This window comes from Rubripirellula reticaptiva (genome assembly GCF_007860175.1).
GTDB classification, from domain to species: Bacteria; Planctomycetota; Planctomycetia; order Pirellulales; family Pirellulaceae; genus Rubripirellula; species Rubripirellula reticaptiva.
Map to the genome: position 1 here is coordinate 368,909 of NZ_SJPX01000003.1, position 40,479 is coordinate 409,387.

33 protein-coding genes and 1 pseudogene (1 of these 34 running past the window's edge) are annotated in these 40,479 nt (G+C 53.9%); 16 read left to right on the forward strand and 18 right to left on the reverse strand.

Going from position 1 to position 40,479, the window contains the following annotated elements:
- From Poly59_RS14160 to Poly59_RS14170, 3 genes are all read left to right on the forward strand, one after another.
- Positions 1-685 carry the final stretch of a hypothetical protein gene (locus tag Poly59_RS14160; protein ID WP_246151650.1) on the forward strand. Its footprint begins 1,190 nt before the window's first position, so only the last 685 of its 1,875 coding nucleotides appear in the window; its start codon lies off the left edge, out of view; it ends in the stop codon at positions 683-685.
- Positions 682-1,377 (forward strand): MotA/TolQ/ExbB proton channel family protein, encoded by a 696-nt coding sequence (locus Poly59_RS14165; protein ID WP_246151651.1) that lies wholly within the window; start codon positions 682-684, stop codon positions 1,375-1,377. Before Poly59_RS14160 ends, Poly59_RS14165 begins: the two co-directional genes overlap by 4 nt.
- A gap of 138 nt (positions 1,378-1,515) precedes the next feature.
- Positions 1,516-1,998 (forward strand): hypothetical protein, encoded by a 483-nt coding sequence (locus tag Poly59_RS14170; RefSeq protein ID WP_146534761.1) that lies wholly within the window; start codon positions 1,516-1,518, stop codon positions 1,996-1,998.
- A 448-nt stretch (positions 1,999-2,446) separates the two neighbouring features.
- Here Poly59_RS14170 and Poly59_RS14175 read toward each other — a convergent pair whose 3' ends face one another.
- Positions 2,447-3,196, reverse strand: coding sequence for a gamma-glutamyl-gamma-aminobutyrate hydrolase family protein (locus Poly59_RS14175; RefSeq protein WP_146534762.1), 750 nt, complete (start codon positions 3,194-3,196; stop codon positions 2,447-2,449).
- Positions 3,197-3,659: 463 nt separating this feature from the next.
- On the opposite strand from Poly59_RS14175, the gene Poly59_RS14180 reads away from it, so the two are divergent.
- Complete coding sequence (locus Poly59_RS14180) at positions 3,660-4,757, forward strand: 3-oxoacyl-ACP synthase III (RefSeq protein WP_146534763.1); 1,098 nt, start codon at positions 3,660-3,662, stop codon at positions 4,755-4,757.
- A gap of 144 nt (positions 4,758-4,901) precedes the next feature.
- Positions 4,902-7,925 carry a hypothetical protein gene (locus tag Poly59_RS14185; RefSeq protein WP_246151652.1) on the forward strand — a complete coding sequence of 1,008 codons (3,024 nt, stop codon included), beginning with the start codon at positions 4,902-4,904 and terminating at the stop codon, positions 7,923-7,925.
- Positions 7,926-7,987: 62 nt separating this feature from the next.
- Here Poly59_RS14185 and Poly59_RS14190 read toward each other — a convergent pair whose 3' ends face one another.
- Positions 7,988-9,514, reverse strand: coding sequence for a sulfatase (locus Poly59_RS14190; RefSeq protein WP_146534764.1), 1,527 nt, complete (start codon positions 9,512-9,514; stop codon positions 7,988-7,990).
- A 93-nt stretch (positions 9,515-9,607) separates the two neighbouring features.
- Positions 9,608-11,050, reverse strand: a complete 1,443-nt coding sequence (locus tag Poly59_RS14195; protein WP_246151653.1) for a sulfatase-like hydrolase/transferase — start codon at positions 11,048-11,050, stop codon at positions 9,608-9,610.
- A gap of 116 nt (positions 11,051-11,166) precedes the next feature.
- Between Poly59_RS14195 and Poly59_RS14200 the strand changes: the two genes are divergently transcribed.
- The 6 genes from Poly59_RS14200 (at position 11,167) to Poly59_RS29495 (ending at position 18,908) form a co-directional block, all read left to right on the forward strand.
- Positions 11,167-11,538 (forward strand): PKD domain-containing protein, encoded by a 372-nt coding sequence (locus Poly59_RS14200; RefSeq protein WP_146534765.1) that lies wholly within the window; start codon positions 11,167-11,169, stop codon positions 11,536-11,538.
- Positions 11,539-11,632: 94 nt separating this feature from the next.
- Complete coding sequence (locus Poly59_RS14205) at positions 11,633-13,153, forward strand: efflux RND transporter periplasmic adaptor subunit (protein WP_146534766.1); 1,521 nt, start codon at positions 11,633-11,635, stop codon at positions 13,151-13,153.
- Positions 13,154-13,263: 110 nt separating this feature from the next.
- On the forward strand, positions 13,264-16,374 hold the full coding sequence (locus Poly59_RS14210; RefSeq protein ID WP_146534767.1) for an efflux RND transporter permease subunit: 3,111 nt from the start codon (positions 13,264-13,266) through the stop codon (positions 16,372-16,374).
- A 129-nt stretch (positions 16,375-16,503) separates the two neighbouring features.
- Complete coding sequence (locus Poly59_RS14215) at positions 16,504-17,193, forward strand: VIT1/CCC1 transporter family protein (protein WP_146534768.1); 690 nt, start codon at positions 16,504-16,506, stop codon at positions 17,191-17,193.
- 14 nt (positions 17,194-17,207) lie between these two features.
- Complete coding sequence (locus Poly59_RS14220) at positions 17,208-18,737, forward strand: PP2C family protein-serine/threonine phosphatase (protein WP_146534769.1); 1,530 nt, start codon at positions 17,208-17,210, stop codon at positions 18,735-18,737.
- A 9-nt stretch (positions 18,738-18,746) separates the two neighbouring features.
- On the forward strand, positions 18,747-18,908 hold the full coding sequence (locus tag Poly59_RS29495) for a hypothetical protein (RefSeq protein ID WP_186776247.1): 162 nt from the start codon (positions 18,747-18,749) through the stop codon (positions 18,906-18,908).
- Between the two features lie 73 nt (positions 18,909-18,981).
- Here the strand turns inward: Poly59_RS29495 and Poly59_RS14225 are convergent, their stop codons facing one another.
- Positions 18,982-19,464, reverse strand: a complete 483-nt coding sequence (locus tag Poly59_RS14225) for a hypothetical protein (RefSeq protein ID WP_146534770.1) — start codon at positions 19,462-19,464, stop codon at positions 18,982-18,984.
- Between the two features lie 947 nt (positions 19,465-20,411).
- Between Poly59_RS14225 and Poly59_RS14230 the strand changes: the two genes are divergently transcribed.
- From Poly59_RS14230 to Poly59_RS14240, 3 genes are read left to right on the forward strand one after another with little or no spacing between them, the layout of a single operon-like run.
- Entirely contained in the window at positions 20,412-21,260 is an 849-nt protein-coding gene (locus tag Poly59_RS14230; protein ID WP_186776248.1) for a DUF2202 domain-containing protein, read from the forward strand.
- A gap of 36 nt (positions 21,261-21,296) precedes the next feature.
- Positions 21,297-22,613, forward strand: coding sequence for a sensor histidine kinase (locus Poly59_RS14235; protein ID WP_146534772.1), 1,317 nt, complete (start codon positions 21,297-21,299; stop codon positions 22,611-22,613).
- Between the two features lie 48 nt (positions 22,614-22,661).
- Positions 22,662-23,993: a sigma-54-dependent transcriptional regulator gene (locus Poly59_RS14240; RefSeq protein ID WP_222436105.1), complete on the forward strand. Its 1,332-nt coding sequence runs from the start codon at positions 22,662-22,664 to the stop codon at positions 23,991-23,993.
- Positions 23,994-24,086: 93 nt separating this feature from the next.
- Here the strand turns inward: Poly59_RS14240 and Poly59_RS30165 are convergent.
- The 8 genes and pseudogenes from Poly59_RS30165 to Poly59_RS14275 all read right to left on the reverse strand — a co-directional run.
- Positions 24,087-24,306 (reverse strand): annotated as a pseudogene (locus Poly59_RS30165) (transposase); the annotation flags it as partial.
- Between the two features lie 74 nt (positions 24,307-24,380).
- Positions 24,381-24,620, reverse strand: a complete 240-nt coding sequence (locus tag Poly59_RS30670) for a hypothetical protein (protein ID WP_390621476.1) — start codon at positions 24,618-24,620, stop codon at positions 24,381-24,383.
- A gap of 427 nt (positions 24,621-25,047) precedes the next feature.
- On the reverse strand, positions 25,048-27,507 hold the full coding sequence (locus Poly59_RS14250; RefSeq protein WP_246151655.1) for a glycosyltransferase: 2,460 nt from the start codon (positions 27,505-27,507) through the stop codon (positions 25,048-25,050).
- A 1,056-nt stretch (positions 27,508-28,563) separates the two neighbouring features.
- Positions 28,564-29,592 (reverse strand): M56 family metallopeptidase, encoded by a 1,029-nt coding sequence (locus tag Poly59_RS14255; RefSeq protein ID WP_146534773.1) that lies wholly within the window; start codon positions 29,590-29,592, stop codon positions 28,564-28,566.
- Positions 29,593-30,043: 451 nt separating this feature from the next.
- Positions 30,044-32,089 carry a hypothetical protein gene (locus tag Poly59_RS14260; protein WP_146534774.1) on the reverse strand — a complete coding sequence of 682 codons (2,046 nt, stop codon included), beginning with the start codon at positions 32,087-32,089 and terminating at the stop codon, positions 30,044-30,046.
- 50 nt (positions 32,090-32,139) lie between these two features.
- A complete protein-coding gene (locus Poly59_RS14265; protein WP_146534775.1) occupies positions 32,140-33,477 on the reverse strand; it encodes a dockerin type I domain-containing protein in 1,338 nt (445 codons plus the stop codon).
- A 310-nt stretch (positions 33,478-33,787) separates the two neighbouring features.
- Complete coding sequence (locus Poly59_RS14270) at positions 33,788-34,342, reverse strand: DUF1559 family PulG-like putative transporter (protein ID WP_146534776.1); 555 nt, start codon at positions 34,340-34,342, stop codon at positions 33,788-33,790.
- A gap of 320 nt (positions 34,343-34,662) precedes the next feature.
- Positions 34,663-35,049, reverse strand: a complete 387-nt coding sequence (locus Poly59_RS14275) for a GNAT family acetyltransferase (RefSeq protein ID WP_246151656.1) — start codon at positions 35,047-35,049, stop codon at positions 34,663-34,665.
- Positions 35,050-35,198: 149 nt separating this feature from the next.
- Between Poly59_RS14275 and Poly59_RS29505 the strand changes: the two genes are divergently transcribed.
- Together Poly59_RS29505 and Poly59_RS14280 are read left to right on the forward strand one after the other, a co-directional pair.
- Positions 35,199-35,351 (forward strand): hypothetical protein, encoded by a 153-nt coding sequence (locus Poly59_RS29505; protein WP_186776250.1) that lies wholly within the window; start codon positions 35,199-35,201, stop codon positions 35,349-35,351.
- 52 nt (positions 35,352-35,403) lie between these two features.
- Complete coding sequence (locus Poly59_RS14280) at positions 35,404-35,793, forward strand: hypothetical protein (RefSeq protein ID WP_146534777.1); 390 nt, start codon at positions 35,404-35,406, stop codon at positions 35,791-35,793.
- A 383-nt stretch (positions 35,794-36,176) separates the two neighbouring features.
- Here the strand turns inward: Poly59_RS14280 and Poly59_RS14285 are convergent, their stop codons facing one another.
- The 6 genes from Poly59_RS14285 to Poly59_RS14310 form a co-directional block, all read right to left on the reverse strand.
- The gene (locus Poly59_RS14285) at positions 36,177-36,602 is read right to left on the reverse strand and encodes a hypothetical protein (protein WP_146534778.1); all 426 of its coding nucleotides are present in this window, start codon (positions 36,600-36,602) and stop codon (positions 36,177-36,179) included.
- 111 nt (positions 36,603-36,713) lie between these two features.
- The gene (locus Poly59_RS14290; RefSeq protein ID WP_146534779.1) at positions 36,714-37,445 is read right to left on the reverse strand and encodes a hypothetical protein; all 732 of its coding nucleotides are present in this window, start codon (positions 37,443-37,445) and stop codon (positions 36,714-36,716) included.
- Positions 37,446-37,540: 95 nt separating this feature from the next.
- Complete coding sequence (locus Poly59_RS14295) at positions 37,541-37,906, reverse strand: hypothetical protein (protein WP_146534780.1); 366 nt, start codon at positions 37,904-37,906, stop codon at positions 37,541-37,543.
- Positions 37,907-38,157: 251 nt separating this feature from the next.
- Positions 38,158-38,823, reverse strand: a complete 666-nt coding sequence (locus Poly59_RS14300; protein ID WP_146534781.1) for a DUF429 domain-containing protein — start codon at positions 38,821-38,823, stop codon at positions 38,158-38,160.
- Between the two features lie 111 nt (positions 38,824-38,934).
- Entirely contained in the window at positions 38,935-39,522 is a 588-nt protein-coding gene (locus tag Poly59_RS14305) for a hypothetical protein (RefSeq protein ID WP_146534782.1), read from the reverse strand.
- Between the two features lie 290 nt (positions 39,523-39,812).
- Positions 39,813-40,097 carry a hypothetical protein gene (locus tag Poly59_RS14310; RefSeq protein ID WP_146534783.1) on the reverse strand — a complete coding sequence of 95 codons (285 nt, stop codon included), beginning with the start codon at positions 40,095-40,097 and terminating at the stop codon, positions 39,813-39,815.
- Positions 40,098-40,479: the final 382 nt, after the last annotated feature.

The following is a 40,479-nucleotide window of genomic DNA, read 5'->3' on the forward strand; positions in this document are numbered from 1 at the left end:
GACGTCAACCAAGAATTTCTCGATGGACCGCGACGCACAAGACGACGTACGGGACGGACTTCGCAAACGCAGTGACGCAGCCGTCGCAGACCGTCTTGGCCCGCTAGCGATCCGGTTCCGCGACGAAGTGTCGGCGCTTCGTGACGGCAAGAAACACTCGACTTCGTCGCTATCCGACAAACCATCACGTGGGCAAGTCGCCCATCTATCTGGGCTCGACACGCTGCAGGAAAAATCGCAGCAGATTTTTGAAACCGAAGTCGATCGCGTTTCGATGTCGCGGTTCACGGCCATGACGTGCGCGTTGATCGGCACATTGATTTTTTGGTCGCTGATGGCCAGCCCGGTGATTGCCCTTTACGGCGAATACTTGGACGCCAGCTTGACCACGCTGCGAGATCTGTCGTGTGACTTAAACGCGTTTCCCCGTCCCGACTTTGGCATGCTGCTAACCAGCCTGATTTTGTCGGTGCTACCGACGGCCTTGTTCGCGATGATCGTATTGTCGATCGCTCAAAGCCGCGCTCGCGTTCGCGCAGCCGAAGCTCGCATTCGCAGCAGCCACCATGACGCGATTGAGAAACTGCAACGCGACGGCGTGTTGCGTTTGCGATGGGACGAACCGTTGCTGACCGACGCCGAATTCCTACTGTCGGCCGGTGCGGCCGAATCGGAGACCACATGATCGATATCATCCTCAGCGGTGGCGTCGTTGGCATTTTCATTCTGCTAGTGCTGTTCTCGTTGTCAGTCGCGGCGGCGTACCTGCTATTCGATCAAATCATGACGCTTAGACGCACCGAAGTCCTGCCCGATGGAGTCAGCGACGCGGTCCGCCAAGCCCTTCTGACAGGCCGTATCGCTGAAGCTGACGCGGCTTGCCGGCGAGCGCCAAGCGTCTTGAGTGTGGTGTTACTATCGGGATTGTCGGAATACGAATTCGGATGGAGTGAAGTCGAAAAAGCGATGGAAGACTCGCTGGCCGGACAAGCATCAAGGCTGATGCGGCGCATCGAATACCTATCGGTGATCGGTAATATCGCGCCGATGGTTGGTCTGCTAGGAACGGTCACGGGGATGATTTTTGCGTTCCAACAAGTTGCCTCAACACGCGGCGCGGCCGGAGCAGGCGATTTGGCCGAAGGCATCTATCAAGCGCTGATCACGACCGTGGGCGGCCTGATCGTCGCGATCCCATCGCTAGCAATTTATGCAGTATGCCGAAACCGAGTGGACTCGCTGATAGCCGAAGTCGCCTACCAAAGCCAACATGCGCTATCGCCAATCAAACGTCGCCCGGTAGCACGAGCACGAGCGGTAACGCCCAAGCCATCGACTTCGCCACCGAATTCGCCACCTTCTCCTCCGCCCAAGTAAGCCAACCGGCGAACGCTGCGAGTCATCGCACACCTGACGGGACGGACCGACAATCGTTCTCCGAATCGCCCGTCGAGATGCCTTCTGGCAGCTGCCCCCGTTCAGCCTCCCCACTGTTCCCTAAGAAAGTACAAGCCCATGTTTTGGATCGACGTTTTGTCGCGGATCGTTCACGTCAGCACGGCCATCGCGCTAGTCGGCGGCAGCGTCTTCACGCTATTGGTCTTGCTGCCGTCTGCAGGAGAGTTGGACGAAGCACCACACAAGCAATTAGCGGCGGCAGTTGCAGGTCGATGGAAGAAATTTGTCCACGGCGGCGTTGCCCTCTTTATCTTAAGCGGCCTCTATAACTTCGTCCGTGCGATACCGCTTCACAAAGGCGACGGAACCTATCACATGCTGATCGGCATCAAAATGCTGCTCGCACTGGTGGTTTTCTTCCTGGCCGCCGCCCTGGTTGGCCGCAGCGAGAAACTGGCGACGTTCCGCACCAACCGAAAGAAATGGCTGACCGTCCTGGTCATCCTGGCCGCGATCATCGTTGCCGTCTCGGGATACACCAAAGTCCGCGGCATTCCGGATCGTGCAGCAGAGACCAAGACGCTGGTTGAACCCGTTTAAGTCAGCAGCCAAAGCCCCAACCGAGTGCTGACGACAAATGCTCCCACGGTGACGTCAAAATCGACCAGGCAAGGTTAACTCGTACCCGATGCCGGGCGAACGACACGCCTGCTGTGATTAATCTTCTGTAAGTCTACGAAAAAAGGCCGGACGCGCTTCGACTCGCTGCGCGTCCGGCCTCTAGTCAACCCTGACTAAGAATGCCAATTCGGTAGTTGTGATTCGTTTGCTTCTTGCGTTGAACCTTGATCGTCCGTGACCGTCGACCTTCTCACCGCTGCTTCACTGCCCTGCCGATGCATCATGCTTGGCTTGCCCCCAAAGGAGTCACGCGTATCCGTACGCAGACAATTCAAAAACGGTGATCCAGTCTCAACTGTCGAGCTGGCATAGGCCACATCCATGCGGCCCATTGCTCCTCAGCGAGAGAGAGTTCAATCGAGTCTGATTAAGCCACCAAACGCAAATCTTGCTCCGACCGTTCCAATACTCCGGCCACAAACTCTTCGAAAATCCGAACATCCAGTGCCGATGCGGCACCACATTCAGGATGGAACTGAGTACCGAGTGCGAACCAGTCCATCATTTCACTTTCAATCGACTCGATCACACCATCGGGACAACGCGCAGTGACGCGGAACCCAGGCGCAACTTCATCGATCGCCATGTGATGGCGGCTGCTAACACGAATTTCGCCATCGCCGTAAACACGTCCAATCAGCGAATCGCTGACCACGTCCAACGTGTGGCGGTGATTCGGGTCATGAGGGTCATGGTGAGGAACGGCGTTCGGAAGGTCTTCCTTGATGTGCAGGAAGAGATTGCCGCCCTGTTGAACATTTAACAACTGCATTCCGGTGCCAATTCCTAGTACAGGCATGCGTCGCTCTGCGATGTCAGCCATCAACAAGCGATCACTCGTTTCGCGAACGGGATCAAGTGGACGCACGCTAGGATGCAGCATGAATCCATCGTTTCGTGGATCAAGATCAGCTCCGCCAATCATCACGAAGCCGTGAAGCGAATCCAAAACTCGTGCGATCGAGGCTGGATCATCCATGGGTGGAATCACCACTGGAATGCCGTCCGCAGCAAGAATTGACTGAAAATAGCCGGCTGCAATGTAGCTGTAGGCCGGTACGTTACGGGCAGCAGCACGGAAATCGGCATTCATTCCGATTAGTGGTTTATTCGACATCCGAAAGTTCCTTCTCGAATCCAGCGAATAGAAGTTGTGACGCAAATCGTATTGCATCTACCAACCCAAATATCGAAATTCAGCACCACGCTTTCGCTGTGCCAATCGGAAAAGTCTCGCAGTCTCGGGTTCCAGGCGCCTCTGTCGGCGGGCGTGCCAAGGATTCCACAATAGAAAGGAGAGCAGCTTTCGTTGGCTTACTCCGACGCGTGAAACTTTACTCCTTGGGCTGGGTGGGCGAGGTGACATGGCCTCGTCCTTGGTGGGCGTGAGATTACAAAGCGAATTCACGGCAACCAAACCGCTCCTACATATTCCGACAACAGCCCCAAGCTAGCACTACCCGTCGTGCTAGCATTTAAAAACCATGCTAGCAATAAGCATTGTTCCATCGCTGTTTACGGGCGGTTGAAACCGGTACAATCGCTGCAACAACAATGCCTCAAAACACTTAGGTCAACGCGTGCGATTTGCCAACGTCTGCCTCGAGTCCATCGGTGCAGTAATTCCCGAAGAAACGTGGACGAGCTCTGCGATCGAATCTCGATTGAACCCGCTATACAGTCGGTTGAAGTTGCCCGAAGGTCGCTTGGAAATGATGAGCGGGATCGCCGAGAGGCGCGTTTGGCAACCTGGCACGATGCCCAGTGGCCCTAGCATTCGAAGTGCCAATCATGCCATCGATGCCGCAGGGTTTGACCGTGGCCGGATCGGCTGCCTGATTCACGCCAGTGTCTGCCGCGACTTTCTAGAGCCCGCAACCGCGTCGCGGGTTCACCATGGTGTCGATTTGCCAAGCCGATGCTGGGTCTACGATGTCTCGAACGCCTGCCTGGGTCTAATCAACGGCGCCGTTCAAATCGCATCGATGATCGAAGCTGGCGCAATCGACGCCGGAATCGTGGTCGGGACCGAAAACAGCCGTCCGCTGCTCGAACAAACGATTACGACATTAAACGCTGATGAAACGATCAATCGCAAAACCGTCAAACCGGCGTTTGCATCATTGACGATCGGATCGGGCAGCTGTGCTTGGCTACTGACCCATCGCCGATTGTCGGGCAGCGGAACCTCAATCGATGCTGCCATCGCCCAGTCACGGACTCAGTTCCATGACCTCTGTCGCAGCAACCATGACACCGCGGGTGCTGCCATGGCACCGCTGATGGATACAGATTCCGAACGTTTGATGGCCGAAGGTATCGCCACGGGCGCCGAAGCGTTTGAACAACTGATCGAAGAGTGCGGCTTCAGCCGAGCGGAAATTGATCGCACGGTCTGCCACCAAGTCGGTGCCCGCCACCGAGTCGCGATGCTAGAAGCCATGGGGCTGCCCATCGAAAATGACACTGCAACGTTCCAGCGTCTAGGCAACACGGGTTCGGTGGCCTTGCCGTTGACGTTGGCCGCGGCCGCCATCACCGGCGACGTTCACGCCGGCCAACGCGCCGCGATGCTAGGCATCGGCTCAGGCATCAACAGCGTGATGATGGCGACCACTTGGCAAACAACGCCAGTCGGCGGAAACCTGGCTAAAGAACTGGGCCTAACCACGGCCTAATTACGAATGCGTCCCCGGTCCTCTCGCGTTGATGAACCGTTGCCGTAGGCTGACGCGAGTTCGGTTGCTTTGTCCAAGACCTGTTGCCAGTGACGTCGATAGCATCTGTCCATTCATGAACCACTCGTCGAGTCGTCGTTCCTTATGCGTTTATTAATCTGCGTAACGTTCAGTTTTAGTTTTACGTTCGCTGTCGCGACCGAGCCTCGTCGCGTCGTCACCGACAACCAGAAACGAAGCATCCTTTCCGATCTCACTGACGATCACCGACCCGAAAACGGCAATGCGGACGCAGTCGCGACCAATCGGCCCCTTCAACTCATACACCAATCGGCAAGCGAAAATTCGACCGACGACACGCCTCCACAGCCGACTCGCACCGACATTCATATCAGTGGCGTCTATCCGCACCTGACGACCTACGGCGTCTACAGCCAGAACGGTGGTCACCACAAAGAAGGCCACAACGAATGCGGTATTGGCGCAGTCGTTCCTTGGGCCGGAAAACTCTGGATGGTCAACTACGCTCCGCACATGCCGCGGGGCAGCGAACACAAACTGTTTTCGGTGGACGCCGATCTCAGCAAACCGATGACGGTGCATCCGGAAAGCGTCGGTGGCACACCAGCAGGCCGAATGATTCACAAAGAATCGAATCAACTGTTGATCGCCCATCATTTGATCGATGCCGATGGAAACGTACGCACGATTCAACCAGCCGACATGCCCATTCGTGTTACAGCGATCGCGCGGCACTTAAAAGATCCGGCAAACATGGTTTACTACATCGACATGGAAGGTTCGATCTGGGAAGCCAACGTTCACACGCTGGCCGTCAAGCGACTCTTCAAGAAACCCGTGCCCGGCTGGCACGGCAAAGGCGGCTACACGTCGCAGGGCCGACTGGTTATTTCCAATAACGGAGAACTCCATGTCGGCAGTTACCAAGATGTGTTGGTCGGTGGTGAAGCAAAGAATGAAGAAGAACGCGGCGTGCTGGCAGAATTCGATGGCACGAACTGGAAAATCGTCGAACGTCGCCAATTCACCGAAGTCACCGGCCCTAGCGGGATCACTGGCGGCAGCGATGGCAATGATCCGATTTGGACGATGGGCTGGGACCGCCGAAGCGTTCGATTGAAGGTGCTTGATAACGGTGGGTGGCACACTTATTTGCTACCCAAAGCCGCGTACTGCAACGACGCTAGCCACGGTTGGTACACCGAGTGGCCGCGCATTCGCGAGATCACCGAAGGCCGCTGGATGATGGACATGCACGGCATGTTCTTTGATTTTCCAAAGACGTTTTCCAGCACCCATTCGGGCGGCATCAAACCAATCGGAAGCCACCTGCGGTACGTTCCCGATTTCTGCGACTGGAACGGAAAAATAGTCCTGGCCTCCGATGAAACTAGTATCCAAGGCAACCGATTAGCCGGCCAGCCTCAAAGCAATCTATGGTTCGGCGACTACGAAGACCTAAAAAAGTGGGGCCCCGCCAGCGGGTACGGCGGGCCGTGGATCGAGGACGAAGTCACAGCGAATGCGCCATCGGATCCTTTCCTTGTCGCAGGCTTCGACCGACGAATGATTCACCTAACGACCGGGCGAAAGACATCGCTGCCCGCCACACTCTTGCGGGCGACCGACCAGCAACCCATCACTGCGTTGCCCGATCAACTCGCGAGTTTACCGCGAGTCACCGTCAATCGTGGCGACTGGCATGAACCGGCACCGGGATTCCATTTCACCATCGACGGCCCAGCCACCGTCTACCTGGCCGTCGACAAGCGAGGAACCCCAACGCTTGATCCCAAATGGCGATTGACCGATCTGTTGCTGAAATGGGGCAAAGGATTCACCGATCGAATCTACTCGCGAAAATTTTCTGCGGGCGAAGTAACGATTCCCGGCAACGATGCAGAACACACCCCCGGCTCCTACGGCATGCCTCATCAGGCATTTGTATTGGCCGACAACGATACGACTATCCAAATCTCGGAATCCGGAAATGCGGCGGTCACTCGCCCTGCCAAGTCAACGAACGACAGTCCAGTCGAAAGCCCGGTGACTTTCACGCTGGAGGTGGATCAGAACGGAACCGGCCAGTGGGATCACTATCGGGACGTGACCGTTACTGCCAATGGATACGTCTCACAGATCCTGCCGGATGACTTCAACGCAACCTGGCTGCGTTTCAAAACCGACCGAAACTGCGTTGCCACCGCGCTGGTTCACCAAACAACAAAACAGTTCGTGGACGGCAAAGATCCCGCCAACGAAAAACTGTTTGCAGGGCTGGCTGATGTCCAAGACTCTGATGCGATCGGCGGTCTGCTGTACGCCGCCAAACGAAATCGCAACCTTCGGATCATTGATTCGGACGATCGTTTTTTTGAGTTCACCAAAAACAGCTTTGAATTCGAAACAGACTCAAAGGACGACAAACTTAACAAGTTGCTGCACGTTGAACCGGAGTTTTCCGTCGACAATTCGTCCGTCATCTTGAAAAGCCGCGGTCAAACCTACCGGTTGCCCAAGGGCGACGCCGCATACGACCGACCATTTGCGGCAGGCTGGCCACGCGACTCGCGGGAAGTCGCATCCGAGCGGCACCTAGCCAACATTCACGGAACCTTTTACGAAGTACCGCTGATCACCAACGGCGCCCCGCCTGCATGGAACCGAATGCGTCCGGTTTCTAGCCACCGCAAGCAAATCACCGACTTCTGCTCCTGGAACGGCTTGCTCGTTCTTTCCGGAGTCAAATCTGACGCAGTAGAAGACGGTCACGTTTTCCGCGACCCAAAACTTGGTATAGGACTCTGGCTGGGCGGCATCGATGACCTTTGGAAACTCGGCAAACCCGTCGGTCACGGTGGACCTTGGATGGAAACGAAAGTAAAAGCCGGCATTGCGTCCGATTCCTATTTGATGACAGGCTATGACCAAAAGACGCTGCAAATATCTCACAATTCTGCAAGTCCCGTCACCATCACTGTGCAGATCGACATTAACGGAAACGGCCTTTGGACAACGTACAAGAGTTTCAAAGTCTCGCAACACGCCACCACAACGCATGAGTTCCCAGTCGGATTCTCGGCCTGTTGGATGCGGGCGGTTAGCAATACAGATACCACCGCAACCGTTCAACTCGACTATCAATGAGTCGGTTTCGCAGACCGTAAACTAAGTCGCGCGAGACCGGAGCTTTGTCCTAGGCAGCACGTTTAGCGATCATCGGCAACCCCTGGTTTCTTCGTGAGATTTCGACCTCGGTGGTAAGGCGAATCAGTTGGCACGCCTAGGTTCGGCGCGGCGTCCACTGGCAGTGATTCGGTTAAACGTGATCTGACGTCCGACAGTTTAGGGTCGCTTGCACGGTTGTTAAACTCGTGGGGGTCTTCCTGCAGGTCATACAATTCTTCGATTCCATTGCCATACTTAATCAGCCGATATCGCGTGTCGGCAACAGCATGTGATGATGTCTCTTCGCGATCGAATTGATAGGAAGTCAGCGCCGGCGTGGTTCGCGCGGCCTGCGGATTTTTTAGCTGCGGAACCAGCGAAACGCCGTCGCACTGCACGGGAACGGAAATGCCGGCCAACTCGCACAGCGTCGGATAGACATCGGTCAGCGTTGCCGGCTGCTGAGTCTTCTGACCGTCCCGGCTAAGCCCCGGAGCATGAATGAACAACGGCACGTGCGTGGTTTGATCCCAGAGCGCGAACTTCTCCCAATTCTCCTTTTCACCAATGTGAAATCCGTGATCCGACCACAGGACCACGATCGTGTTGTCTTTCATCGGCGACGCGTCCAGCGCATCAAGCAACCGACCCAGTTGATGATCCACATAACTGATGCTTGCCAAGTATCCACGCATCAGGTGCGGCCACTGATCGTTGTCAGTGACCCACTTGTGCCAGTTGCGCCGGCCATGGTCGTGCGCGTCATCCAGATCATCATCACGAAGCTTTGGCAACTGAACTTCGTCGATGGGATACAGGTCAAACCACTTCTGTGGCACTTCCCACGGAATGTGAGGCCGAAACAGACCGACGGCAAGGAACAGCGGCCTGTCGCCTTCCCGCTGCATCTGTTCGGTCGCCCAGTCGACTACCAAATGATCGCCGTAAGTGTCCTCGGCCTGATCGGTGATCACGGCAGCGCCAAACAAGTGGTAGTTCAGAGGCCGCTTGCCAGTGAAGCCCGCGTTCTGGCCTTGCGAAAAAACCGGGCGTGGCCAATCGCCGGAAATCGGATCCAGCGGATCGCCTCGATAGTCGTCCCAGGCATCCGGGTCGTTCTGAGAATCACCCGGTGTCCACTGCAGCGTATGAAAGATCTTGCCGCCCCCGACGGCTCGATAGCCGTGATCGCGAAAGTGCTGAGACAACACCACCGCGTCCTTCAGCGCCGGCGATTCGTCTCGCCATCGAGGCCCGTGAGCACCGAACAGATTTCGATAAACCCCCGAACGCGACGGGTGCACCCCCGTCATGACCGCGACGCGCGATGGGTGACACGCCGGCGCCGCACAATGAGCATTGGTAAACGTGACCGAACGTTTTGCCAGTCGCTCAAAATTCGGAGTCTTCACGCCGGAATGATTGTCAAGCGGCGAGATGTAGTCGTTCAAATCGTCCACAGCAATGAATAGTACGTTCGGGCGATTTGCTGCCGTGCATAGTGATACCGACTGATCGCCTGCAAAGCTGAACAACAAGATAAGCGAAAGGAAAGCCAACGCCTTCATAAAACGGAATCCAGTAATCGGACTAACGAACCAAAGATGCACGGATGTCGCGGGTTGTTCTTGACCAAACAAATGTTTCCATCGTCTTTCTGCTTACTTGTCCGATGACGTCCTGCTGCGAATGTCCCAATCTTTCCACGGTTTGAATCCTTTTTTGCCGATTCCGAACGTCGGGACAGCATTCTCGGGCTGCAACGAACGATACGCTTGCAGCTTTGCAAACAAGTCCTTCACAACATCCGGGTGCTGGTCAGCCAGGTTTTCTCGTTCAAGTAAATCGTCCGGCATTCGATAAAGGTGAATTTCATGCTTGTCCGTGATTTCACTCTGCGCAACATCTGGGCCAATCACAACCAGTTTCCACTGTGCAGTTTTGATGGCGATCGTCTCGCGTTCTGCGCCTGACTGACCATGGTACGAATACCAGTCGCGTTCGGGGAAATCGGTCACGGTCCCTTCAAGCAGACCGCACAAATTTGATCCGTCAAGTTTGCTGTTAGCGTCTCGCCCGAAATTGGAATCAACACCGGCACTGGCCAAAACTGTGGGCAGCACATCGATGTATCCGATCGTGTTATCCAGCTTGCGTCCACCCTGCCATTTTGCCGGCCAACGAACACAGGCGACGACTCGAACACCGCCTTCGAATGTCGTCAGCTTGCTTCCGTGCAACGGTCGATTGTTCGCTTTGAACTGGCCGACACCGCCATTGTCACTTAGGAACCAAACCTGGGTGTTATCAGCTTCGCCGCTGTCTTCGATAGCCCGCAGCACCTGACCAACGCCCTGATCCATGCTCCAGATCATCGCCTTCAGCGTTGCTTCGTCGTCCGTCTTGCTGTTCTTGGCATAGCGGGCAATGTCTTCGGGCTTTGCTTGGAAGGGTGAATGCGGCGCATTGAATGGCACGTAACAGAAATACGGCGCAGCATCGACCGCCGACTCGCGAATAAAATCGGACGCAGCTTCGGCAATCAGATCAGTCGCATAGCCCTGTTTCGCCGAAGGCGTGTGGTTGATGTGCCAGTCGCGTTCACCGTCGCGTTCCAACTTGAAGTAATCGATCGCACCGTTGTAGTGGCCTTCAAAGTGCGTGAACCCCCGCGACAACGGGTGCCACTTCACATCGTGGTGCCCCAAATGCCACTTGCCGAAGATGCCGCGGTGCTTGTAACCGGCTTCGCCAAGAGCGTCGGCGATCGTCCGCTCCTGGACCGACAAGCCAAAGTTGCGCTGCGGTGGAATCACCGCTCGCGCCAAGCCAAATCGAATCGGATAGCGGCCGGTCATCAAGCCAGCTCGAGTCGGCGTACACATCGGTGCCACATAAAACCGATCCAGCTCAATCCCTTCACCCGCCAACCGATCCACGTTCGGTGTTTCGGTCCAATCCGAATGGTAGCTGACCGCGCCCCAGCCAAGATCATCCGCCAACATCACAACGACGTTTGGTTGCGATTCGGCTTGGGCAAGCGAAACTATCGGAACTGCGACCGTTGCAATAGCAACCATCAAAACGCATAAGGGCTGGTTCATATTTCACTTCTTGTTTTATAAATAGGTATCGCTAGACAATTAGCATCGATTGAGCGCAACGTCTTCGCAATGACCAATGACGCCGTGTGCCCTGCTCATTGCGAGAGAACACGGCAATGTCTTTTAAGTCATCGTTGATTCGTCAAACGGTACGACTACCCCACCGCGCCCAGACTTTACGTCCCACGTATTCGTGCGACGGGCGAAGCTCGAACGACAGCGATGGCACAATCTTCGCACGTCCGTGGGACTTCGGCGATGGAACCACCAGTGACCAACTGATACTGCGGCGTCAATATACATCGCTGCGCGTCTTCACGGCGACTCTAACCAGCACCGACGACGATGGCCTGACCGCATCGTCGAGCGTTGAAACTGCGGTTCGCACGACTCGATCGAACATCAAGTTAAGCCATGGACAGATCCTGTCCATCGTTGTGGTGAAAGTTTTTCTCTTACGTCACCGGCGGAAGCCGGAAATTGCCTAGACGCTGGCAAAATGCACTTTTAAGCCAGTGGCACGGTTCGTGCTATTGAATGAATCGAAACTGATTTCGAACACCATTTATATAGCGATCCTCGATGACCAACGTTCCCGCCAGGACTGAACCAACCGAACCTAAAGAATCATCTAACTCAAATTCCGGACTGCTTGCGAGTATCGCGAAAGTTGGGCCGACTTTGTTCGTGCTGGCCGTCATGGGCAGCGGTTGGCTGGCCGTTCACCAGATCAATACGGGAGCACAACCTGAGGAAGAAGAGTCCATCGTTGAAGTAGCAGCGGTTCCGGATTCATTGACGCTGCCCGAAGGCAAAGTTAAAGCAGCGAAGTTCGAGTCGGTGCCAGCACAAACGCAAGCAATGGAACATGTGCATACAATCCCGGGACGCATCCGCTACGACGAGACCAAGCACGTTGACGTCAAAGCGCCGATGGACGGCATCCTGGCAGAAGTGTTGGTGACGCCGGGCGAGCATGTCCAAAATGGGCAGTTACTCGCTGTGCTTCGCAGTTCGGAGATTGGGCAAGCTCGCGCCGAAGTGCTGAAGCGTCAGAAGGAACACGAGATCGCTCAGCAGATGCTGCAGCGCGAAGTGACGCTCGCCAAGAACCTCGACCAAATGTCGTTGATGTTGGATCAAGGCCAGCCCGTCGATTCGATCGATAACGCGATGCAGAATCGTGCATTGGGTGCCTATCGGCAAGACATTTTGTCGGCGTTGTCAAAGATGCAACTCGCATCAGAACTGCTAAGCAAGATCGAGCCTTTGGCCAACTCGGGTTCTGTTTCTGGTCGAACGATTCGCGAGCGACAAGCCGAACGCCAGATAGCAGAGACTGAATTTCGAACCGCTCGCGATCAAGCGACCTTTGCAGCGAAGCAAGCCAAAATCAATGCCGAAGCCAAACTCTCAGAGGCTGATCGTCAGCTGAACTTGGCTTGGCAGTCCGTTGAGACATTGCTTGGATACAAGGAAGACAAGGCGAAAGTCGATCTGAATAATCAAGAAGCTCTTTCGCGACTTGAAATACGTGCTCCGTTTGCTGGTTCAGTCGAATCACGCGGCTTCGCCAACAACGAACGAGTCACGCGTGGTGAGTCGTTGATTATTTTGGCGAACACTGATTCGTTGTACGTTGCCGCCAATATTCGCGAGAGTGACTGGTCGGCAGTATCGCTCGATCAAGGGACTTTGGTTTCAGTTTCGGTTCCCGCGCTCGAAGATCGCGTCTTTGAAGCCCGCATCCGCTACTTTGGTCGCGAAGTGCAAGCTGACACCAATTCAGTGCCCTTGGTGGCAACACTCAAAAACAGCGAAGGATTGTTGCGGCCCGGCATGTTCGTTCGTGTCACGATTCCTATCGGAAAGCCTCGCGAAGCCTTGTCAGTAAAGCCGGAATCAGTGGTTCAGCACGAGAACCAATCATTTGTGTTTGTGGACGAAAGTGGCGGCACGTTCAAACGCGTCGATGTTTCGACAGGACAAGCGTCCGATGATTGGGTGGAACTCACCAATGGATTACAGCCTGGACAACTGGTAGTGACGCATGGTGCGTTCTTGCTGAAGTCTGAATTGCTGCTGCAGGGCGAATCGGAATAGGTCCGTCTCTCTTTGTTACGCCGTTGCCTCTCGAAACTCGCGAAGAGTTTCGATCACCCCGCCATCGCCGAAAGTCTTGGCGACTTCCGATACCAATCTAGCTTTACGTCATGCTCACAAAAATCATTGAATTCTCCGTCGTCAACCGTGGCCTCGTCATCATCCTGACCTTGTTAATGGCCGGTGCTGGAATGTACTCGGCACTCAAGTTGCCGATTGACGCTGTTCCCGATATGACCAACGTACAGGTCCAAGTCGTCACTGACGCAGGATCATTGTCACCCGTCGAAGTCGAACGCTACGTCACGTATCCCGTCGAAAATACGATGGGCGGACTGCCCGACGTGGAAGAATTGCGTAGCGTTTCCAAGTTCGGCATCTCTGTGGTCACGATTGTCTTTGAGGAAGGCACGGACATCTATCGCGCTCGGCAATTGGTCGCAGAGCGTTTGCCCGACGCCGCGGCGGTGATCCCGCCGGGGTACGGAACGCCCGCCGTTGGTCCGCTGACCACGGCACTTGGTGAAATTCTGCAATTCGAGGTTCGCAGTGATAAGCACACGCCTATGGAATTGCGGACGATGTTGGAATGGGAAATTTCACCTCGATTACGACAAGTGCCAGGCGTTACCGAGATTAACACGCATGGCGGATACTACAAAACATTCGAGGTTCAGCCCGACCCAGACCGCATGACTAGCTACGGTATCCCAATGGATTTGCTGTTCTCGCGACTGCAGAACAACAACAGTACTTCCGGCGGCGGCTACGTCATTCATCATGGCGAACAACGCTTCATCCGTGGTGTCTCGTTGCTGGAATCTGCTGAGGATATCGGATCCGTTGTTATTCGTCGGGAACCCGATGGTAATCCGATCCTTGTTCGCGATATCGCCAAAGTCAGCATCCAGCCAATGACTCGCCAAGGCGCGGTCACACGTGATGCACGTGGCGAAATCGTTACCGGGTTGGTGATGATGTTGATCGGCGAGAACTCTCGCGAGGTCGTTGAGCTTGCCAAAGACCGCCTCAAAGAGATTGAAGTCACTTTGCCCGAGGGGGTGTATCTGGAAGTGACGTACGACCGAGCGGCGTTGATTGGCCGGACTCTCAAGACCGTGCTGACGAATCTGACCGAAGGCGGGATGTTGGTCATCATCGTATTGCTACTGATGCTCGGCAATTTGCGAGCCGGCATCATCGTGGCGCTCGCCATTCCCCTTTCGATGTTGTTTGCAACGAATGTCATGTTGGCTTCAGGCGTGACGGCCAGTTTGATGAGTCTTGGTGCGATCGACTTTGGCTTGATCGTCGACAGTAGCGTCATCATGGTCGAGAACTGCATCCGAAAACTATCCCACGACAACGGTGACGCCAATCATGCGGACATCATTCGTGACGCCGCTGTCGAGGTTCGTAAACCGACGATGTTCGGCGAACTCATCATTGCGGTAGTGTTTTTGCCGATCCTGCTGCTCGAAGGTACCGAAGGAAAGCTGTTTCGTCCAATGGCTCTTACGGTGCTGTTTGCCCTGGGCGGATCGATGATTTTGTCTCTTTCATTCATGCCAGCGATGGCGTCGATCTTCTTACCCAAGAAGATGAGCGAAGAGGAAAACTTCCTCATTCGACTGGTTAAATGGATCTATGAGCCAATCGTTACGCGAGCGATTAAGCATCCGGTTGTTACCATCGCCACCGCGCTCACGCTGTTCGCGATCAGCCTGCCGATGGGGGCAAACCTGGGTGCCGAATTCATGCCTCGCCTCGAAGAAGGAGACTTGCTGGTCGAAGCGTCTCGTTTGCCGAGTGCGACGCTGGAGGGATCGATTGAAATGTCGACTCACATCGAGAGCATTCTCAAAAAGTATCCGGAAGTCAAAACCGTTTTCTCGAAAACTGGGCGACCGGAAATTGCCAACGACGTGATGGGAGTTCATCAAACCGACGTGTGGGTGTTGCTCAATCCCATCCACGACTGGCCAACACCTAAGACTCGTGATGACTTGATCGAGGAAATGTCCGAAGAACTCAACGCGAATGTTCCCGGAGTCGCGTTCGGTTTTACGCAGCCCATCGAAATGCGGGTTGACGAACTGGTGGCAGGCGTAAAGGCCGATGTCGCGGTGCTGTTGTACGGCGACGATATGGAAGTCCTGGGCACAAAGGGCAAAGAGATCGAGGCGGCGCTGCGTTCGATCCCAGGTGCCGTCGACGTCAAAGCCGACTACCAGGCAAACTTGTCAACACTAACGATCAAAACCAAACCCCAAGCACTGGCTCAGTACGGTATCGATGCACAAGTCGTCTTGGACGTGGTGTCCTCGCTCGGCGGACATCAAGTCGGCCAAATCTACGAGGGGCGAGCACGCTACCCGATCATGGTCCGCGTGCCAGAACAATGGCGAGAAAATTTATCGTTGTTGGAACAGGTTCCGGTCACTGACTCCAATGGTAAAGCGGTTCCGCTGAAAGAACTCGCCGACATTCGTTTGGAAGAAACGCCGCCGACGATCGAACACGAAGGCAACCGTCGCCGAACATTCATCTCCGCCAACGTTCGTGGACGCGATGTCGCAACATTCGTAACCGAAGCACAACGGGTGATCCCCGAGAAGGTTGACATTCCTGCGGGCTATGAAATCCGCTGGGGCGGCGACTTTGAAAACCTGCAATCGGCCAGTCGACGACTCGCGATCATCACGCCGATCGTTTTGGTTATCATCATGTTGCTGCTACACACCAGCCTCGGTTCGATGCGTCTGGCATTCCTGATCTTCCTAGCTGTTCCAATGGCTGCATCCGGCGGGATTATCGCGTTGTACCTGCGTGAGATGCCATTCAGTATCTCGGCCGGAGTTGGGTTCATCGCTCTATTCGGTGTCGCGGTGCTGAACGGTTTGGTCTGGGTCAGCGCCGCCGAGCATCTTCGAGAAACCGGGATGCCGCTCGGCCTAGTCGCCCATGAAACGGCGCTTGTTCGTCTGCGTCCGGTGCTGATGACCGCGCTTGTCGCAAGTCTCGGTTTCCTTCCGATGGCTCTGTCGACTAGTGACGGAGCCGAAATGCAACGTCCGCTCGCGACTGTCGTGATCGGCGGACTGATCACCTCCACTCTACTAACGTCGCTCTTTGTCCCGTGCGTCTATCCATGGTTCGCACGCGGTTTGAAGCACGTTGAGTTGACACACAATGGAGAACCAGAACCAACGCTGCACTAAACCTCTTACAACACACGGTGGGCGGCGGTTGGCGAAGCTCGTTCAATCGGCAGACTTGTTTGTGAATGCCTTCTAAACAAGGATGTGGGCGAAAGCCCCCGTCTGCCATCTTTAACATGAGATACTGCTTTGATCCACATCGAACGTCACCGAACCGATCGAATCGGCTGGCTCCGCGCCGCTGTCTTGGGGGCCAATGATGGCATTGTCTCCACGGCCAGTTTAGTCGTCGGAGTCGCCGCTGCTGAAACGAGTCGAACGAGCATCCTGTTGGCGGGTGTCGCCGGACTGGTTGCCGGTGCGATGTCGATGGCCGCCGGCGAATATGTTTCCGTCAGTTCACAATCTGACACCGAGAACGCTGACCTAGCCCGCGAAGAAAACGAACTCGCAACAACCCCCGACGCCGAACTGCGAGAACTTACCGCGATCTACGTCGATCGTGGACTCGACGAATCGCTCGCCCTGCAAGTCGCCAAGCAATTGACGGCCCATGATGCGCTCGGGGCGCACGCGCGTGACGAACTCGGTATCTCCAGTTTTACCACGGCCCGCCCCACCCAAGCTGCACTCACATCGGCCGCAACATTCGCAGTCGGTGCGAGCCTACCGCTAGCCGCAACCTTTCTAACGCCCGTCCCGAGCATCCCAGTCGTCGTTTCCATTCTCTCACTCGCTTTTCTCGCAATACTCGGCGGTATCTCAGCTCGAGCAGGTGGAGCCCCCATCGCCAAAGCCGTCACCCGAGTCACCTTCTGGGGAGCGATCGCCATGCTCGCCACGGCCGGCATTGGCTACCTGTTTGGCGTTGCCGTCTAAATACACAAAAAACAATGTTTAAAAAATCTAAAAGCCATCGTTCGATCCGATATCAGTTGCTATCAGTCACCAGCGTGGTAACCGTTGCCTTCGTGATCGCGCTCATCGTGATCGACTATCGCCGCGAAGTCCGACATCATTTTGCCGAAAAACAATCCGACCTTTACGAAGAAGCGAAGACGGTACTGCCAGGAGTCGTTCACACTCGCGAACATGGCAATAAGTCCGTCCAGAAATTCATTGACAGCATCTGCAATCGTATGGACGTCAAACATTCGCCCAACCATCACATCATTGTCAAGATTGCTGGCGACATGCTTCAGGCAAACACTCACTTCCGTGCGTCCCCCGAGCTGCTAGCGAAGTTTGATCAAGCGTCTCAACAAACTCAGTTTGAGATTGAAGCCGAGGGTAACGATCTGCTAGTCGGACGATACTCCGAAGGCGATGTTACCGTAATTGTCAGTGAAGACGTTGCGAGCCTAAGATCTGCGGTTATCGGCGATGAGCTGTTTCGAGTCTTTGGCATCGTGTTGATGGGAATTGCTGCAGCCACCATCGTTCACTTGCTGCTGGTTCGACTAGTTAGCCGTCCACTCGATGCGTTGGTCGAAAAAGTGAAGTCAGTTGGTCAAGGAATCTACGACACGCCACTCGCGGATTTTGAAAGCACGGAACTGCACGTGCTTTCCACTGAGATCACAGCGATGAGTGAAGCGATCGCCTATTCCGAGAATGACCGCAAGTCGCGATTAAAAAAGGCGCGTGACATACAACAAAACTTGCTTCCCAACGACGTCAAAATTCCAGGCGTCAGCATCGCGATCACGTACAACCCTGCGGAAGAGGTTGGTGGAGATTACTTGGACATTCTTCCCCAAAGCAATAACCGCTGGCTCGTCTGCGTTGCCGATGCGACGGGACATGGAGTGCCCGCCGCAATGAGCGCTGCGATGCTCAAAACAATGCTTCTGCAAGCGAGCGAGAGATCCGATTCGCCAGCCGAGATCCTGAGTGAAATGAATCGCGTGTTCATGCAAGTGCAGATTTTCGGTGACTTTGCCTCGCTGATACTGATCGAGATCGATCTTGCAGCCCGAACCCTCAGTTACGCGAACGCCGGTCACGACCCCGCCTGGCTGATGAAAGCTACGGGCGAAGTCCTGGAACTAGAGGCAACTGGAACACTCCTCGGAATTGATGAAGACGCGGTTTGGGAAGAGGAATTCGTTGATTTAACGGAAGGAAGCAGGCTCGCAATATCCACCGACGGCATCACAGAGACATTCGGAGCCGACGACGAAATGTTCAGCAAAGAACGATTGCTAAGTACATTGCGAGAATGCCGAAACCGTTCCCTTGCTCAAACCAACGAGAATGCTCGTCAACTTGTTGATGCACACCGAGCCAACGGCGTGCAAACAGACGACGTCACTCTTCTGCTGATGGAATTCGGTGCCTTCGCGCCGCTCGAAAAAAACGATTCAAACGAGTTGGACGGCTTCATCTCGCAAGCATTTCAATCGCCCCTCGGCAGACGGTAAGGCAATTTTATGCCTCCCATCATTCTGCTTGCCCATGTGGCCGGTGCTGGAAAGTCGACAGTCTCGAAAAAGTTTTCACTACCATCATTTGTCGTCCACGCTGATACGTTGCAGCAAGACGTGGTGCGACTAACATTTCCGTTCATGCGAAACATGCTTGGATATCGCTGATGAGTCGCTTGCCATCGGTTCGGTCGAGAATGTAGCTGACGGTTTGTGTTTTCGATGTCGCTTAACGATGGCATCAATGCGTTGGGACAGCGTGATTCTTTGGCAATTCCGCGTAGCCGTTCTTAATCCACAGCGAGACAACTTTTGCATGCTCTTGGACGAGTTTGATAGCGTAGGCGTCGTCAGCGGTTTCAGTCACGCGAACACCATGGTCCGTGTGTTCGATTTCCAGCTTGATCTTCTTTGCATGAGCGAAAACTTCACGGAAAAGCGGGTCTCGCATTCGGATCGGATTCGCATGCTCCATCCGGTCGTACATCGCTTCGACATGCGTTTGAATCATGCGGGCAACATCCTCTACGTCCGACTCCGTTCGCGTTTCGACACCGTTGGCAAGAATTTTTACTGTACGACGAATGTCGTCCCGATGCTCGATCAAGTAGAAAAAGTCCTGGTGGTCTTTCGCATGTTGTGAATCGCCCGCGTGACCGAGTCCCATTCCGGGTCCAATCCCCTGTTTGGTAGTTAAATTGGTTTGGTTCGCGGCGGCTTCCATTCGAGCTTCAGCGCAACTAGCGCATTCCTCTTTGCAGCCTCCCTTGCATGGCCCATGGGATTGAGATTCGGCCTTCGTCGAAATGACTGTCGGTGCCTCGGCATCAATACCACATTTGCCGCCACATTGCCCGGTCTGATCAACTGGGCATTGGTTTTTACTGCTAGTTGCTGTCGCGATACCGCCAGCGCAAAGTTCGCATGTGCCCGCCAATTGATTTCCGGCTTTGCAAGATTCGCTGCTACAGCCGTCTGCCTTAGCGAACGAAGTTGCTTTCGCTTTAGCCTCGGAACAGCAGCCAAGTTTCGATGATTCCGCCACGCTCGCGTTCAGCTCGGCAGCCTTATCTTGGCAGCAACGCTCAGCTGGTCTCGTGGTCGCTGCTTTTGACGATGACGATTCGTCGTTAGCTACCCCCGTTAAAGCGGTTCCAAGTACAGCGACGGCGGCAAACATAATTGCAAGTGAAACAAATTTCTTCATAAGTCTTTCCTTCGTGCGTTGGCCCAGTGTGGAGCCAGTGTGAGTTGATGTTGCTTAGCCCTTTTGCAATGACCGTACCGATGCGTCTCAACTTGGCAAAATTCATTTCAGTTCAGCGCTTCGGATCGCCAAATCAGCGTGGTTTTCAAGTCTCGCTGACGGATTTGGTTTCATGGATTTACTCGGGGTCTCGCGTGTCGACGAAACATTCCACTGCAAGTGCGCAAAAATTGCAGCGCTAAGACGGTTGGCGTGCGCACGAATTGCAGGATCAAGCCAGCGAGCAGCCGCTCACACAATCATTCGAACGCTCGTTTCCAACACAGTTACCCCAGAATCGTTGGGTTTTGCGAGTTATTGCCTCTCAATGCTCGATTGCTGGTGTACCAGTCGGAATGCGGCATCTCATTTGCTTCCAAAGGAGTAACACAGACGAATTACGATTTAACCCCAAGGTGAATGTTATGAAACGCTTACTCATTGGCCTCGGCGCATTACTCACGTTGGCCCTTGTCACATCAGATGTGATGGCGCAACAGCGTCGTGGCAAAGGCGGTGCTGGCACCCAAGCCCGGGCTGGCTATCAGAGGCAGCCCCAAAATCAGGGTCACTCGCAACGGGGAAGCCAGAGCCAGCAACCCACTAGCCTTCTCTCGACGAACATTGGTAGTCCCGATTTGCTGCGTATGCGGGAGGAAGAAAAATTGGCGCGGGATGTCTACACGTCTCTCGCGAAAACGTCGAAGCTTCCAATCTTTCGAAACATCTCCAACGCTGAGAGCCAGCACATGCAGGCCATCGAACGTTTGATTGGCGCAGCGAACGGAAACGCTTTCAACGACATTCCCGGAACCTTTAGCTACCCCGACTACCAACAGCTTTATCAATCGCTTGTTGCTAGCGGCACCCGTAGTCCGCTGGATGCGTTGATGGTAGGTGCTAAAATCGAGGAGATGGACATTGCTGATTTGCAGAAACTGTTGACCCAAACAACCAACCCACAAATTCGACAGGTGCTGGAGCAATTGATGCGGGGTTCGCAAAACCACTTGCGCGCGTTCGCGTCACAGATTGCAAAGCAAGGTGCGAGTTACAATGCCGAGTTCCTAACTCAAGAAGAGTTCGACCAAATCGCGAGTTCGTCGGGCCAAGGGCACGGTCATGGTTCGCAGGGTCATGGTTCGCAGAGTCGAAGCACCGGAAAGCAGTTCGGATTCCAAGGTCAGAATTCAGGCGGCCAGAATTTCGGCGGGGCCAACCAAAGCGGGCAAGGTGGCCGACCGGGTGCAGGCAACCGGGGGCGAGGAAGGTAAGGACGTTTCAGCGATCAACTTGAAGCAAAACAAACGATGCCGGAATCGAAACTCAGTCGCATGCCGAAACAACGGACTGTTGGAGTCGCTATTCTTTTCGTCCTCTGGATCGTATTTGCCGCGTGGCAGCGGACCGAACATCTACACCAATGTGAGTTGATCCACGAGTCGCTCTCGTCACAAGCCGAGTCTTTATCCAGCGCCGTCAGCAGCGGGGTTCAATCACATCGGTGGTTCGGCCCCTTCGTTCAGCAGCAATTGCCGTCGACCCTTGAAATCCTTGCCAGATCCAAAAATGTGGTTGCGATTGCTGTCGTGGTGAAGGATGGCTCCGACAAAGTCTTTTTTGCTGGCGACAAAGAACAAATCAACCTCGCACTACCCATTGGCGAACACACACGCGACGACACGCTTCAAGTCGTCAGTGGGTTCACGATGCAAAACAGCGCTCCAATGCACGGAGAAGCGGCTGATTACAAAGACGCGTCCGAGTCTGTTGATTTTCATGTTACGGTCGTGCTCGATCGCACTGGAATGATGGCTCAGGTCTTTCGCGAGGCCAGAAACCGCCTTCTAATCGTTGCATTGGGAACTCTGCTTCTCATCGCTGCGGGCGCGTTTTGGCATTTCACCGTGAGACTTGCCCAAGCTGAAGGAACGACCCGAGTCTTACAGACTGAAACAAGACATCTTCGTGAATTGGGGCAAGCGGCCGCAGGGCTGGCGCATGAAACTCGCAACCCATTGGGACTGATTCGAGGTTGGACACAGCGGCTCGTAAAAGCAGGGTTGCCGAGCGACGACCAACAAGAGCAAGCCGAAGCAGTAATGGAAGAATGCGACCGAGTGACCGCGCGCATCAATCAATTCCTGGCGTTCGCAAGGCAGGCGGAAGTCAACATTGAGTCGGTGGTTGTCGAGGACGTTATCCAGGAATTACACACGCTGCTGCAATCAGACTTGGATGCCGGTGGCTTGAAGTTGGCAATGATTCGACTCGATCATCCGGTCACGATTCGCGCGGACCGGGACCAACTGAGACAACTGCTGTTCAACCTACTTCAAAACGCCATCACCCTGGCGCCACGCGACAGCTCGATTACAATCACGATGTGCGATGAACGTCGCGGCAACCTTCGCTTGGAAATTGCCGACCAAGGTCCTGGGGTGCCGGAAGATATCGTTGAATCACTGTTTGAACCCTACGTCACGCGCCGCCCCGGTGGAACTGGTCTTGGACTGTCGATTGTTCGACGCATCGCTGTCGCACACGGGTGGGAAGTCGGCTACCACGCCGGTAGACCAGCCGGCAGTGTCTTTTGGATTGACGGAATCCATCGCGATGCGAGTTAAATGTAGCGCAAGCCTTTACTTTCTCTTTAAGTAGTCCAAGCTCACATCGTGAAAGCCAAATCCGCCAAGCGCACTCTTATGATCGTCGATGACGAGCCGTCACAGCGAAAGCTGATCGGTGGCTTCTTCGCTGCCTTTGGCTTCACAATCGTCGAAGCGGAATCCGCCGAAGGGATGCTCGATTTACTCGACCAGCATTCGACCGACATGATTTTGCTGGATGTGCGTCTGCCAAAGATGAGTGGTATCGAGGCACTGCCGAAGATTCGGGAACGATTGCCGACCGTTCCCGTTGTACTTATCACAGCGTACGCAGATGTTCGGCAAGCAGTCGCCGCGGTCAAAAGTGGAGCCGACGACTATCTGTCAAAGCCGATCGACCTCGAGGAATTGAAAATCGCCGTCTACGATGCCCTCGCCATCCCAACTTCGCACGATGCGGAAGACGAGGTTGTGTTGCCCGAGCTGCCTGCGAATTTCATCTACAGAAGCCGGGCGATGCGTCAATTGGTCCAGACAGTCTCCGTCGTCGCGCCGTCGGATGCTCCCATCCTGATCCAAGGGCCAAGCGGCACCGGAAAGGAGTTGATCGCGCAACTGATTCACCGTTGGAGTTCCCGAGCATCACATCCAATCGTGACCACGAATTGCGCGGGACTATCGGCAACGCTCATCGAAAGCGAACTGTTTGGTCACGTGAAGGGTGCATTTACCGGTGCCTCAGAAGATAGAAAAGGTTTGTTTCGGACCGCCAGTGGCGGCAGCTTGTTTCTGGATGAGATTGGCGAGATGCCGCTGGAGATGCAGCCAAAATTGTTGCGTGCGTTAGAAACAAACCAAGTCACACCGGTCGGTTCAGATCGGCACGTCGATGTCGACACGCGACTGATCGCCGCCACCAACCGCAATCTGATGGATGAAGTTAAAGGAGGCCGCTTTCGTGAAGATCTTTTTTATCGACTGAACGTCGTCGAGCTGATTATTCCATCGCTAGCCGAACGTCGCGAGGACATCATTCCGCTGGCAAGGCATTTCGCGAATCAATTCGCAAACCAGCAAGTGCGAATGTCGCCGCAGGCGTCTCAAGCGATCCTGACACATTCATGGACTGGGAATGTTCGCGAGCTACGAAACGCGATTCAGCGTGCATGCTTGCTTTGCCAAGGCGATGTGATTCTACCGGAGCATCTGCCTGCAAATATGGCTTCCGATGCAACGGCCGAACTAGCCGACACTGGACGCTTGTCGCAGGTTGAAAGAGCAACGATTCTATCAACACTCGAAGAATGCGATGGAAATCGAACTCAGGCTGCGAAAAAACTAGGCATAAGCCGACGAGCGTTGATCTATAAGCTTCACGACATCGATACCGAGACCTAGACCTAAGCCTCAGTTGAAAGTTAAACGAACATAGCTCTTCGACGACTCACAGCCTGACCATTGCCGATCCAGATCGTGCAATTGCACCATACGTCATGCTGCGAACACAACTTTTGCTAAGCAAGCGCAGTCCCAGCCAGATCTCAATCGCTTTCCCTTCACTCCGCACTTGGCCGTTTTTCCTTGCTTGAGCAAACTCAGGGCTGTCCCGCGAAGCGTACTGAAGTTTTCGTCAGCGTGACCTTTGCGGGACTCGTCTTTGGTCTTCCCCAAACGTTACATCCAACTGCCGGTGAAGACTGTTCTCGATGCCCTAGTGATCGCGAACCGCCGAGGCGAACCGTTTTCGCGAAACATATCGGTTTAAATCTAGACGAGCGCGTCGACCTAGGTCAGTTCGTCGTGCCCACAGTCGGGGCAGCATGCCGGCAGGGGAACATGGTAGGTTTCGTCGATCTGCTGAGGCACCGCTCGACGATGGTGCTTGCCGTGACCGTCGCAGCTCTTGCGTCCAGGCTTCTTCGGATCGGCTTTGAGCTTCTTGCGGAACGGAACCCCTTGACGCTTTGCTTCACGCCCGACTATTTCTACCCGAGCGGTCAGTTTCTCGATCTGTTTGACGAGCATGTTGTCGATCGCCTATTGCTGTTCAAGCAACAACTTGCAATTGAGGGAATCGGTAGTGATCTTGGTAATATCCATACCCGCAAATCCTGGTCGATTCACCGCAAATTCACCAACACCAGTTTTTCGCTCGGTAACCGTGTACCACTTTCCAAGTGCTTCAAGAAAAAAGCTTTCAGTCTCTTGTGCAAGATTGGCTGATTGCCTTTAAGTGATGCCGTACACAGATAATCATGTCGCTAAAGATGCAACCTTTAACATCGCCGTATCAAGCTTCAAATCTGAAACAACCACTGGTGCCAGAAGACGCAAAATCTGCTTGCAAAATCCGGTCTCGTACTATCGCATTCTTCTTCGCTTAGAATGTTACTCTACCCACAGAAAAACCCGAATGGACCGAGATTTCGTGGTTCCATCATACCAAACTCGCTTAATCTCTTCCGCGTTCTTTGGAGCTTGCAATCCGCTGCGGTGGATCGATCGAAGATAGACGAACAAAGGTTGCAGGGCCTCGTTGCATTCCAGTCCTGACAGCTAGATACCCTGGCAGTTCTTTAGCCAATTGTTCCGGCGACAGATGCTTGTCGAGGATGACTGTCACCGCCCCGCGTGATTCGACGAGCGACTGCAAACGCCGCGCGTCAGCAGACCGCAGGTGAATCACATCGGAACGCTGTAAGTAGAATGGTATTTCCGAAAATTCATGCGAAATCGTCACAACGGGATGCTCCGCCAACACGCCGACTGCCTTTGCGAGTGGTGAACCGACGCCGAGGATTGTCTGGGACCGACTATACATTGGCACCATTTGATGCATTACCATCACCACGAATAGTGTCGTTATTCCAGCGGATGATGCCCACGCAAGTTTGCCTTGGTGCCGATCGCTTAACATCAATAACGAACTTACCAAAAGCGTCGTCCAAAGCATCGCCCAGAGGTACAACGAGTACGAACTTTCAAACCCTTCGTACAAAGCGAAGATGACGAAGCCGACTCCGGCAAAACAAGTGGTTGCGGTTGCTGACCGGGCAGACCAAAACCGTGCGAACCAGTATCGATTCATGTGACGAGTATCACTTAACGCATTGTTCAAATAGTGCCCGATCATTAGCGCCAGTGCTGGAGACGCGGGAAGCAAATAAGTCGGTAGCTTGCACTTCGCGAGCGAGAAAAACACAAAACACCAACCGCTCCACAGCAACAAGAACCCCAACGCGGGCGAGCGAGTGGCACGGCTTATTTCCTGGCGTGAAAAAAGGAACTTCGTGTACGGGATCGTCAAGAACGACCAAGGATGACCTGCAACCATTAGCACAGGAACGAAGAACCAAAAAGGTCGAGCATGAAACTCCCCAGAGAATCGCTTGAGGTTGTGTCGGTACAGAAAGTCAAGCACAAAGTTCGAGTCCTGTAGCGTGACAGCAACTAACCATGGCGCTGTAATGATCCCCACGGTTGCAAACGTCAGCGCGTAGTGCCACCAGCGAGGCTTTGCACACGAGTCAGACAACCACGCAAAAGCAAACACTGGCGGCAGTAGCAGGATCAACGACAACGGCCCCTTCGCCATACAAGCCAATCCACAACAAACGGCCGATGCCATCCACCAGTGCAGTTTGACGCTTTTGCCCAGGATCGACTCATAGGCAGTGAAGAGCGAAAGCGAAACTAAAAACGTTAGCACTCCATCGATCAGCAAATAGCGGCTTGTAAAAGCGAATCCAGCAGACAACAACAAAACAGTCGCACTGATCACTCCCGCTGTCCTGCCGAACAATCGACTTCCAAACCAGAGCGTTGACAAAAGCGTTAAAAATGCGGCGATTGCGGGCACCAGCCGCGCGGACCACTCGCTGATTCCGAACATTTTGTAGCTAGCCGCGCACAGCCAATACAGTAAAGGTGGTTTATCGTAGTAAGGCTCAAAGTTGAGCTGGGGAAGTGCCCAGTTATTCGTCACCAGCATTTCTCGTGAAATCTCTGCGTATCGCGTCTCGTCCCGATCAATCAGCGGGTAGCCAAGGTTGGCGAAGAGGAAAATCGCGGCAAACAGGATTAACGCTCTTTGAGCCCAACCGATCCACTTCGGTTCTTTGCTACTTTTGGCTATACCGCTGCGTCCGTTTTGCCCACCCTGAGAAGGAAACTGAATGGTGTTCCACCAGTACCGGACAAGACTCTTCAAGACCCTAGGGATATGTGATGCTGAAACTGTGCTGTGTCCATCGACACGGGGCCGGTGAGTCACCCCTACCTCGACGATTGAATACTGCTTTTGATTCGCTTGCGTTAGCAGCTCTGAGTTAACGAGAAAGCCGTCGGTCGAGATCGTCAAGTCTTGAACAACCTCACGGCGAAACATCTTCATTGCGCAGTCGATATCACGAACCTTTGTCCCCAGAAGCAGACGCACCAAGTGGTTGTAAACTCGCGAGTAAAGACAACGCAAAAAGCTGTCCTTTCGATCAATTCGATAACCGCAAACAATGTCATACCGTTTGGATAGCAACGCGAAACGATCAAGTTCAGCCAAGTCAAACTGACGATCGGCGTCGGTGAAAACCACAAGGTTTTTCGTTGCCGCAGCGAACCCGTTTCGCAGAGCTGCCCCATAGCCGAGATTCTGCCCATGGCTGATGAGCCGGACCGCCGGATTTTCTACAGCAATGTTTCGAACTAAGTCCGCTGTCGCATCTCTGCTACCGTCGTCGACAACGATGATTTCATATTCGTCGCTGATCTGACGAAGTGCCGCATCGGCTTCCTCGATGGCCCCATTAATTGCGTCTGCTTCATTCCAAGCTGGAAGAATCAGGCTGACACTGGAAATCTCCGCCTCCACTGACGGAATGGCTTCTACGGCCATGTCATTTGATGAAACTTGCATCCTTGCAGTCCAATCTACGAAAACGTTAGGAGTTTGAGGTGTAGCGGAAAGAGTCTGTCTTGGGTTCGAAGCTCGGTCATGTCGCCGCAGCTTCCGTCATTCGCCTGCGCGCAGCATTCTCGATTCAGGAATCTTCACCGCAGCAGTGTTTGTCGACGAAAGCGTTGCAGACAGTCCCAAAACCGACAATTACTAAACACGCAGTAATTAAGCAACCCAAGATTTCCGTGTTGCCCCATGTCCAGCGCCTGATTCGCGGATGTGCTTTCGCTACAGCCCAAAGCAGTTTAGATCGCGATAAAAAATCGTAGTTTGGTGCCGAGAGGCGCTGCCCGGTTTGAGCCCGGCAATCGAGAGAGATCAGAAGTTTGCCGCACTCATAAGTTCAAAAGCGGGCAGGTATCCTGTTCGATTTGAGTCATCAAGAACTAGCACTCCCGAAGAAGAAAGTTTTTCAATTGCGTTTCTCATGCAGCGGACCCGGTCCTGTCCATCAACGACCACGACGTAAAATTCACGGTTGAATCTCTTTATCGTAGAAGCGTATCGATCCGATCCATCGAATGGCTGAAATACGACTTGTGCATTGTCGGGAATCGAAGCAGAAACTTGGTCGTGTCAAGCGAGATCGTACTCGACCGATATCACTAACCGAGCAAGCTTGGCAAAGAAACGTGTTGAATAACCACTGCCATATTCAAAAACGTTAAATGATTTAACAAACCTTTCAGCGATCAGCTCAACGACCGAATAATTCATCCACGGAATTGGATCACCAGTGGCTGATTTTGGTGCATGCTCTCGAATACTTTTAAACCAGCTAACCTCATTGAGGAAAGATTTCCGACAGCAAATCAGCTTGTAGCATCCGTAAGGAACAGCAAAATGCCGCCTGAATTTTCGAGTTAAGGTTGGTGACATCGCTAGTACGTGCGAATGACTAATACCGAAAAATCGCGCCACAGAAGGAAAGGCAACACAGCCTTGATTGACTATTAATGGGGCGAGGTCAAAATCGAACAGTGCTCTTCAAATCAAGCTTCAACGATGTTCTGTTTAACGAACAAACCGGATCCTGTTTTGATCCATTTCAAATGAAAACTCGCCTCGGCAACTTCCTTTTTGATTGACAGAGCCGAGCGACCGTTTGATGAGTGCCAAGTAAGCCCAAATAGTGATCGCGGCGACGAGTATGACCAAGACAATTAGAGCTGCATACTTCCGCCAAGGATTCTCCGATTCATTGTTTCGCCCAGCCAGCTGAACCAGTCGTTTGCTTCGACGCACCAAGCTGCTACGGCGGGAAATTCCAAGACCGTCCTCTTGTCGATCTCTTTCGGTGCTACGTTGCGCGACAGTAGCCAGCGACCGAAGATAATTCGCAACATCGCCTTCCGACCGCACGACCACTTCATCGCAAAGGTACTCGCGTGCCAAGTCCGCTCTTCGAGCAGCCCACCATACGACAGGATGAAACCAATAAACCGCGGTGCAAAGATTCTGAAGGCGAAGCTGTCGCGGATGTTCGTGCTGAAAGTGAGCAATTTCGTGCAAAATAGTGTGGCGAATAACTTGGTCTGATTCGTTCAGCAAATAGCAAGGAAGAACAATGGTGCATTGACCTTGGCTGTAACAGAACGGGCCGATGGACGCGTTAGTTGCAACAATGCGTGTCGCCACTGACAACTCTGGAACGATTCTACCTATCTGCGTAAGCTCGTCGTCAGCCAGGTCGCAACACGTTGAACGTATCCAACGACTGAGCAAGCATCGAGCACTGAGACGCAAGGCTGCAACGATCGATGTGCCAATCCCCCAAACTGATAGCAGCACGATATCAATCCCATTTTGCTCGGCAACAGAATTCAGAAATCCTGGTCCCTTTGCAAATTCAATTCGAGCCGACGGAATCAGCACCAAGACGATGGGAAAGACCAGCGAAAGCCACAAGCCCAACGTCCATAACCAACAAGCGAATTTCGTGTCATCCGCAAGTGTTTCCAGCAGCGATACACACACCAGAATGCCACTGGTGTAAAGAATTACGCCGGTCGCAACTGCGATGATGATTTCAGGGTCACTCATCTTCGCTGGTCAACTCAACCTTAATAAAGGCCCCGATTCTGTCGAAAGAAGACTTTGTCAAGTTGGCATCCCAATCAGGGTTCACCGATTTCACCGAACTCTTGCGAGCACACAAGCATCCTTGGACTTCGCAATCCGGTGGCTGCCTCGTATTGGGCACAGCATAACTTTGGTGGATACCCCTTTGGCGATATTCACTGGGCGATCCAATTACATCGCTCCACGCATCGGCAACAACACGAATAGCCCTGATCGGTTCTAGCGTCCCGTCTTCGCTACTCAATATCAGTACGGCTGCCGAGCAATCGAGTTTCTGAAAATCAATTGAGTCCATACAAAACATTTGACCAATTGCGACAGAGCGGAACTGTTGGCGTCCTAGTGGCTGTGACATGATGTGATTCAACCAATCTTTTCTGTTGACTCATCAATACTTGGTTGTGCTTGGCAATCAATCGTCGTGATCGTCATCGTGGTGATGGACGTCGTATCCAGAGTGCTGTCCAAAAGCACCACTAAGGACATCGCCGATCTGAACACCGACTTCATCCGCAATCGTGGGGAAATTCGTTGGAAACGGTCGATAGTGATCGTCGCCGATCTCGAACCTCAACTTGCCGCGTCCACGACCATCAGTGACGATTTGTCCGACCACGACCCCGCCGACGGAAACCGGATAGGTGGCATATGCTGCAACGCCAAGAATCTCGGCCTCAAACTCGGTCTCACCGCGTTCGCGTTCAAACTCAATCTTGCCATAGCCGGAACCGATAAGGCGTCCCGACCACTCGCCATTCTGCTGAAGAGTGACGACAGGCATGGCAGGAACGACGGAACTGTTTGACGTCGCCCCAGAATCAAAGTCCTGATTCTCAGTTGGTGAAACTATGGATGTCGTTACTGCAGGAACACTCACGAAGTCATTATCGTGGTAGTCTTCGCTAACATTGCGTTCGCCATCATCGTGGCTTTCGTTCTCATTGGAACCATCGAGGTTACGGTCGAACGAATCATCGCAATCGTTTTCGGCGTATCCTTCATCAAATGACTCGGCATCATTTTCATTAGAGCTGCTATCAATCGATTCCAACTCATGCATCTGTGAATCGTCGTAGCCGAGGATTCCATGATCGCTGCTGTCTGACGAACCATCTTGTGACGCAGTGCTTGGTGAGTCGCCTGAAGCCGAGCTAACGCTTTCCGAAAGGCGATCGTTAGTATTTGTTAGGCTCACGCTTGCGGAATCGCCAGAAACACCAACGACAAAGTCATCACGATCTTCGGTACAATCATCACTGCTATCGCGATTCAGTTCTATACTGTCGTACTGAGCGTCATTCAGCTCGCTTTCACCATCGCTGAAATGATCTTCGTTACCTAACTCGACGACATCGTCGTCATGGCTACTGTCGCCCGACTCCACTTCGCTCGGTTGTGAATCGTCGTTGAAGGAAACCATAGACGACGTAGTAGTTTGCGAGAGTATCGAGATCGAACTGACGCTTGCGGGAGGACGGCCATCAGTATCCGTCGCATTCTCATTCAATGAGTCATCCGAATAGTCGTTCATCGCATCGTGGCTTGACGTCTCGTCATCGAGGTTGCTCAAGAATTCACTGACGCTGTTGTGACTAGACGAATTAATTTCAAGACCGGATTCGCTATTCACAATCGTCGCGATAATGTCATCGTGATCGTCTTTTACATGAAGCGTGTCGCTTGAGTCGTCTTCAGAATTGCCAATATCGCCGAACATGTCATCGATGGAATTGTCGTTCGATTCATTTTGATCGAAATCAACTAACGAACTGTCCCTGGGCTCCGAGAATGTTCCGGAGTCACCAGCAGCGAAGTTGCTTACGCTTGACTCGCTGATTCCCAAGCCATTCGTGTTCCTATCACCGCTAACTTGCGTTTCGACATCGCTAACTTTGCTGCCAGCGACATCGCTAACGACTGGCGATGACAGGGGAGGCACCGCGACCGGTGTCAGTTCCGCGGACAGGCTACCTGTTGCGTCCGTCGTTACCTGCCCCATCGACACGCCACCGATTTCCAGCGTGTACGTGGTATTTGGCGAGCCAACTGCCAAGAACATCGTTCGCAAACTCAAACGCTTGGGTTCACCGGATAAAATGGAAATGTTGTCGGCAACAGTTTCGATGACCAACTCATCTTCATTGATCGGTTCCTCAGGCGAATTACCAAACGTCGCGGCAACAGGCGCCGTCTGTGCTAGAGAAGAGATCGAAGTCGCCGACTCGGCAATATCAATGACAACGGGGCTTGAGAATACCGCCGCATTTGTTGAGACCGGTGCGGAATAGGCAGCAACCGAAAGCGCAACTTCGGCTGGCACAGATTGGGAAGCAACCCTGTCCACATCTGTCAAATTCGACGCGAGCAATGACCTTAGCCCGAACGCCAGAAGATTTCGACGCTCTAAGGTTTCGATCTGCATTCCACGACAACGCATGATTGTTTGCTTTCGACTCATCACATTCTCCTCTTGGTGGTTATTTCATCAAACACGAGCAAACAAACGGCTCAATCGTCGTCATCGTGGTCACGGCCATCGTGGTCACGACTTTCATCTCGATCGTCATCGCTGTCACGATCGTGCCCGCTGGATACCAACGCAAAAGTTCCCGTCAGGCTGCTACCAATCCTAATAGTCGAACCTGCTGCGATGCTTGGGAAGCTCGCAGGAAAGGGGCGACCATCGTCGTCACCAACTTCAAACTCCAACTTGCCTTGCCCGCGACTGTTGGTGCGTAGTTGCCCTACCACCGTTCCATCAATCGAAACGGCTAGGGATGCATTGGCAGCTAGGCCGCTTGCTTTCACTTCAAAATCCGATTCTCGATTGTCGCGTTCGAACTCCACAGTCCCTGTTCCAACGCCACTGAGAATCGTTCGCCACTTACCGTACTGCGAACCGGCAACGACCGGACCATTGGAAGGCACCTGATCGTCATTGATACCATCGTCAGCAAGATGCACTCCGTCGTCCCGAACTCCGTCGACATCATCAAAACCTTTTTCGTCGTTCACACCATCTTCAAGATCGCCGACTCCGATGTCATCAACATCGCGGACACCGTCATTGAGATCGTCAACGGCGTTCACATTTCCCGAACCGTTCGCATCTGAGTCGTCGACGTCGTTCCTGCCGTCGTCGAAGTCTCCCGTCGCATCGTCATCGCGGTCGTCAATTCCTTTCTGACTGTTTTCAATTCCGTTGCCATCATCAGCATCGTCTTGATCTTGAGGTTCACCGTTGCTGAGAAACACACTCGTTCCGATTCCTGAAACCGTCACGGTGCCCCCGGCAACAACAGCCGGCAACTGCTGACCACTTAAACTCGATTCACCGAACTCAATTCGCCCGCGCCCATTCGCATCCGTCGAAACGCTACCTAGCGACACGCCTTCAACCGAAATCTCATATGCCGTCAGTGGCGATGCGTTTTGAATTTTGACTTCAAGCTTACGGCCTTGCCCTTCGTTTTCGAATTCGACTTTGACTCGCTCCCCAGCGACGCCCAACATTTTGGCTTCAAGTTCGCCGCCAGGGTTTACGGAGTCACTACCGAGCTGATTGATAACCATCAAAGCGTCAACCGCCGAAGCATAGCCGTCGTCGTTAACGTCCCAGTAGCTGTCCGAATGCGATACAACTTCCTCACCAAAAACAGCGTTACGATTCAGGCTATTGATAATCGTTAGCGCATCGAGTGCCGAAACGGCATCGTCGTTGTTCACGTCGGCCGGATCGAGAAAGTTGTGAAACCCATCGCCAGCTAGCAAATTGCGACACTCTAACGATTCCATTCTCAAAGAGCGGCCTCGGCGGATAGATTTACGGTTGCGAGCGTGACTCATGATCGACTCCGGATATGACTGGGGCAAAGTGATGTATCTGGCTAGGCAATCAACATGCCTGTCGCCGTCTTCAAGCCCAAATGTGCGATGCCATTGGCATTCGATGAATTCACCCCATCCGGTTGATTCCGACTGCCGCGACTAGTCGCTCAGAGCCTGTCCACGCCGTGGACAGAAACTCTCACTTGACCCGAAGGCCTCATGTCGACTTGAACCCACAGAGAGTTCCCTATCGACATCGGCAATACTAGCAACGAAATTTGCCGCTTCGCGTTTTCTAAACGAAAGCTAATTTTGGCTCACTCACGGTCTATTCCGAAGACAGAACTTCGTGACCGTTGCGAGTACCCAACGCTCGCCAAACACTTAAATCCACACTGTCTGTGGTCGTGTGCACGGAGCCATCCATCCACAATGTATGCACCATACCGAGGTGATAACTTCGAGCAGTCACAGCCGCATAAGTCGGCTCGGTCATGCTCGTTCCCTCGTACCGCGAGTTGTAGTCGATATCATAGGTGATACCGTCTGAATGCACGTAAGGCACTTTTGGGTTAGGTGCAAACACGGTTGTGAATCCGCTTTCATGTACCGGGCTGTCACACCACTCTGTGTGCCCGGCATTGTCGTTCTGTCCTGGCCCCAACTTGAACTGCGCGCCGCCTGCAAACAATGCCAGATAGTCGGCGTTGGGCGGCACGTTTGGCCCTGGGTTGGCGGTGTTGCGGAAATAGGGCGTGAACGTTTTCACTTCGGCTTGACACAGCGTATTGCTCAAACCGTCCGAAATTGCTTCCGGACCCAGGGCAATCGCACGTTCAAGTGCGGTTAAATCCGGCGTAAATGCCATCCAGGACGGCGTCATCCCATCCCGCTCGCATACGTTTGCCGCGAATGTTGTCTTTCACAGTAGTGTCGCGTTGCAGAATCAACGAAGAACACGGCAATGAGCAAGCAGATCGCAGCTGGGAGAAATCTCCAACGCGAAAGCGCGCCGGGTAAGTCAGACGAAACGTTAGTCGGAGCGAAAGGATTCATTCAATCAGTTGGCGAACGTTACCGATCACCCGGTCGCGGCGGTTGATCAACCACTTCAAAACGCCCCGCTACCGCGACTCGGGTGCATCGGATGGTTCGCCGCTTTTCGCGTGGGACGCCAAGCGTTTCCCCATGCTGATGCGTTGCTCAGTATCGTATCCCAGTGAACCGTAAAAGGCCACGACCGCGTCGTTTTGTGAACGGACCTGAAGGTTGGATTTTGGGACAGTCAAGGTTGCTGAGTGCTTGTTCCGCGTGCCGAATCAGCGTCGAGCCGATACCGCGTCGCTGTTGCGTAGGAGTCACCGCAAGTGAGTAGATCCACCCTCGATGCCCGTCGTAGCCCGCCACGACCGTTCCAATTACGGTCGCGTCCAACTCGGCTACAAAGAAGAGGCCGTCATCCGCGTCGTATTTGCGTTGGATCGATGCCGCAGGATCATTGTGTCCGGTTGAGTCCGGGAAAACGTCATCCCATAGCGATATCACGTCATCGCGATCGCTGGGCTCGTAATGTCGTACTTGAATGGGCAACGTGAATGGCTCTCTATCAACTGAGGGAAGTCATTCGGCGAACGCTGGCCGTCAGCGGGCGGCGGGAGAAGACATTGATTTGCCAAGACGCGAGCCACCGCCGCTCCGTTGCACGGCATTGTTATCTGGCGGGTTTTGGAGTTAGTGCGATGAACCTTGATGAATTACAGGCCGAAGTTGAGAAGTTGCTTGCGTTGCTGAAAGACAGGCAGCCGGGGCTCATGACGTGGAACATGTTTTTGAACGAACGATTGGAAGCCGTCCAGAAGATGATCGAATCTGCGGGTGTGTCGTCCAGATAACGGCGGTGATCAGCGGGTCGGGAGAGTTGACTGTCCATTGGTGAAATCTTGCATGCCCGACTCCGTTGAATCACATGGTTATTTGTTTGCCCGAACCAGTCGTCGGACTAGCGGCCGGCAAGCCGTCAGCCTACCGGGCATGGAGTCGGCCGACAAATTTTCGGGCGCTGCGTTCGCCAGCGGGTCGGCAGTCGCACGAGTCGATCACGGCGCGCCATCAAGCGTTGGGATAGCGAGTTGTGCGCCGAGGCCATCGGTTACGATGCACCAAAAGACGCGTCGGTTTAGTACAAATAACGTTACGGTTTACCGGGCGGCGGCGAAGGCCGTGATTTCGACAGGACGTGACCACCGCCGCTCCGGTACAACCGATGGTTATCGGTTTTTATTGACGAGCGTTGATCGGGTTCTGGGCAGCGGAAACCCCGTCACCACAGTGTAGCGGGCGTTGGTTCGTGCCGCAAGAAATTGAGCATTGGCCGGGCCGGCAAGTGAACGAGTGTTGCCTTCCGGCAGGGCGTGTTGTCCGTTACCGAAGGATCAAAAACGTTGCGGTGCCATCAACAAACGCCAACAGCGAACACAAGTTAGGCATGCGCGCGGTTTGGGTCGCGAAAGTCGCCAACGGAGGATCGAGGCGATTGATTTACCGATCAGTCAATACAAAAGCCGAACGACAAATTGTCAATCGAGCGTTGCAGCAATCGCTGGTGCAAGCGAACACTCCAAACACCTGAGGAGTCATTCCGATAACGGTAGACATCACGGGGGACGGACGAAAGACTCTCCACTTCAAAAACCGCGCAAGCCGTCCTCCCGTGCATGTCATGGTTCCCCGCCGTTTTGCGAGTAGGTTTCCGCCAGCCACGCCTTCGGGAGATTGACCACCCGATCATCGCGGAACTGGATCACGAATTGGGTCGGGAATCCAGAATAGGCCACAAATGTGTCGGTCGGCAATATATCGTCCGGGTACCGGTCAGTGAATCCATCACGATCTCGGCGTTGGATCTGAATGTCAGTCCATGCCTGAGCCTTTGTATGAGAACCAGGTGTACCATCACCGAGCGTTTGGCGTACCTGTCCGAGCGAATCGCCATTGTCAACGTATAGTGCGATTGCAGGTAGCAGCGCGTGTTCGTCGCCGAGTACTCGATAGCGAAACGCGGAATCGGTCATGCAATGCCACACGACGCCGACGAGGCTCAGCGATAGCAATGCGGCGAGACAATAGAGCGAACGTGCAAGCACTTTTCAGTCGGGGAACGTTGGCAATCACCCGGTCGCGACGAGCAATTTTCCATTGTCAAAACGCCCGACTTCGCGACTCGGGTGCATTGCGTGGTTATCCGACATGTGGCGTCATGTTTGCGTCGCGGTCAGTGCCGACCGGATCGCCATTAGTTGCGGCCATGCGTACGCGAAATCGTCAATAAGTACTGGATCGTCGGGTCCATCAAAGAATCGATAAACAGCATCTGCCTGTAGCCAGTTTACCACTTCGGTGTGCGGTTGTCCCGTCGTGTCCCAGAAGGCGTTCGAAAGGCGTCCCTTTTTCAGCAGGGTGTCATCATTGTTCAGGATGAAGGCCGCAAGGTGTCGCTTGGCGTTGTCAGTACGCTTCGCGATCCAAACATCGAGAAATCGTTGGACAGACGAAAGGGCGTTTGATATTGAGCAAAGAACGGTATCAATCGAGTCCTCGAATGCACCAATGATGGGATCGTCCAGTTGATATTCCCAGTATTCGTCGAAGAATCGATTTACAGCGTCTCGTTCGCGTTGGGGCCACGAATCAAATTGCCCGTATTTGAGTTTGCCGAATACCACGGCGAGATCGAGAAAGTCGTCACGATGCTCGATTGATAATTCCAGCAGGCGTGGCAGAAAATGCTTGAAGTGACGAACGTTGCCCCATGTTGATATGGCCTTACGGGAATAGCGTTCGAGTTCCTCGTAGGTCAACTCGCGGAGTGGTGGAGCACCGAGTCTCGCTGAATGTTCGGGGCCGACGCAGCAATCGCAGCCCGTGAAATCGTCGCCGATTCGACAGTGGGCAAACGTCGCGTAGAGGTCGTCGATTGCGTCGTGCATTGGAGTACGTGAGTCGGATAACGGCGGACATCACCGAGGACGCGCGAAAGACTCAACCATTGCCAAACCGCTCGGCTCGCGTCCTTCGGTGGATGTCATGGTTCTGCGTCTTTCTCAGTCGTAGGTTGAGTTTGCCGCTGGTGATAAATCTCGGACACCAAACTGACGAATTCAGTGGCACCAGCATAGACATCTGATTCATTTTTGGCGTAGAAATAGTTTACACCGTCAACTGAAACGATGGCAGGGTTTTTGCCTCCCTCTCGCACCAGTACATGAGTTTGCGTTTCGTCGGGATGGGTGACGGTCACGTGCGCGATAATCGGCGTGATGTGCTCATTGATGTCGCCGTAGTAGGTTTCGGGAACAATTCGTCGAAACACGGCGTCCTGATAGTCCGCGGGAATAGTCACAGGCTTGTTGGTCGCGGCTCGGTAACCGCTCCATGGGTGAAGGAACACTGTGATTGCATCCGCCCGTTTGAGGATTGGTGTCGGCGGTGTGAATCGAGAAGCATGTACCGTGAGGAGGAGTAGCAATGCAGCGGCACCACACCCGAATCCGAGGAAGAAGATTCCTGCTTTTCTCATGTCGCGAGTTTGACGATCATCATCGGTTTGGCCTCAATCGCAGAACGTCCGCCGTCACCGGGCGGCGAGAGTAAACTTAACCATCAGAAAACGCGCTGACGCCGCTCCGGTGCACGGCATTGTTATCCGTCAGTTGGCTTCAATTCGGGCGCAAGCACAACGAAAGGACCGTGACCGGTCCGATCAGCATTGTGATGCCTGAGTCGGTACAGGCGACTTGGACCAGTGTGGCATAGATACGCGATCGTTGCACAGACGGCAGCATCCAAAGCACCGTCCGACAATTCGGGTAGTGAACCAGAGATGCCAAACGACTGCGACCAAGAATCCCAAAGTCGCGACACACAATCCGCCGCGCCGGGTTCACGTTTGTAATTCATGATGGCATCGTCGAACGACGGGCCACAAGCAAAGTGGAGGCAGGCTCGTGGATGGGTTTCGATTACGGTTGGTACTGTAGTCGATAACGAAACAGCAAGCATTTGCCCTCGGACCGGAACCGCCATGAGAGAATTGACGGACGCTACCCAGTTGCGATTTGCATCTGGAAGCAATGCACGAAGCTCCATGTCGGATGAGCGGAACCCCGTCAGGTCAGAGAGTGAGACAGTCAATTGTGCGTCGATTGCAACCGCACTGACATCGTTTGAATCTGCGAATGAGACAATTTCCGGCAGCGAGGTTGAGTGTGGCGGAAGCCGGAACGCAAGCGAGCCGTCTTCGTCAGATAGGACGGCGGCCCACGTGTTGTTGGCACCGGCAACGTCTACGCCGAGATACAGTGTCATGAATACAAGTTCTTCAGTCGGATAACGGCGGCGTTGACCGGGCCGCCGCCAATCAACATTGACTTCAGGAACGACGCGATCGGCGGCTCCGCGTCCAACGCTTGGTTCTGCCTATTCGTCCTTGCTGTGTGACGTGGCGCGCTCTCGATGTGGCGGACCAATCAGGACGGCCACAAAAGCCATCGGCTTCTCCCCCCGCACTTGCTTTTTCTCTCCGCTGGGTGAATGGTACAGCACCGGCTCAACTGTTCGATTGCCTGTTTCATCCGCCATCGTGACTCTCACCTCATATCCAGCGACTGGTGCCCAGCCAGCAACGCTCACCAACACGCGGCCATCTTTGCGTTCAGGAATGTCTGCGCCGACAGGGCAGAAGGAGGCATTTCCAAGGCTGCCACCCCAAACGCGATTGTCGACTTCATCGTCCTCCAGCAGCCCGTCACAAATAGGCACCCAGTTTGTGACAGCGAAATACTCGGACTCGCCCAGTTGTTTGAGGTGCTCTGCAACCCAAGATTCGACGACGGGGCCATCCTGCTTCGGAGTGCGCGCGGTGACCGGCATGATGACTTTGACGAACACCTGATTGAATTGTCGCCGCGCGATCGACTCCGACGTTGCATCCTGAGCGGGTTGCGCAGCCACAATGGGCGTGAGCGTGTAGAGCGCCAGCGAAAGGGCGAAGCTAAGACATCTCATTCTGAACCTCACAACGTGTCAGTATTTGGCAGAACGGGGGCGATCACGGAGGCACGGCCCATGCGGTCACCATTTGTAGAATCCGTATGCCGTGCTCCCGTGCATCGCATGGTTCCCCGCATTTGGAGCGGGTATTCGGCGACCATGTGGAACGATTGTCACCAATCATATCAAACGCATCGAACGTCGGCAAATTGGTCGAAAGGAACCACGCAAAGACGCAGAGACACAAAGTTCAGCCGCGAATTGTCCGCGCAAGTTTTCGAGCGCCGGAGCATCGCCGAGCGCCATTAGCGAAATGGAATCACGTAACGTCGTAGTGCCGCAATGTTGTGCCGCGTATCGAGCTGGCAACATTCCGGGCGCCGGCCATTATCGTGCGCATCGACCGCACATTTTTGAGCAAGTGAATCGTCAGCATTGTCCACCGCGATTATCGTGCCGACCATCGACCGCGCAACAGTCAGCGAAAGCGAAACCCGGTTTCCATCGATCGAATCGTCGGCAAAGCGATCGGTGACCAATTCAGTCGGGGAACGTTGGTGATCAGCGGGTCGGGAGAGACGACTTTCCATTGGTGAAACCTTGCAAGCCCGACTCCGTTGCATCACATGGTTATTTGTTTGCCCGAACCAGTCGTCGGACTAGCGGCCGGCAAGCCGTCAGCCTATCGGACATGGAGCTGGGCGGCAAGTTTTCGGCCGTTGCGTCAGTCAGCGTTGTCAGCAGTCGTGGGAGTTGATCAGGGAGCGCCATCAAAGTTGAGATCACGAGTTGTGCGCGGTGACCATCAATTCCGATGCACGAAAAGACGCGTCGGTTTAGTACAAATAACGTTACGGTTTACCGGGCGGCGGCGAGTGCCGTGATTTCAAAACAGCGCGACCACCGCCGCTCCGGTACAACCGATGGTTATCCGCTTTATCGACGGGCATTGATCGAGTGTTGGGCAGTGGA

What these genes read in the sequence shown, in the direction of transcription:
- Poly59_RS14300 (WP_146534781.1), bottom strand. Translation starts at nt 38,823, where the DNA reads ATGACACTGTATCTCGGCGTAGACGTTGCCGGTGCCAACAACACGTGG.
- Poly59_RS14225 (WP_146534770.1), bottom strand. Translation starts at nt 19,464, where the DNA reads ATGGAAGCCGCCGCGAACCAAACCAATTTAACTACCAAACAGGGGATT.
- Poly59_RS14220 (WP_146534769.1), top strand. Translation starts at nt 17,208, where the DNA reads ATGTTTAAAAAATCTAAAAGCCATCGTTCGATCCGATATCAGTTGCTA.
- Poly59_RS14255 (WP_146534773.1), bottom strand. Translation starts at nt 29,592, where the DNA reads ATGAGTGACCCTGAAATCATCATCGCAGTTGCGACCGGCGTAATTCTT.
- Poly59_RS14190 (WP_146534764.1), bottom strand. Translation starts at nt 9,514, where the DNA reads ATGAAGGCGTTGGCTTTCCTTTCGCTTATCTTGTTGTTCAGCTTTGCA.
- Poly59_RS14290 (WP_146534779.1), bottom strand. Translation starts at nt 37,445, where the DNA reads ATGCACGACGCAATCGACGACCTCTACGCGACGTTTGCCCACTGTCGA.
- Poly59_RS29505 (WP_186776250.1), top strand. Translation starts at nt 35,199, where the DNA reads ATGAACCTTGATGAATTACAGGCCGAAGTTGAGAAGTTGCTTGCGTTG.
- Poly59_RS14165 (WP_246151651.1), top strand. Translation starts at nt 682, where the DNA reads ATGATCGATATCATCCTCAGCGGTGGCGTCGTTGGCATTTTCATTCTG.
- Poly59_RS14270 (WP_146534776.1), bottom strand. Translation starts at nt 34,342, where the DNA reads ATGACGCCGTCCTGGATGGCATTTACGCCGGATTTAACCGCACTTGAA.
- Poly59_RS14205 (WP_146534766.1), top strand. Translation starts at nt 11,633, where the DNA reads ATGACCAACGTTCCCGCCAGGACTGAACCAACCGAACCTAAAGAATCA.
- Poly59_RS14200 (WP_146534765.1), top strand. Translation starts at nt 11,167, where the DNA reads ATGTCTTTTAAGTCATCGTTGATTCGTCAAACGGTACGACTACCCCAC.
- Poly59_RS14195 (WP_246151653.1), bottom strand. Translation starts at nt 11,050, where the DNA reads ATGAACCAGCCCTTATGCGTTTTGATGGTTGCTATTGCAACGGTCGCA.
- Poly59_RS14310 (WP_146534783.1), bottom strand. Translation starts at nt 40,097, where the DNA reads ATGGAAAGTCGTCTCTCCCGACCCGCTGATCACCAACGTTCCCCGACT.
- Poly59_RS14305 (WP_146534782.1), bottom strand. Translation starts at nt 39,522, where the DNA reads ATGAGATGTCTTAGCTTCGCCCTTTCGCTGGCGCTCTACACGCTCACG.
- Poly59_RS14210 (WP_146534767.1), top strand. Translation starts at nt 13,264, where the DNA reads ATGCTCACAAAAATCATTGAATTCTCCGTCGTCAACCGTGGCCTCGTC.
- Poly59_RS14260 (WP_146534774.1), bottom strand. Translation starts at nt 32,089, where the DNA reads ATGAGTCGAAAGCAAACAATCATGCGTTGTCGTGGAATGCAGATCGAA.
- Poly59_RS29495 (WP_186776247.1), top strand. Translation starts at nt 18,747, where the DNA reads ATGCCTCCCATCATTCTGCTTGCCCATGTGGCCGGTGCTGGAAAGTCG.
- Poly59_RS14250 (WP_246151655.1), bottom strand. Translation starts at nt 27,507, where the DNA reads ATGCAAGTTTCATCAAATGACATGGCCGTAGAAGCCATTCCGTCAGTG.
- Poly59_RS14185 (WP_246151652.1), top strand. Translation starts at nt 4,902, where the DNA reads ATGCGTTTATTAATCTGCGTAACGTTCAGTTTTAGTTTTACGTTCGCT.
- Poly59_RS14230 (WP_186776248.1), top strand. Translation starts at nt 20,412, where the DNA reads ATGAAACGCTTACTCATTGGCCTCGGCGCATTACTCACGTTGGCCCTT.
- Poly59_RS14235 (WP_146534772.1), top strand. Translation starts at nt 21,297, where the DNA reads ATGCCGGAATCGAAACTCAGTCGCATGCCGAAACAACGGACTGTTGGA.
- Poly59_RS14175 (WP_146534762.1), bottom strand. Translation starts at nt 3,196, where the DNA reads ATGTCGAATAAACCACTAATCGGAATGAATGCCGATTTCCGTGCTGCT.
- Poly59_RS30670 (WP_390621476.1), bottom strand. Translation starts at nt 24,620, where the DNA reads ATGCTCGTCAAACAGATCGAGAAACTGACCGCTCGGGTAGAAATAGTC.
- Poly59_RS14265 (WP_146534775.1), bottom strand. Translation starts at nt 33,477, where the DNA reads ATGAGTCACGCTCGCAACCGTAAATCTATCCGCCGAGGCCGCTCTTTG.
- Poly59_RS14280 (WP_146534777.1), top strand. Translation starts at nt 35,404, where the DNA reads ATGCCCGACTCCGTTGAATCACATGGTTATTTGTTTGCCCGAACCAGT.
- Poly59_RS14170 (WP_146534761.1), top strand. Translation starts at nt 1,516, where the DNA reads ATGTTTTGGATCGACGTTTTGTCGCGGATCGTTCACGTCAGCACGGCC.